Here is a 57142-nt window from a genome sequence, read left to right on the forward strand (position 1 = left end):
TGGTACGGCGGACACGCCGCCGTGCCCAGCGAGCGGATCTTCGCGTCCAGGAACGCCAGCAGGCTCTGCGGGTTCAGGACCGCCTTGGTCTCCTGGTACAGGTAGCTCTTGTTCGCCGAGCCGCCACCCTTGGCCATGAACAGGAACTTGTAGGCGTCACCCGCCGTCGCGTAGAGCTCGATCTGCGCGGGCAGGTTGTTGCCGGTGTTGACCTCCTTGTACATGTCCAGCGGCGCCATCTGCGAGTAGCGCAGGTTGGACGTGCGGTACGTGTCGAACACGCCCCGGGAGATGGCCTCCTCGTCGCGCCCGTCCGTGAGGACGTGCTGGCCCTTCTTGCCCATGACGATGGCGGTGCCCGTGTCCTGGCAGGACGGCAGCACGCCACCAGCGGCGATGTTCGCGTTCTTCAGGAGCTCCAGCGCCACGAAGCGATCATTCGAGGACGCCTCGGGGTCCTTCAGGATGTTCGAGAGCTGGCCCAGGTGCCCGGGACGCAGCAGGTGGGCGATGTCGCGCATCGCCTCGCGCGTCAACAGGGAGATGGCCTCCGGCGCCACCTGGATGAAGGAACGCCCGGCGGCCTCGATGGGCGTGACGTAGTCCTTCGTGAGCAGGCGGTAGGGCGTCTCGTCCTTGCCCAGCGGAAGCATTTCCTGGAACTGAAAGTCGGTCATCTCACGGCCTTTTCGAGGAGTCTCCGGCGCCGAGGAGTAGCCCCCCGTGGCTCAGTCGTCCAGGGGTTCGAAGGAGGACTTCGGAGACATGCAATCCGGGCACATCCAGTCGTCCGGGAGGTCTTCGAAGGCCGTCCCCGGGGGGATGCCGGTGTCGGGGTCGCCCAGAGCGGGGTCATAGATGTGCTCGCACGCGGTGCAGCGGTAGCGCCTGGCCTTGGACATGGAGTGAGGATAGCGCGGTCTGGGAGGGGAGGGGGCCTGACGGTCGTCTGGTGGTCAGCTTGCCCGGCTGACAACTCGCGGAGGGCCCAGGTTGTGCGATGCTGTGGACCCCCGTGGCTTCCTCTTCCGTCCAAGCACTGTGGCTCGGCATCCTGGCTCTCGCGAGCGCCACGGCGCGCGCGGCCGAGCCCTCCTCCGTCGAGCAGCGCGCCCGCGAAGACCTGGACCGTCAGCTCCAGGCGCTGGTCAAGACGCCTCCGCCCGAAATCGTCATCACCTACGAGGGCCTGCCCGGCGCCGGCGGCGCGCGGGCCTACAAGCTCCTCGAGGTGGACTTCATCCTCAATGGCCAGCCGCTGGCGGTCCCCGGGCTGGACGTCCTCAGCGGCCCCGGTGTCCACCGGCTCGCGGCGCTCAAGGTGGACGAGGGCTCGTACACGCTGGTGTCGCGCGTCACCTACACCAACAACGACACGTGGAACCTCTTCAGCGAGGAGAGCGGCTTCCTCTGGAAGATGACGGCGTCCGTCACGTTCCAGGCGCAGAAGGGGCTGCGCATGAAGGTGCGGGTGCTCCCCGGCATCAACCCCACCGCGCCGGACCCCCGCCTCAAGCTGAAGCTCAACCATGACGTGTCGGCGGAGATGACCGCGCAGCTCGCGGACGCCTCGCTGGTCGAGGACGCGGGCACGCCCGCCGTGGTGGCCCGGGCGCCGGTGACGCTGCCCCTGCCGCCTCCGCCGGTGACGCCGCCGCCCACGACCCAGCCGCTGGCGATGGCGCCGCCCCCCGTGGCGACGCCGGAGCTGGGGCCCGTGGCGCCGGGCAAGCTGCTGTTGAAGGTGCTGTCGGGCAAGAAGCCGGTGGAGGCCACGGCGTATGTCCGGGGCAAGGGCGCGCCGCAGCAGGTCATCCTCGAGAAGAGCGCGAAGAAGCCCGTGCCGGTGATGCTGCCTCCGGGCGAGTACACCGTGGACGTGCTCTCCAAGGGCTTCCTGGCCCAGACGCGTCAGGTGAAGGTGACCCGCGAGCGCGAGGCCACGGTGTCCTTCACGCTGACGAAGGCGCCGGCGAAGAAGACGGCGCAGGCCAGCGTGAAGAACGAGCGGGTGGAGCTGCCCAAGCCGCCGCGCTTCGCGGAGAAGCAGGCCGCGCCGCGCAAGGGGTCCACGGGTGACATCGCGCTGCTGGTGGACATGCTGGTGCGGGACGAGTCGCTGAAGCTGCGGCTGGAGGGGCACACGGACAACCGCGAGGCGCCCGCGACGGCCCGGCAGGCGCTCTCCGAGGCGCGTGCGAAGGCCCTGGCGGACGCGCTGGTGCGCGAGGGGCTGAATCCCACGCGCATCGAGACCGCGGGCCTGGGGGACACCCGTCCCAAGGCGCCCAACCTGATTCCTCGCGGCCGTGAGCTGAACCGCCGCGTGGACATCGTGCTGGTGCGCGGCAAGTAGCGCGGGCCGCGCCCGCGTCCCCGGATGGGCTAGTGTCTCCCTCGAAGGGGGGAGTCCATGCGTGCCATCTGCTTCACGGGAGTGCTGCTGCTAGGCGGTGCGGTCCTCGTCACGTCGTGCGCCGGAGCCGAGCCGGAGGAGACAGCGACGGTCTCCAGTCAGCGGCTCGAGGCGTACCGGGAGCCCGACTCGGAGGTGTACGTCGTCGAGGGTGACCTGGCCTTCGATGGCGCGTCGGCGCTCCGGGCGTACCTGGAGCCTTCGGAGGGGCCGGGCCTCGTGGTGGGCTGTCCCGAGGGTGTCATCGTCAAGTGGACGCCCTCCGAGGCGCGCGACCTGCGCTACTGCGTCAGCACGGCGTTCGGTGCGAGGCACGCGGTGGTGGTGAACGCGTTGAACCAGGCGGCGGCCGCGTGGGAGGCGGCGGCCAACGTGGACTTTCTCCACGCGTCCAGCTTCGACGGCGCGTGCACGGCCTCGCAGGCAGGGGTCATCTTCGATGTCCGTCCCGTCAACGGCGCGGCCTACTACGCGCGGGCGTTCTTCCCGAACGCGGCTCGCTCGGCGCGCAACGTCCTCATCGACACCACGGCCTTCGGCTCCATCGCGCCGTACACGCTGGCGGGCCTGCTGCGGCACGAGTTGGGACACGTGCTGGCCTTCCTGCACGAGTCGAGCGCCACGTGTCCGGGGCAGGCCAACACATGCCCGCTGACGGACCCTGACCCGGCCTCGGTGATGCACTATCCCGGGTGCGGACGCATCGCGGGCGATCTGGTGCTGAGCCGCTTGGATGCCCAGGCCGCGGGCTTCTTGTACCCGTAGGCGTCAGCGGCCCGCGGCGCGCGGCTTCGGGGCGGGCGCCACGCGGTACTCGCCCGTCTTCGTGTCGATGCTCGTGCGCGGCACCCGCCGGCTCTCCTCGAACCCGGTATACGCGGGCGCGAGGCTCCGCCAGAGGGCGAGGAGCTTCGCGTCCGTCCCCGCCTGGGCCTCCAGCGCCGTCATCCCCGCCGCGTCGAGCCTGCGCGGGAAGATGTGGATGATCGGGTCCCGCTTCGTGTGCGCGCGCGTGTCGAGGGCCATCAGGTACAGCTCCTCGATGGGGCCGTCCTCGATGGCGATGCACCCGATGCTCACGCAGTCCCCGTGCACGTAGATGTCGCCGCCGAGCGAGACACCGGGCGTCTTGTGGTGCTTGTCCGCCGCGTTCGGATAGCTGACCCGCATGGACAGGTGGTAGCTGCTCACCGGGTTGAAGAGGTCGATGGTGTAGAAGCCCTCGGGGACCTGCAGGTCTCCCTGCCTCCGCTTGGGGCCGAGCTCGCCGGACGCGGCGCAGAAGGGATAGGTCCGCACCTTCACCAGGGGCCCGTCCTTCGGACCCGCCCAGACCTCCAGCTCGCGCTCGTGCTTGAAGGCCCGCACGTAGAGCTGCTCGGTGGGCCACGGGGTCTTCGCCGCGGCGAAGAGGGCGGTGACGTCCTTCATGCGGCCCTGGCGCGCCGTGGCGACGCGGTCCTTGGCCTGCGCGCCCAGCGCGACGAGGACGCCCAGGAGGCTGACGATTCGGAAGAGGGAAGGGCTCATCGCGGCTTGGACACCGCGTGTCCCGGCATCGTTCCCGCGCTGTCCGTCATGGCGCGTGACGCTCCCGGCGCAAGGGCCGCCAGCGGTACGCGCACTCGGTCAGGTGGAGCACCGAGTCCAGCCGCGCGCCCGGCGCGAGCGGACCGTCCTCGAAGTACTCGCAGTACAGCTCCACGGGCGTGCAGAAGCGCGCGTTCCACGGTGCACGGTCGATGGTGAGCACGTAGACGAAGTCGCCCGAGACGCCGAGCGCGTCGTAGCACTCGACCAGGGGCTCGTGCAGGTCCTCCAGTCCCGCCCACACGCTGCCGACGGGAGGCTCGGTCCTGGGGCGCGTGTCGAACACCGCCACCAGTCGCCCCCCGGCGAAGCGCGCCGCCGGGTCCACCGCCAGGGTGAGCAGCTCGCCCTCGCGGGCCATCACCATCTGGGCCTCGCCGAACTCGTGGAAGCGGAACTCGTCCAGCGTGTTGCCCACCCGGCGCATCACCGGATCATTCGTCTCGCTGCGCACGAAGTAGCCGCCGCGCCGCCACTCGCCCCGCGCGTTGCGGTAGCGCACCGCGGCCCGGTAGCTCACCTGGTAGAAGCACACGCCGAGCAGCGGAGACACCCCCTGGGGGCGCATGTCGCGCAGCGAGGACATCAGCACCTGCACCCACGCCGTGCCTCGGTGCAGCTCGGGCACCAGGGGCGCCGGCAGGATGCGCGCGAGCCGCTCCGGGTCCACGGCGTAGTTGAGCGACACGGCCTCCACCCAGTGCGTCTGCACCTGCGTGAGCCAGGGCACCGACGGACACTCCTCCATGTCCGGAGAGCTGGGGCTCGGGTCCTGACTCGCCGCGAGCAGGCCCTCGGCATGTCTGAGCGCCTCGTGTCCGGAGGGCGTCGGTGTCCAGCGGCGTCGCTCCTGTCGCACCAGCCCGGCGCCCGAGAGGGCTCGCAGCGCGGAGCCTGGATCCTCCACTCCCGCGAGCGAGAGGCGTGCATGGAGCTCCTGCTCGTCCAGCCCCCAGGGCTCGGTCGCGAGGGCCACCAGCGCGGCGAGCGACTCCGGCTTCATACCAGCCGCGCCTCGGGGCGCTGCGACGCGAGCCTGCGCAGTCGGGCCCGGTGCAGCGCGAGCCCGCCTCCGCACTGCACCACGAGCCACAGTCCCGCCAGCAGGCCGTAGGCGTGGTCCGGCAGGCGGGTCATCACCAGCGCCATGGCCGCGAAGAAGGCGGCCACCGCGAACCAGACGCGGCCCATCAGCGCGCCCATCATCGAGAAGGCCGTGGCGAACAACACGCAGGACATGGCGGGCATGAACAGCCGGTCCAGACCGAGCAGCCAGTTGCAGAGCGCCACCAGCACCATGCCGCCCACGAAGGTGCTCCAGATGGCCCAGATCTGCCGCTCGATGAACGAGCGCGCGCCCGCCGTCTGCCCGCGCTTGAGCAGGAAGATGGTGACGATGTTGAAGCCGAGCACCAGCGCCCAGAGCACCACGTAGGCCTGGGGCGTGCGGTGGCCCCCGGTCCACAGCCACTGCGTGCCGGCGAAGCCCGCGGCGTTGGTGAAGCCATGGAGCATCCAGATGACGCCCCAGTTCTGGAGGGCCGAATCATCCCGTGCCTGGGAGACGACCCGGCGGATGAGCTCGAGGGCCTGGTTCGCTTCGTCGCGGTTCATCGTGGCGCGAAGTCTACGCGACCCGGCGCGGCGCGCGGAGGGGGGGCTCCCGTGAGGAACGCCTCCACCTCTTCCAGCCGCGGGCTCCGGGGCTCGGAGGTGGGCGCCACGGCGTCGCGGGCCGAGAGCGCCAGGGCCCGGGCCCGCTCCGGTTCCACGCCTGCTTGCCGCAGCGCCCGGGCGAGGGCGAAGCGTGTCTCGGCGAGCGTGAAGGCGCTGGCCCCATCCTTCTCCCAGTCCTCCAGGGCCTGGTCGAGGAGGCCGCGGGCCTGCTCCGCGTCTCCCTTCGCCAGCAGCACCTGTCCCAGGATGGAGCGCGCCTCCGCCAGGTCCTCGGGCAGGGAGGACCCGGTGCGCTCTCGCAGCGTCACCGCCTCCCGGGCCACGCGCTCCGCGTCCACGAGCCGGCCCGAACCCAGCAGGGCCATCGCCAGCCGGCACAGCGGCGTGGCGCGCTCGGCGTGCACGCCCAGCTCGCCCAGGAGCGCGGCGGCCGCGCGGGCCTGGGTGGCGGCCTGCTCGAAGCGACGCACCTTCAGGAAGATCTCCGCCATGCGCGTCTGGAGGTCGGCGTGGCGTTGGCTGCGCCGTCCCTCGGCTTGGGCGGCGTCCAGCTCCGCGCGCATGGCCTCCACGCGCGCGACTGCGTCATCCACCTTCCCGAGCCCCGCGAGGACCACCGCGAGGTTCCCCGCGACGAAGGCCCGGTCCGGGTGGCCCGGAGGTCGATGCTCGCGGGCGAGCGCCCAGGCGCGCTCCAATGCCTCACGCGCCGGCTCGTAGCGTCCCCGCGAGGCCTCCACCGCGCCGATGTTCCCATGCAGGCTCATGAGGTAGCTGGCCGGCTGTCCCGGGCCGTGGATGCGCTCGAAGAGGTGGATGCTCTCGTCGTACGTCGCGAGTCCCTCGTCGTAGCGGCGCAGCTTGATGAGCGTGCCCGCGAGGTTGTTGAGCGTCATCGCGACGAAGGGATGCTCGGCGCCCACGTGCCGCACCAGCAGCGTCCGGGTGCGCTGTTGCGTGGCCAGGGCCTCCTCGAGGCGTCCCACGCCGCGTTGCGCGGTCCCGAGCGCGAGCAAGGCATCGAGGAGGACATACGCGTCCTTGCCCTGCGTCCGCTCGCGGATGGCGATGCACCGCTCCAGCTGGACGATGGCCTCCGCGTGGCGGCCCTGTCGGGTGAGCACCAGCCCGTGGGCGAAGGTGAGGTTCGACTCGAGCTGCTCGTCGCCGCCGATGCGCTCCAGCTGGGCTTGCGCCAGGTCGCGCCACAGGTCGGCGTGCTCGGGGCGCTCGGCCAGCTCTCCCTCGACCTGGACCAGGAGCGTCATCTCCTCGATGACCCGGTCGTCGTCGCGGCCCACCTGGGAGGCCAGCACCGCCTGGCGCAGGAGCCGCGCGGCCTCCTTCTCGTCCCGCTCGTGGAGCTTCACGCGGCCCTGGGCGAGCAGCGCCTCGCCGAGCAGCGGCTTGTAGCCCACCGCGCGCGCCGCGGCCTCCACCGTGGCGGCGAGCGCCTGGACCTCGCTCCAGCGCCCCGCGATGTCGCGCGCCTTCGCGTCCGCGAGCGTCTCATAGGCCTCGCGCACCTTCTCCACGTCGGGGCCCTTCGAGGGAGGCGGCACCGGCCGCGCGAGCGCCTCCGCGTCGTCGCAGCTCGAGACGTCACTCAGCCCCCGCGCCATCTGGGGCGCACCGGAGACCTCGTTCGCGTTGGCGGTGCGCAGGACGTCCACCAGGGCGCGCAGCTCACGCCTGGCGCGCTCCAGGCAGTTCATGCGCAGGTCCATCGCCGCCTCGGACTGCTCCTGGCGGACGTGCGTGTCCTCGCAGGCGTCGCGATGGGCCTCGGTCCACGCTCCGACCTGCGCATCCAGGGACTGACTCAAGGCCGCGTGCGCGCTCTCCGCCTCGGGAGCCTTCGTGGCGAGGAAGGCTTCGCGCAGGGACGCCTTGCGAGACGCGTCCCAGATACCGACGAGCCGCGACGCGCTGTCCGTGCACGGCCGGGGCCCTCGCGTGACGAGGATGGCGGTGAGGACCGCGGCCAGGCCCACCAACGCTCCCGCGGCTCCCAGCCAGCGCGACGTCCTGGGGAAGGCCGCGCGCTCCAGCGCCACGAGGAGCGCGTCCATCGACGGGTAGCGCTCGGTGGGAGCAGGGCAGAGCCCGCGTTGCACCACGGCGAGCAGCGCGCGGGGGACCGAGGCGCGTGCGAGGGCCTCGCGTGCCTCCGGAGCACCGGGCTTCACACCGGACAGCCCCTCGAACAGCGCGACGCAGAAGCTGAACTGGTCCGAGCGCGCATCCACCCGTCCTCCCGCCAGCACCTCCGGCGCGATGTAGCCCGGAGTGCCGGCCGCGGCCGTGGAGGCGATGTGCGGCGCCGGTTCGATGTCCGTCGATGCGCGAGCGGGCAGTGACTCCATGGGCGCGGCGAGGCGCGCGAGCCCGAAGTCCGTCACCTTCGCGCGCCCGGCGCGGTCCACCAGGACGTTGTCGGGCTTGAAGTCGCGGTGGATGACACCGGCGGCGTGCGCGGCGGCGAGCCCGTGCCCCGCCTGCAGATAGAGGCGGGTCACCCCTCGCCAGTCCGGACGCGCGCTGGCCAGGTGCTGGCGCAGCGTGCCGCCCTCGACCAGCTCCATCGCGATGAAGACCCGGTCGTCGACCCGACCCACGTCGTGCACGGCGACGACGGAGGGATGCTGGGTGCGCGCGGCGGCGCGGGCCTCGCTCAGCACCTGGTCCGTGGCCGCGACCAGCTTGAGCCCGACGCGTCGGTCGATGCTCGGGTCATAGGCCGCGTAGACGACACCCATGCCCCCGGCCCCGATTCGCTCCAGCACCACGTAGCGTCCCAGGAGCGTGCCCCTCTCCAGCGCGGACAAGGGCATCCGTCGTGACGACGGCGGTGCCTCGAGCAACGTGGTGGGCGTCCGTGGCGCATCCGTTGGTGTGTCCGGCGTCGACGGCGCACGCGCGCGCAGGAAGCCCGCGAGCCGTGCCTGGCAATCGGGGCAGCGGTCCAGGTGGGTGTCCGCCCGGGCCCGCAGCTCCCGCGACGCCACTCCGTCCGCGAGGTCGAGGAGCTGGGGGTCATCCAGGCACGCGGTGTCGGAAGCTGGCGCCATGTCGCTCATCCTTCGGCGAGCAGCGAGGACAGGCTCACCGCGAGGCTCGCGTCCATCATCCGCAAGAGGCTGTCGAGCTGCGCCGTGTCCAGCGTCAGCCGCCGGCGGAGCCCTTCGCGAGTGCCTTCGAGCAGCGCCTGCCGCGCCCGCGCCAGCCACCGCGAGACGGTGGAGGCGTGCACCTGATGCAGCGTCCCGAGCGACTCCACGCCCAGGCCCTGCACCAGGCTCAGCCGCAGCAGGTTCCTGTCGCGAGGCGACAACAAGGCGAGGGCCTCCGCGAACGCGGCGCGGAAGGCGGGCCGGTAGCGCTGCTGGATGAGCGCGAGCTCGGGGTCCGCGCCATGCAGGTCGGAGACGAGGAGCGCATCGTCCAGGGAGGTGGCGCGGACAGGCGCGCGCTTGAGGGACAGGGCCATGCCCACGGCGATGGCCTCCACCCAGCGGCGCAGCGCGCCTCGCCCCTCGTACTCGGCCAGTCGAGGCCCCTGCCGCGTGCTGCCCACGAGCAGCCGCATCCGCGTGAGCTGGAGCACCTCGTCCGCGAACGCCTCGGAGCGGTCCACGCGGCGGATGGCGCGGGTGACGGGCTGGAGGATGGCGCGCTGGAGGGACTCGAGCGCGGGACGCTCTCCCTCCAGACAGGCGCGAGCGAGGTAGAGGTCCTCGACCCTCAACGCGTCCAGCCCTTCGGCCAGTGTGAGGCGGGGAGGGATGCGCTCGCCGAGGTGCCTCGCGAAGACGTCGCCGGACAATGCAATCTCCGGCCACGCCTCTCGGCAGCGGACCATGGCTTCCCCCAATCGCCGGGCCAGGGCGTGTGACTCGTCTGGCCCACACGGACGCAAGGCGCCCGCGAGAAACGACAGCACGAGCTCCATCGTGGCTGGGAGTCTAGCGAAGCTGTTCGCGCGCGCGAAGAGGGCCCCTCCCGTCCACCCGGACCTCCCACCGACTCGCCGCGTCGGCTCGGGAATCCCGACCGCGGGGCGGGGAAGTGCTCGCGGGAATGAGCGCGCGGCGTACCGGTGTGCAGGATGGACGGCGAGCGCAGCGGGCTCGCATCGGACCGACATGCGATGGTGGGGGCTTCCCGCCCGTGTTACCTGCCCGCACCTCATGAAGACTCCGTCGCGACCGCTGTCGATGGCTCATTGGGTGCTCGTATGCCTGTCATTGTCCGTGCCCGCTCGCTCCGAGGCCTCCTCGCCACCGCGCCCTCACGCGCGTGGCGTGGACAAGGGCCCGAAGGCGGGCACCGTCATCACGGGGACGCTCTCCGGGACGCTGACGGAGGCGGGCTCGCCCTATCAGGTCATCGGCGATGCGCAGGGCGTCGTCACGATTCCGAAGGGCCAGGTCCTCACGGTCCAGCCGGGCGTCGTCATCGACTTCAAGGGCCGCCCCGAGGTGACCCAGGCCGACGTGAACAGCTCCATCGACGACGTGATGAACTACCACAAGGGGCGCGTGGAGCTGCGCGTCTACGGCGGCATCCAGGTGCGCGGCACCGCGCAGAAGAAGGTCACCTTCACCTCCACCAACCCGTATGGCTGGTGGGGCATGAACTTCTACGGCCCCGGCTCCGTGGGCAACGGGCACCCCGTGTTCGAGCACATGGTCTTCGAGCGGGTGCGCAAGAACGACTACAACGGCGAGCGGGATTGGACGCGCGCCGCGCTGTGGGCCTACTACCCGGGGCCGGTGACCATCCTGAACTCCCTGTTCCGGGACAACGAGTCCGCGGCCAAGTGCGGCGCGCTGGACCTCATGTTCACCAACGGCTCGCGCGTGGAGAACACCGTGTTCGAGAACAACCGCACGTTCGACATCGACCGCTTCGCGCAGCCGGGCACGTCGTCCATGGCGGGCGGCGGCGCGATGTGCGTCACCCACGGTCAGAACTCCGTGGTCCGCGGCAACACGTTCCGCGGCAATACCCTGGTGGCCTTCCGGGGCAGCCAGTGGAGCACCCTCGTCGTGCGCCCGTTCCTGACCTGGCCCAATCCGCAGGGCACCTATGACCTGGGAGGCGGCGGCGCGTTGCACTACTTCCAGCCGAACAACGACCTCCTCGAGGACAACCTCTTCGAGCGCAACACCGTGACGCGAGGGCCTGGCGCGGCCATCTACCTGGAGGACCTGGGCACGCGCGCCGTCACGCTCCGCCGCAACCGCTTCCTCTACAACCAGGCGGGGATGGGGGGCGTCGTGGTCTGCAACCGGGGGAGCGGCGCGGTGGAGCTGGTGCTGGCGTCGGACAACGTCTTCACCGGCAACACGGTGAACGGCGCTCCGGCCCCCACCGTGACGGGGGACTGCACCGTCGGCTCCCAGTAGTCGGCGTGAATCCCACCTCGGCGCCAAGGGGGAGCGGGGTGGCCTCGAATAAATCGGGGCCAGGGGCGTCGGAAAGCCCAGAACACGCAAGCGAGCTTCGTGCTCCCGAGGACCCCTCTTCATGAACGCCTTCTCTTCCGCCCTGCTCGCTGGACTCCTCTTCGCCGGCAGCGCCCAGGCGCAGTTCCGTGCGAATCCGTCCGAGCGCGGCCAGAACCACCACGAGCAGCACGAGAACCGGCGCGAGCTCAAGGATGACCGCCTGGATGTGGCGGAGCTGAAGTCGGTGCTCGGCCGCTTCGACCGGGCCTGGAGCCGCAACGACGAACGTGAGATGCGCGCCGTGGAGCTCCGCCTCCGTCAGCTGATGCGCATGGAGCTGCAGGAGAGCCGCGTCGAGCTGGCGTCGGCGAGCTCGGAGGCGAAGCGCAGTCAGCGCGAGGCCCGCGCGGAGGCCTGGGAGGTCCGGGACGATGCGGCCTGGGGCCGCCGCTCCGATGGGCGCCGCGACCTCCGGGATGACCGGCGCGATGCCCGCGACGACAAGCGGGACGTGAAGGCGGAGCTGGCCACCCTGCGCTCGCGGCAGGCCATCGCGAAGGACCTGGCGGAGCTGGAGGGGCGTCGGAGCGGCGGGGCCCTGCACCGCAAGCGCGACCTCATCCAGGAGCTCATCCGCCTGGGCGAGCGAGAGATTCGCGAGGGCTACCAGGAGGTGCGCGAGGACAAGGCGGAGCGTCGCGAGGACCGCCGTGAGCGCCGCGAGGACCGTCGCTGGTAGGCGATTCGCTCGCCGGGTGACAGTTGCGCGGCGCCCTCCGACCTCCGCGCTTCCCGAAGGCTCGTGAGTCGGCGTTGACTGCCGGCCGTGGGAATCTGGTCGAAGAAGAGCCTGGCGAGGCTCCAGGGTGAAGACGGCGAGGGACAGCAGCTGCACCGCACCCTCAATGGGTTCCAGCTCACGTTGCTGGGCATCGGCGCCATCATCGGCGCCGGCATCTTCGTGGTGACGGGGACGGCGGCGGCGCAGCACTCGGGCCCGGCCATCGTCCTGTCCTTCGTGCTGGCGGGCTTCGGCTGCCTGCTCGCCGGGCTGTGCTACGCGGAGTTCGCCTCGATGATTCCCGTCGCGGGCAGCGCGTACACGTACGGCTACGCGACGCTGGGCGAGCTGGTGGCGTGGATCATCGGCTGGGACTTGATGCTGGAGTACCTCTTCGCGTCGTCGGCGGTGGCGGTGGGGTGGTCCGGTTACTTCACCGCCTTCCTGCGCGACTACGTGGGCTGGGAGCTGCCCGCGGCCCTGGCCAACGCGCCCTTCGGGACGACGCCCGGCTCGCTCGTGCCGCACGCCACCGGGGCGCTCATCAACCTGCCGGCGGTGGTGCTGGTGGGCGTGCTCACCGCGCTGCTCGTCGTGGGCATCCACGAGTCCGCGCGCGTCAACAACATCATCGTCTTCGTGAAGGTGGCCATCGTCCTGCTGGTCATCGTCTTCGGCGCCTTCCACGTCGAGCGCGAGCACTGGACGCCCTTCATCCCGCCCAACCAGGGGGAGTTCGGTCAGTTCGGCTGGAGCGGGGTGCTGGCGGGCGCGGGCGTCATCTTCTTCGCGTACATCGGCTTCGACGCGGTCTCCACCGCCGCGCAGGAGACGAAGAACCCGAAGAGGGATTTGCCGAGGGGCATCCTCGGCTCGCTGGTGGTGTGCACCGTGCTCTACGTCCTGATGGCGGGGGTGATGACGGGCCTGGCGCCGTACCACGAGCTGGATGTCGCCGAGCCCGTCTACGTGGCCATCTCCAAGGGCGGCCCCGCGCTGGCGTGGCTTCGTCCCATCGTCGGCCTGGGCGCCATCGCGGGCCTCGCGTCGGTGGTGCTGGTGATGTTGATGGGCCAGCCCCGCGTCTTCTACGCCATGGCGCGCGACGGCCTGCTGCCGGACTTCTTCGGCCGCATCCATCCGCGCTTCCGCACGCCCTACGTCTCCACGCTCATCACCGGCGTGGTGGCCATGGTGGTCGCGGGGCTGTTCCCCATCGGCCTGTTGGGGCACCTGGTGTCCATCGGCACGCTGTTCGCGTTCATGGTGGTCTGCGCCGGCATCCTGGTGCTGCGCTACACGCAGCCGGACCTGCCCCGGCCGTTCCGCACGCCGTTCGTCCCCGCGGTCCCCATCCTGGGCATCCTCACCTGCGGCGCGCTGATGCTGGGGTTGGGACTGGAGACGTGGCTGCGGCTGGTGCTCTGGCTGGGCCTGGGCCTGGTCATCTACTTCGGCTACGGGCGGCGCCACTCGCGCGTGGCCCGGGAGGAGGCGTCTCACCCCCCTCCGCCCTGAGCCACCCGGCGGGCGGGGAGGCGAGCGTTGGCGTGGATGTCCGGGCTGCTGGCGAGGTGGCCAGAGTCAGGGGCGCCCGTTAGAAGAGGCCGCATGGGTTCTTCCAGACGGGATTGTGGGCCTTCGGGCCCGAGGCTCGAGAAGATGCGCGCCTCGCGGCGGTACGAGGATGGCCGGTTTCGCAACACCGCCCCCGTGGGGCCCGGGCTCCAGGGCAATCCGCTCCCGCTGCTGGGTGAGTACTTCTTCGGCGGCACCCAGCGCACGCCGCCCGGCGTCCTCCCGCTGGAGAGCCCGCTCGAGGCGTGGACCCGGCGGCCCGACTCCGGCCTGCGGGTGACGTGGCTGGGGCACAGCACGATGCTGCTGGAGCTGGACGGCGCGCGCATCCTCACGGACCCCGTCTTCGGCGAGCGCGCCTCGCCCATGTCCTTCGCGGGCCCTCGCCGCTTCCACCCGGTGCCGGTGTCACTGGAGACACTCCCCGCGCTGGATGCGGTGCTGGTGTCGCATGACCACTACGACCACCTGTGCCGCGCCACCATCACCGCGCTGGCGAAGCGGCGCGTCCCGTTCATCACCGCGCTGGGCGTGGGGATGCACCTGGAGGCCTACGGCGTGGCGCCGGAGCTCATCACCGAGCTGGACTGGTGGGAGAAGCACCCGGTGGGGCCGGTGACCTTCACGGCCACGCCCTCGCAGCACTTCTCGGGACGGGGGCTGGCGGACCGGAACCGGACGCTGTGGGCGTCGTGGGTGTTGGAGGGGGAGCGTCATCGGCTCTTCTTCAGCGGCGACACGGGGCTGACGGAGGAGTTCCGCGAGGTGGGCCGGCTGCATGGCCCGTTCGACCTGGTGATGCTGGAGGTCGGCGCGTTCCATCCGAGCTGGGGTGGCATCCACCTGGGGCCGGAGAACGCGCTCAAGGTCCACGACATGCTGGGCGGTGGACGGCTGATGCCGGTGCACTGGGGCACCTTCAACCTGGCGCTGCACGCGTGGGACGAGCCCGCGGAGACGCTCGTCCGGCTGGCCTCGGAGCAGCAGGTGCGCTTGTTCACGCCCCGGTTGGGGGCCGCGAGCGAGCCCACGCGCGTCGAGACGGTGACGCCCTGGTGGCGCGAGGTTTCTTCCCCGGCGCTGGCCCCGCGTCCCGTGCTGGGCGGGTAGGCGGCCGTGCTGGCGGGTGATAGCCCCCGGCTATCACCTTCATCCAAACGATGTCTTGGAACGGGGCATGCGCGATGGGCATCTTTCCATGCAAGGTGGAAGGAGCCTTGACGATGCCTCTCATCGCGCTGGCGGGTGTTGGTTCAGGTGCGCTGCACGCGCTGGCGGGACCGGACCATCTGCTGAGCCTCGCGCCGCTGTCCGTCGGACGGCGTCAGGGGGCCTGGCGGGTGGGGTTGCTGTGGGGGCTCGGCCATGGGCTCGGCACCCTGGTCGCGGCGGGGCTGCTGATGGTCGTCCTGTCCGCGGTGCATCTGGAGTCCGTCGACCGGTGGGCGGAGCGCATCGCGGGGCTGGCGCTTCTGGGCATGGGCGTGTGGGGGCTCAAGCGGCGCGTGGGGACGGGCGATGAGGCGCGGCAGTCGCGGGGCATCGCCGCGGTGGGGCTGGTCCACGGCCTGACGGGCGCGTCGGCGCTGCTGCTGCTCCTGCCCGTCGCGGTGGCGGGGACGGGGGTGGAGCAGGCCCTCTTCCTGGGCGGCTTCTCGGTGGGAAGCACCCTGGCCATGTCCGCGCTCACCGCGGGAATCGCCGCCTTCTCGCGCGCGAAGCGGGTGTCCGCGAAGGTGGCCACCCATGTGCCCCGCGTGGCCTCCACGCTCTCCATCGTCCTGGGTGGCGCGTGGATGGCGGGGAGCTTCTGACGCCGACGCGGCTTCAGCGGCCTCGCGCCGGGCCTCGGGGACGGGCGGGTGGTGTGTCGGGGTAGTGCTCGCGGAGCACGGCGGACAGCTGTCGCAGCGCGCTCGCGAGCGGGGTGCTGCGCCGCCAGACGAGCGCGAGCGTGCGATGGGGCGTGGGGGCGGCGATGGGGCGGATGTCCAGGTCCGCGCGTCGGCTCTCCGTCGGCAGGGCCAGCGCGGGCAGCAGGGTGACACCCGCGCCGCCCGCCACCATCTGCGCGAGCGTCGACAGGCTGGTGGCGCGGAACTCCTGCTCGTGGGTCCTGGCGCGGGTGCAGAACGAGAGGGCCTGGGCGCGCAGGCAGTGGCCCTCGTCCAGGAGGAGCACCTTCGCGTCGCGCAGCTCCGAGGGGGTCACCGGCGTGTCCCTCGCGCCGAGCGGATGGCCCTTGGGCGTGACGAGGAAGAACGCGTCCCGCGCGATGATGTCCCGCTCCACGTCGCCGACGTCCGCCTCCAGCGCGAGCAGCGCCGCGTCCAGCGTGCCCGCCTCCAGCTCGCGCGTCAGGACCTCCGTCTTGTCCTCCACCCACGCCACCGTCAGGCGCGCGAAGCGGCGGCGCAGCGCGGGCGTGAGCGAGGGGAGCAGGTAGGGCGAGACGGTGGGGATGATGCCGATGCGCAGCGTGCCGTCGAGCGGGTTGCCCACGCGCCGGGCCTCCTCCTGGAGGTCGTCCGCCTCCAGGAGCAGCCGGCGGGCGCGCTCCACCAGGCGCTGGCCCGCGGTGGTGGGCAGCACGCGCTTCCTGTCCCGCTCGAAGAGGCGGACCCCGAGCGCCTCCTCGAGCTGCGCGAGCTGCGCGCTCAGCGAGGGCTGGGAGACGTGGCAGAGCGCGGCGGCCTTGCGGAAGCTCAGGCTGTCCGCGACGGCGACGGCGTACTGGAGTTGCCGTAGGGTGAAGGGGTGGGGCTGGAGGCGCACGGGCCCTTTGTACCGCGTCCGGGCTCACGACCTCGGCGAGCGTTCGCCCCGGTGCCCGCGCTTCCCCGGGCGGGGACGGGGGGAGTTGGAGGGTTGCTCCAGATGACCCGGGGGAGGGCCGGACATAGGGTAGGGGCGCATGGGGCCAGCACGACGGGATGGGGTGAAGCGACGCGACGAGCTGCTGGACGCGGCGTTGCAGTGCTTCACGGAGCGGGGTGTCCTCGGCACGGGCATCGAGGAGATTCGCAAGGCCGCGGGGGCGAGCCCCTCCAGCGTCTACCACCTGTTCGACGGGCTGCCGGACCTGACGCTGGCACTGCTCCTGCGCACCTTCGAGCGGCTCTTCTCGCATCAGACGAAGCGCGTGCTGGCCACGTCCACGGCGGAGGAGGTGGTGCTCGCGCTGGTGGATGGGCACCTGGAGTGGGTCCTGGCCCATCCGGACGAGGGGCGCTTCATGTACCAGGCCATGGCGGTGGAGCTGAGCGCGGGCGCCGCGGAGGTGCTGCTGGCTCGCAAGATGGAGCTGCTCGGGCCCATCATCCAGCACACGGCGCGCTTCATCGCCGAGGACGGGGTGCCCGTGTGGACGCCCCTGCAGCTGGACGTCGTGTTGCTCGGCCCCAGTCACGAGGCGTGTCGGCGCTACCTGGCGGGCGCGGCGCTGGACCCGGCGTGGATTCGCTCCCGGCTCCCGAGGCTCGCGTGGCGGAGCATCCAGGCCGAGCTCCCGCGCTCCTCCTGACCCGCCTCAGCCGCCGCGCAGCACCGCGCGCAGCCACGCGAAGTAGGCGCCCACGCTCGGGCTCACCTGGGCCTGCGTCCATCGCAGCTTGCGCACCTGGCGCGGGCCCTTCGCCTCGGCCTCGAGCGGCGAGAGCATCTCCAGCGCCTGGTCCCGCTGCTTCTGGCGCGCGAGCTGGAGCGCCAGGTCCAGCTTCACCTCGAACAGCGACGCATCCAGCGCCAGCGTCTCGCGCAGGAGCGCGATGGCGCTGCCTTGCTCCGAGGCCCGGGAGAACTGGAGCCGTCCGCGCAGCAGCGACTTCACCGCCTCCGCGCGATGTCCCTTCTCCACGTGCAGCCGCGCCACCTCGCGCCACAGGTCCAGCTCGCGAGGGAACAGCTCCGTCGCCTGCGCGTACACCGCGAGCGCCTTGTCGGCGAAGCCCTTGTCCAGGTGCGCCTGGGCCGCCGCGCGGAAGCTCTCCAGCGCGGCCTCCGACTGCTTCGTCTTCGCCAGCAGCGGCGCGAGCTTGCCCAGCACCACCGCGTCCTTGGGCTCCAGCTCCAGCGCCTTGCGATAGCCGGAGATGGCCTTGTTCAGCCGACCCTTGGAGCGCGCGAGGTCCGCGTCGGTGACGAGCTGGGAACGGGAGGGGGGCGTCTTGCTTCCGAACAGCATCGACTCCGCATTGAAGTCGGCCCGCGAGTCAGGGGCAACCCCACGCGCCCTGGCGCGCCGCGCCGTGCACGCTCAGCGACGGATGCGTGACAGCTGGAATGGAAGATTCCCAAAAGAAGTGGGCCCGATCAGGGTGTCCTCCTGACCGGGCCCGGGGTGCTGCCATGTTGGAGTCCGCACGTTTAAGTCTTCGCCTCAGGATGAGGCCTCGTGTCCTGCGATTGAACGACCGCCGCGCGAGGGTGGAACAAGCGGCGGGCTGGAATTGAACCAGCATCTCGAGGAGAAGGGCGAAGACGGTTGATCGGACCCACGACAGCGAATGTTGAGTCTGGAGTGAGAGTCTGAAACTGGGGTGCTTCGCGGGCCCGGTCTATGTCGCTCGCCTCTACCATTTGGGCTACCCCGCCACAGGGTTGGCGGGGGCAGGGTTCGAACCTGCACTGGAAGACGACCCGGGAACGCTCGGCGTCAACTTGCTGCTGAGCTTGAGTTTGTACTCCGTAGGACTGCGTGCGCGAGCCTAGCTGAAGAGGTAGCCGAGGAGAACATCCCCGGCCTTCATCTCCTCCGCCGCGACGGCGTTGGCCTCCTCGCGCGCGAACTTGACCGCTTGCTGGAGCTTCTCCACGCGCTCCAATAGCTCATTGACCCGGACGGCCGGCAGGGCGCCCGAGTACTTCACCGTCTTCCAGTAACCGACGACGATGTCCTCGTAATAGACCTCCACCTGGGCGGGGTGCTTCTCGGTGGCCTCGGCCTTCACGTGGTTGCGGGGGACCTTCTTCGTCTTCGCCGTCTGCACGGGCTCGGTGGCCCACAGGCCCTGCGCCGGGTCTGGGATCCAGGACTCCGACGGGTCCAGCGTGGGCAGCTTCTTCACGAAGGTGTGCAGGTCCACCAGCTGCTTCTCGAGGAAGAGCAGGTACGTCGCGGGCACGCCCTTGAGCAGGACGCGGCCGTCCACGCTCACGTCGGCCTTGGCGCGACAGTTGGTGAGGTCCTTGGTGGCGGTGACGTCGAAGAGGCGGGTGAGGATCTCCTTCGTCTTCTTCAGCACGTCGTCGGTGCGCACCTGCACGCGCGTGGACTCGGGGGGGAAGCGCTCACCCTCTTCGTCCCGGGGCTGATAGGTGCGGGAGATGCCGTTGAGCAGCTGCGGCTTCTGCAGGTCGTGGTGCGCCTGGGTCAGCTCCTGCTGGGAGCGGTTCTTGACGCCCTTCTCGACGGCGATGATCTGATTGAGCTTGGTCACGATGTCATTCTCTTGAATTTGAGTTGCGGCGCTCGACGCTTCGTCCCGAGCGGACCTGACGGCGGTGACGGCTTCTCAGTTCGGCCGGCCGTAGCCGAGGAGCGCGTCGTCCTCGAACTCGGCGACCCAGCCCACGGGCAGCGCGAGCGCGGACAGCAGGGCGGGGCGGCGATGGAGCAGGGCGTAGAGCGGCAGGGACTCGGGCTCCTGCCCGGTGGCGGCGCCAGGAGGGATGATGAGCCAGCCGGAGTCGGTGGCCTCGGGGGCGCGGATGCGCGCGACGGCGAGCCGCGAGCTGGTCTCCCAGCCGGGCAGGGCGTCGACCCGGTCGCCATAGCGGGGGAAGAGGGGATCGCAGCCCACCGCCTGGGTGGTCTCGAGCATGCGGCCCTGGACCCGCAGCGTCACGGTGATGTCGTCTCGCCAGTCCGTCATCGGGTTGCCGGCGAAGTCGGGCTCGGTCACCACGAGCGAGGTGCCCCGTGGGTCGAGTCGCAGGCTGGACCAGCCGAAGCGCAGCGTGCGGCCCGGGAGCAGCCCACCGGGAGGCAGGCGGGTGAGCACACCGAGCACCCACTCGGCCTGCTCCTCCGCGTCGTCCTCGCAGTGCAGCACGACGTGGACGCCGTGGAGGTGTCGTTCCAATCGAAGGGGGGCCATGTGCTCATGCTCCTTGTGGCTAGCGCCCGTGGAAGACGGGAGGACGGCGGGCCGCGGCGGCCGCGAGTCCCTCGCCCAGGTCCGCGCTGCCGTAGCTCTCCGCCTGGAGCCGGGCCTCCTCCTCCAACGCACGGCGCAGGGCCGCGCGGTCCAGGCCGAGCCGTTGCTTGAGCCCTCGGGTCGCGAGCGGTGCGTTGGCCGCGATGGTGCGGGCGAGCGTGGAGGCGCGGGTCCGCGTCTGGTCCGCGGGAGTGGCCTCGAGGGCGAGGCCGAGCCGGGCGGCCTCTCGGCCATCGAAGCGGCGGCCGGTGAGCAGCAGCTCGGCGGCGCGCTGGGGGCCGGCGCGCAGTGGGACGAGGAAGGTGGCGCCCATGCCGGGGTGCAGGCCGAGCTGGACGAAGTTGAGCGCGAGCTTCGCGTCCTCGGAGGTGATGACGAGGTCGCATGCGAGGGCCACGCAGAGGCCCGCGCCGATGGCGGCGCCCTCGACGGCGGCGATGGTCGGCACGGGCAGGTCGAGCAGGCAGAGGTAGCGCGAGTAGAACTCGAGCATGAAGAGGCGGGCCTCCTCGAAGGGGACCTGGCGCAGGCGGTCCAGCATCTGGAGGTCTCCGCCGGCGGAGAACGTCCCGCCCGCGCCGGTGAGGAGCACGGCGCGCACGTCGCTACGTCCGCGCAGCTCCTCGACGCGCTCGCGCAGTGCGATTCCCAGTTCGGGGGTCATCGCGTTGCGGCGGGCCGCATCGTTCATCGTGAGGGTGGCGACGCCGTCGTCCACCTCCAGCAGTACGCTCATCGCCTGGACAGTCATGGGCGGACTGTAGCCGCCTGATTGTGCCCGTCCACCTCGTGCGTGCGACGTCGAGGATTCTCCCGCGTGCCGATGGGACTTCATCGTGTGTCAGTCGGTGGCCTGGGTGATGGCGCGTCCCACGGTGAACGTGGTGCGCGTGCCGCCCGTGGCCCAGTCATACCGGCCGGGGGCGTCCGTGTTCCAGCCTTGTCCACCGATTGCCGATGTCTGGCTTTGGAACGGCCGGGCGACGGATGTCTGTCTTGACGCGGGGGTTGCCCCATGGCCACCGTCCCCGCCATCGGAACCCAGACGGCCTGCATCCATCGCTTCCGCAGGCCACCGTCGCCGAGGGCAACGAGGACAACAACGGGGGCTTCTTCACCCTCGACGTCACCGAGCCCGCCCTGGCCGCGCCGGAAGGCCCGCCGCGCCAGCTGGAGCCCGCGCCCGCGCTGCCCTTCGACGGGGTCCAGGCGCTCACCCAGCCCACGCGGGGGGCCGCGGAGGACCTGGCGTCGTTCCGCCCGGCGCCCACGCCACGCTAGCCGGCCACCACCTCCCCCGGCATGGGGAGGTGGGCCCGTCCGATCAGTAGAGGGTGAGGGTGACTTCCTCGCCCGGCTGGACGGAGATCTCCTGCTCGCTCTCGAAGCGGCGCTCGCTGCCGATGTTCTTGCCGCCGAACGTGCCGATGATCTCCACGCCGAAGCGCACGCGGTCCGTGACGCCCACCATGTCCGGGGGCAGCACGAAGCTGCGGCTGGACATCCCCGGCACCGTGCCCAGCCGCACCCTGCGCGCCCCGTTGAGGGCGTAGAGGTTCACGTCCACCGTCTTGCGGCTCTCCACCTGCACCGTCGTCTTGGGCCGGGGAGGCTGGTCGGCGTCCGCCGCCTGCGTCGTCGCGCAAGCGCAGGCGAGGGCGCCGATGAGCAGCAACACGACCGACAGCGTGGCACGGGTGGGCATATGGGCTCGCAGCGTGAGAGGAACCTCGTTCAGCGGTGCGGAGCGGCGTGTGTGCCGCTCTCCGTCCGGAGCGACTGGGTGGCCAGGCCCGACATGCTCTCCGCCAGCGACTGCACGGAGCGCGTGGCCTCCTGGGTCTCCTGCACCGTCTTCAGCGTGCGCTGCATCTGGCCGGACAGCTCCTGGATGGCCAGGGCCATCTGCTGGGTGCCCGCGTCCTGCGCGCTCACCGCGGCGGTGATCTGCCGCATGCTGGCGCTGGAGTCGCCAATCAGCACCGCCAGCTCCTGGAACTGCGCGCTGGAGGTGCGCACCGCGTCCAGGCTCTGCCGCACGCGCTCGTCGCCCTTCTCGCTGAACTGGGCCGCCTCGCGCATGCTCGCGCTCACGCCGTTGAGCACCTCGCGGATGCGGTGCGTGGCGCGGATGGACTGGTCGGCGAGGCCGCGCATCTCGCGCGCCACCACGCCGAAGCCCCGGCCACTCTCGCCGCTGCGCGCCGCCTCGATGGCCGCGTTGATGGCCAGCATGTTGGACTGGTCCGCCAGGTCCTTCACCGAGTCGACGATGCCGGACACCTCGCGCGTGCGCTCGTCGAGCGCCAGGATGCGCCGCGCCATCTCCGACACCTCGTTGCGGATGGCGGCCAGGTCTCCCAGCGTGCGCTCCAGCGCGGCGCTGCCCTCGCGGCCCACCTGCTCGGCGCCCTCCGCGGAGGCCGCCAGCGAGCTGGCCTTCTCCGCCGTCATCTGCGACGAGCGGCGGATCTCCTTCACCGTCTGCTCCGCCTCCTGCAGCGCCGCGGCCTGACGGCTGACACCCTCGGTCTGCTGATCGCTCGTGGAGCGCAGCTGCTGCACCACCGTGGCCAGCTCCCCGGCGCCGGTGCCCATGCGCTCGGCGAGGTTTCGGACCTCCGCCTGCCGCTCCTCCAGCTGACGGGTGTGCGCCTCCAGCGAGCGCACCACCTCGATGGAGCGCCGCGCGACGATGCCCAACAGCGACAGCGTCAGCGCCAGATAGCCCCAGTGCGACACATTGCCGAACGACACGCTCAACACGCCGATGACCGGCAGCACCGTGAGCGCCAGGAACAACACCAGGCCCGCCAGGCCTCCCATGAAGATGCGCGCGTCGGGGTTGCCACGCCACGCCTCCGTCGCCGCCACGATGAAGCACACCAGCAGGATGGTGAAGGAGAAGGGCAGGAAGGGCACCAGGATGCGCTGCGCCGTCCCCAGGTCGATGAAGACGGTGAACGCCGCCACCACGCACAGCGCGGTGTAGCCCATGGCGCCCAGCCGGAACCACCGCCGCTGGTTGTCCAGGATGGCGTCCGACACGAACTCGATGAGGCCGGACACCAGCAGGAAGATGCCCAGCACCGTGAAGCGAGTCGCGGTGATGGGCGCGTCCCACAGCGCGTTGGGCATGCCGCTCAGGCCCAGCAGCACGAAGCCGCCGCTGGCGGAGAAGACCGCCAGGCCCGCGAGCATCCGCCGCCGCCAGTGCATCAGGAACGCACCGCCCGAGCCCAGCGCCACCGACAACAGCAGCATGCCCATGACGAACGGCGCCTGGCCGTCACGCGTCACCAACGCGAGCAGCTGGTGGCGCGAGCCCACCTGCGCGCCCTGCGCCACGCCGATGTTCGGGTTGCTCGACTGCACGCGCAGCAGCAGGTGTCCCCCCAGCGCCGAGCGAGGCACCGGCACCAGGTGCCAGGCCATGTTGTCGGACAGCTCCGCGCCGGACGTGTTCAGCTTGCCGCTCACGTAGATGCGCTGACCGTTGGCGTACGCCTCCACGGCGTTGGTCACCTCGCCCAGCATCACCGCGGGCTCGGCCCACGGGCCCTCCGGCAACGGGATGCTCAGCCACAGGAACGTGTTCGTCCCGCGTCCCGGGGGCGGCTTGTTCGCTTCCACCGGGCGCCAGTCCTCGGCGACGTTGGCCGTCTGGGCCCACAACGGAATGCCATCCGTTCCGGGAGGAGAGTCTCCCCAGCGATAGCGCCAGCCTTCCTTCAACTGGACGGGAGCGCCTGCCTCCGCGGCATTCGCCGTCGGTGAGTGCAGGAGCGCCACGAGCAACGCGCAGCCCATCAGGGCCAGCAGCGCGGCTCGGCGCGATGGGTTGTGAAGCCTCACGGAACCAGCGTGTGAGGCAAGGCTGTCGAAAGATGTCGGGGTAGGGCGGTGGGCAGCCATGAGGGCCCCAATGCTCGACCGCGCGATGCATGCCTGTAAATAGGTCTGCATCCCCTGACATGTAGGAAAGGTTTGGGAGGGCTTTTCGGGAGGGGCTTTTGCGACCCGGGTTCAAATGCCACAGGGCATCCGGTGCGGGAAAATGACGCAATATACCGTGAGCCGGGAACATTCGGCCGAGGCGTCGTTGGTGAGTGCGAACCGCCCTCCGAAAGGAACGCACCTCATGCAGCTGACCCGACTCCGCTGGTGGCCCCTGGTCTTCCTCGCGGGTTGCGCGGGGCCCGAAGTTTCCGAGCCCATCAACAACTCCGAGGCACTGGACGCGTCACGCGCCGCCGTCGTCTATGCCGCGAGCCACATCCAGGTCGTCAGAGACAGCGCCATTCCGGCCACCGGGGGCGTTGCCTCGGCGCGTCACGAGAACTGCCTGGTGCCCAACCAGGACCTGAACGGGGACGGCATCCTCGACCCGATTCCCCCACGCACGCAGCTGCTCATCTACCGGGGCGCCACGCTGCGCGGCGGGCGCGAACTGGGCGCTGCCCGCGCTGACGACGCCGTCGGTGGCCGTCGTCACGGGCGGCTCGGCCAACTCGCTGGTGGAGCTCTACAAGCCCCAGTCGGCGCCGAAGGTCCTCTACACCTGGCCGCACCTGATGGAGAACGGCACCCTGGCCCAGCTGCAGGCGATGGACGCCGCCACGGGCGCGCGGACGTGGGAGACGCTGTGGGGCGCGGGCTTCAACAACGCGCAGCGCACCCATCACGAGCTCGACCGCTTCCACATCACCTCCGCCAACCTCCAGCACAGCTGGCCTGCCTTGTCGCTGCACACGGGGGCCGGGGGCACGCGCATGCCGTACGCGGTGTCGTTCCACACGCATGGCGCCAGCTGCGCGTCCTCCATCGCCGTGCGCGTGGGCGGACAGAACGGGGACCTCGAGGAGCAGTCCATGCACCGGGGCGTGGCCGAGGTCATCCGCATGGCCTTCCCCGACTCCGCCTTCGATGACGGCTCCCGCATCACCTACAAGTGGGGCGACTGCTTCGACGGGGACGGCCCCGAGAACTTCGTCAACGCGGCCAGCGCGTTCTCCAATGGCATCCAGCTGGAGCAGTACTTCGGGTGGATCACCGCGAACCATGACGGCGTGCAGACGCGCGGGCCCGTCGTCGCCGCCGCGGTGCGCTCCGTGTTCGACTGCCTGTCGGAGCCCGCCGACGCGTCGTCCGCGCCCTGGTACTACGGCAACGTGACCAGCGGCGGCACGGGCTACCACACGTCGGGGCTGTGCCCGGGCTTCATCGCGGACGTGGACATCACCCACGCCTGGTCCGCGGCCCATGCGATGTACCCCGGCATCCAGAACTGCCCGGCGAACGGCGGCGCCAACGGCCGCGCGCACGTGGACCTGTACCGGGAGCAGACGGCGGCCGGAGGCCAGCAGCGCTGGTACCGCATCGGCGGCGGACGCATGGACTACGACGCCAGCTGCAACCCGACGCTGAAGGTCCTGAACACGGCGGGCATCTGGGAGACGAACAGCACGCTCTTCAACCCCACCGCGGCGGACACCACCGTCAACGCGAACCAGACGGTCCGCTTCCGCGCCGTCATCCGGGCCTTCAAGGCGGATGGCACCACGCCGCTGCCCGCCTTCTTCAACGTCAGCGGGTGAGCGGCTCCGGAGCCTGGCGGGGCCGCTGGAGGGGGCGGCCCGCCGGGTTTCCGGGGGGGCGGCGGACGCCGCGCGCTAGAAGGCGCGGAAGATGCCGCGCACGCCGAGGGTGAAGAGCGCGTGGAAGCCGTCGTCCACGGCGCTGACGGCGCTGGTCTGCGCGGGCAGGCCCGTCACCGTCACCGTCTGCTCGCCAGTGCGCACGGTGTAGCTGCCCACGGACGCGGTGAGCATGGGCCCCAGCGCCAGGAAGTTGGAGACGCGCACGTCGCCGCCCACGCTGATACGCGCGTAGGTGGGGCCCCGGTCCTCCACCCGCGTGTCGATGCGCGCCGGCGCGAAGCCACCCGTGGGCAGCGGCACCTGCGTGTCACCCTTCACGTGGCTCTTGAGGAACTCCAGGCCCACCGACAGGCCCACCCACGGGTCGAAGCCCGACGCCGGGTTGATGTGGTAGCGGACCTCCGGTCCGAAGCGCCATTGGTAGTTGTTGCAGTCGAAGTCCTCCGGGCAGGAGATGTCGTTCGTCTTGGTGAAGACCTTCTCCCACGACCCCCAGACGCCCACGTAGAAGCGCGGGTTGAGCCGATAGCCCACCTCCGCCAGCAGCGGCAGCGAGGCGTTCGCCGCGTCGGTGATCTTCAGGTCCTCGCGCGAGCCGGTGCGCGACGTGCCGTCCTTGTACACGTGGCCCGCGCCCAGGCCCAGGTTGACGCCTATCGCCACCTGGGGCCCGGACATCCCGTGCGCCGCGCGAACGTCCATCTCCACCGCGCCCGACTCGCGCTCCTGTGCCCATGCCGTCCCGGACACTCCCAGGCTGGCGATGACTGCCAGCGTCCAGCGGTGCTTCTTGGCCATGCGTGCTGCCCTCCAACGTGACTCGTGGGGTTTCACGGAGGTGGCTCCTCGGGGGGCACCGCGTGAACCGGACCGGAGGGCCAAGCGTCCGGAGTCGACACATGGCCGGACGGGATGTCCGCCGTGCAGCACCCGCCTGCCCGACAGGGGGCGGGGTGGGGATCGCCTCGCCCCTCGGGTCTGGTGCCTGTGCGCCGTCGCGCACCCGCCCCGTCCGTCGTCCGGCCCCGCTCAAAGCTGCTGCGCAGCACGCTGCTGTTGTCCGGGGCCCGGCGCGTCGTCGTCATCAGCGTCCCCTGGTACCTGCGCTCGGGCCTGGAAGCCCGGGGCCAGGCCCCGCTGAAGCCCCGCGCGCCGAGTGCTCCCCACTGAGCGCTCGCGGCTGCAATTGTTTCCGCTCAGCCGGGTCAAAACTTTCCGATTCCGCCAGGGCACGCGCCACGCATCCCCGCACGTCGACTGCCCCCGGGGATGAGACAGCCTTTCGTCACATGTCATCCCCGTGCTCTCGGTGCTCCATCATTCGGGAATGTCCAAGGTCCTCCGCCCGCTGATGAATAGACATTCATGACCCGAGGATGAGTTTAATTTGAAAGTCAAGAATCTCTTTCTAACAAGGAATTTCCGGGCACCTTCCGTGCAGGGCGAGCGGCACCCCTTGTCACGAGTCCCCCAAGGGGCGTGGAGGCATCCGAATGAATCGCAGATGGTTCGCAGTCCTGCTGGGTGGTGCGTTATGGGCCCCGGCAGTCGCGGCACACGACTTCCGAGCGGAGAAGCTCGTGAATGGCCAGAAGCAGGTGTCGATCCTCACCTATCCCGCGACGCTGAACTTCACGTTCAGCGCCACGAACATCCACCCCACGCTGGAGTCCATCCTGCTCACGGCGGTGGATCCACTCCTGACGCAGTGCACGCTCACTCCGGCGCCACCGTTGACGGTCCCGGTGGGTGGAAACGTCACCTACCAGTGCTCGTACACGCTGCAGAACTACGAGGCCTGCCTGGCGCTGGGGGCGCTCGACACGAACCCGTCGACCCCCAACGAGGAGGTGACCTTCACCAACGTGTTCGGCATCAGCTGGGACAGCGGCTCGGCGCAGGACGGGGTCAACGTCCTGTGCGGACAAGAGCGCATCCTGGCCTGTGACGACACCGTCTACATCTCCACGGCCTCGTCTTCGTCGGGAGGGCTGCCCGTGGGGCCCTCGCGGCTCTATGTGTTCGACCCCGCGACGGCCACGCTGGCGCTCCAGGGCGAGACGTCGCTGCCCTACAACGGGCTCGCCTTCAACCATGTCGACGGCTTCATGTACGCCCTCTCCTCCGACGGCCTCACGCAGCCCTCGCTCATCCGCGTGGACGCGAACGGCTCGGCGACCGTCGTCGCGCCGTTGGTGTCGGGCGCCGCGAACTCGGCGGGCTGGGCGGCGGGCGCCATCCTCGAGGACGGCACCTACCTGGGCTTCGAAATCACCACCAACCACCTGGTCCGGATCAACACCAGCACGGGCGTGACGCTGTCCGACGTCGTCGTGGGGACGCCCGCGACGTTCCGGGTGGCGGACTTCGCCGTGAACCCCATCAACGGGCTGCTGTATGGCTTCAATTCGGCCACGCAGCGGGTGACGGTCGTCAACCCGGAGCTGGGCACGTTCACCGACTTCCTGCTGCCCGCGCTCATCAACGGCCTGCCCTCGGTGGGCAACGCCATGGTGGCGGCCGTCTTCACCCAGGTGGGGGAGCTGTTCTTCTATGGGTCGACCAACCTGAACAACAACCTGGCCAATACATTCTACTCGGTGAACCTGGTCACCGGGGCGCTGACGACCGTCTCCACCGGTCCGGCGACGCAGTTCGCCGATGGCGCGACGTGTGCCTTCAACGTGGAAGGTGGCGGAGGGCAGCCCCCGAGAGCCCACGTGACGCGGGACCACGGCTTCTTCGGCTCCTCCGAGGACGCGCTGGCGGAGTGTCTGTCGAAGGGCCCCATCTCCCTGGGGCAGCTGGGCAAGGTGACCACGATGGAGGGCGCGCTGGGCGTGCTGTGGGCCAACCCGGCCATCGCGCAGGGCGGGGCCATCCGCTCGGAGCTGGAGTCGCTCAAGGCCCGCTTCGCGCGTGAGCTGCTCACGGCCACGTGCAACGAGCGCTACTTCGGCACGCCCGCGCCGCAGCTCGCCGGGTTGGAGGCGTGGGTGGCGCCGCACCCGATGGTGCTCCAGAAGGTGCTGGGGCAGTTGGAGAAGCACAACCGCTCCGGCGCGCGCCTGGCGGTTCCGTTGGGCAAGAAGGCCTGGAAGCTGGAGCCGCTGAAGGGGCAGGAGCGGGCCGTGGAGCCGCAGTACTGAGAGGGGGATGACATGTCGACGAATCCGAATTGGAAGATCCTGTCCGGAGTGTTCCTGGCGCTGTCCTTGACCGCGTGTGACGGCGGCGAGACGGTGCCCATCGATGTCCCCCAGGGAGACCGCTTCGAGCTGCGGCTGCTGGGGCAGGACGCCGAGGACTACGAGAAGCTGATGCTGGGCGTGGGGCGCGTGGAGGTGATGGTGCAGGGCCGGCTGGTGCCGTTCCAGCTCTCGCCCGCGGCGCGGGCCATGGACCTGGCGCGGACGGACCACGCCTATCTGCTGGGGTACTTCTACCTCCCGGCGGAGGCGGACGCGGCGGACGTCCGGGTTCACTTCGATGACGTGGGCGCGTTCCAGACGTCGGGCGGGTCGGGCCTCATCAACGCGCGCTCAGGCTCGCTCCTGTTCACGACCCGGCGCGCGGAGCTGGAGAAGCGCAAGCATGTCGTCGTCCAACTGCACCTGAACGACAGCTTCTTCCAGGGCCGCGGCGCGAAGGTGCTGTTGCCCTCGACGTTCGTCGTCCACTGAGAGATGGGGGAGGGGGCTGCTCGCTGGGGGCCGGGAGGCCTCCAGCGGGCAGCGGTGGTTCCGGGCTACAGCCCGAGCGCCACGCCCACCACGATTCCCACCAGCGTCGCGCCGACCACCAGGAGGTTGTCCCTCCAGGGGGAGCGTCTCCGGACCGGCTTGGGGGCGGGAGCCGGCTTCGGCTCGGCGCTGACCTGTGAGCGCACGGGCGCGGCGTCGACCTTCGCCTCCAGGGGCGCCGGCTCGAGCTGCGTCACCTCGTCATCGTCGTCGAGGCCCGTGTCCTCGACGGCGGGCTCGGACGGACGCTCCACCAGCCGCAGGGTGGGGGCCGCCTTCTCCACCTGGGTCCAGGGCCGCAGCGCGTCCGCCATCTCCTCGGCCGTCGCGAAGCGCTCCGCGGGGTCCTTGTTCAAGGCGCGGGCGATGAGCCGGGCGAAGTCCTCGGGCACGTCCGGGCGCAGCTCCGACGCCAGGGGCGGCACCCGCTCGATGATGGCGGAGAAGAGGGCCACGGTGTCGGCCACGTCGATGGGCTGCCGGCCCGTCACCATCTGGAACAAGCAGGCGCCCAGGGCATAGACGTCCCCGCGCGCGTCCACCGGCAGGCAGCGGACCTGCTCGGGGGGCATGAAGGAGGGCGTGCCCACCCACGCTCCGGCCTCGGCGCCCACCGAGCGGGCGTCATCCTCGTGGAGCAGCCGGGCCACGCCGAAGTCCAGCACCTTCACCTGGTCGCCGGTGACGATGAAGAGGTTGTCCGGCTTGATGTCCCGGTGGATGACGCCGGCCTTGTGCGCGGTGTCGAGCGCGGACAGCGTCTGGAGCGCCAGCGTCGCGGCCCTGGCCACGGGCAGCGGGCCCTGCTCCTTGAGCAGCAGCCGCAGCGTCTGGCCCCGGAGCAGCTCCATCACCATGAAGGGCGGCTCGTCCTCGTTGCACTGGAAGTCCTTCACCTGGACCAGGTGAGGGTGGCTCAGCCGCGCGGTGGCGTGCGCCTCCCGCTTGAAGCGCGCCAGCACCGCGTCATCGTCCATCAGGTGCTGCTGGAGCACCTTGATGGCCACCACGTCCTCCGCGTCCACCGGCGCCGCCTCGTAGACGATGCCCATGGCCCCCACGCCGATTCGCTGACGCAGCTGATACCTCTGACCCAGCAAAGTTCCAACGCGAGCTGACGAGCGACTCATGAATCAACCGGTATACCCAAGTGGCGCACATGGCGAGGGGGTATCCGCCTGATGACGTATGTTTCAGTCGTTGATACCTCGAAAGCCTTGATGAGTCGGACTGGGTGTGCAAGGCGCCGCGGTGACTGTCTCGGGACGTGAGGCGTCGCTTCTCGGGCCCCGAGAGCGAAGCCGTCCGCGAGTACCGCGACACTGGACTCAGAACAGGAAGCCGATGCGGACCAGGTCCATGTCCACGTCGAGGATGGCCCGGTCTCCGCGCGCCACCACGTCGTCGCTGTTGCGGATGAAGGCATACTGCGCGCCGATGTCGACGGTGTCGCGGCGCTGGTTGAAGCTGTAGCCCACGCCCAGGCCGACGAGAGGCTCGAAGAAGAAGGCCTGGCCGCGCGTCACCGCCCGGTAGCCCACGTCCAGGCCGAGCGTCACCTGGAAGCCCTGCTCGTCCTCGTACTGCAGCGAGTAGTTCCTGCCGTTGGGGCGGTAGCGCAGCGTCTCCCTGCTCCAGGTGCCCGACAGCCGCGGCTGGAGGAAGAAGCCCTGGCCTCGGGGCCGCGGCGAGGGCTTCCAGGCCACGCCCAGCGTCACCTTCAGCTGCCGCAGCTTGGAGCAGCGCGAGGGCTCGAAGTCACACCGGTTGGCCGTCATCATGGGGGTGACCTCGAGCACGCCCGTGGTGCTCTCCGAGAAGCTCCGCCCGAAGCCGACGGGGAGGGCCAGGTGGAGCCGCTCCGTCATGGGGCCCACCAGGAGCAGCGACAGGTGCGTCACCGGGGACAGCCAGAGCGCGTTCTTCGGGGCGGAATCGTGCTCCCCCTGCGCGTTCGCCGCGGGCGCGAGGAGGAGCAGCATGGCGAGGGCAATGCGTTTCAGGGGGGCGCTCCTGTTGCTGGGTGGCGTTTGTCTCCAAGCAACACCCATGCCTCGCGTCATCCCCGTCGACACCGCCCGTGTGCCCGGGCGATGGGGGACTCGATTCGCGACAGGATTGTCAGGACCGCCTTCCGCGCCCAGGGGCGGCCATGTCGTGCTCGCCGGCGCCAAAGACAGACGGGGCTGGACGGTGGGCACCGTCCAACCCCGTGGCTCAGCGGCGCGTGAAGCGGGCGCCTAGAAGTCCTTGATGCGGTCCGCCAGGTTGGCGTTGTCGACGAAGGCGTTGGTGTTGCCCTGGATGTTGGCCACGCGGCGGTTGCGCTCGATCTCCGCGGCGTCCACGGCGTCCAGCTTGTTCCACGCCTTGAGGGCCGCTTCCTCGTCGTTGGGGATGGGCTTGTTGTACGTGGAGGAGAAGTAGAACATCGCGCGCGCCACGTTGCCCTTGTGGGAGTCCGGCGGCTCGAAGACGGTGTTGCCCTTGCTGTCGGTGCCCAGCTTGGCGCCGTTGTGGCTCCACTTGACGTTGACCACCTCGCCGAACGGGAAGCTGCTGCGGCGCGAGTTGGCCTTGCTGTCGGTGGGGAACAGGTGGTGCAGGTCGCTCTTGGCCGCGCCCGTGGCGCCCTTGGACTGGGGCCACGTGTGCTCCACGTTCATCACCGCGTTGTTCGGAATCTTGCCGCCCTTGGTCTCCAGGCCCGTGTAGACGCACTCCACGTTGCCCGCGGCGTTCACGTCCAGGCTGGTGAAGATGAGCCGGCGCGCCTCGTTGTAGCTGACGACCTTCTTGTCGGAGGACGACTCGCGCACGGCGCGCAGGAGCGCGTCGTCACGCAGCCCGTCGAACGGGTCATCCGACGGCTCGGGATCCGGCTCGGGCGCCTTCGTCTCCGGGACGATGTTCAGGCCCCACTGCTTCAGCGTGCCCGTGTCGCCCTTGGCCTGGTCCTGCACCTCCAGCGTCCAGGTGCCCTTCGTGGACTCGCCGGCGAAGGCGGTCAGGTCGAAGCTGCCCTTGAGGTCATCGGCGGAGCCACCCTGGCGGCTGGACACCACCGCGCTCTTGCCGGAGGGGGCCGTCAGCTTCACCGTCAGGTCGCCGCGGTAGGTGTGGGCGATGTCCAGGTCCAGCTTGAGCGACTCCACCTTGGCGTCGTCCGCGACGTCCAGGGTGCTGGTGACGGTGGCGTTGTCCTTGATGGCCGCGTTGGGGCTGGTGGTGTGGACCAGCGGGGCGGCCTGGGCGCCGGCGGCGGCCTTCAGGCCCTCGACGGCCGCGTTCGACACGGTGGGCTTCACCGGCACGAAGACGGCGCCGAGCTTCGTCAGCAGGGAGGGCGACAGGCCCGCGAGTCCGGAGCGCGAGGGCTCGAACTCGGTGCGAGCCACCGAGGCCGTCCGGGGGGCGGACGTCTCACGGGTGGTCTCAGTTTCAGTCGGGCGGGCGGGGAGGGGCGAGCGACGGGGGCCGACGACACTGGTCATGCGGGCATTATCGGCAACGACGCGTCACAGGTTGTCCCGTCGCCGTGTCTTTTTTGATGACGCCGGAAAACTGGGGATTTCCCGGCGATATCGACGTCTTTTCCAGGGTTTGGCGGCGCCCTGCAGCCCCGGAGGCTCAGTTCCGGAGGAGCTCGGTCTGCGTCCGGCCGTCGGCGCCGAGGCCATCCAGGCGGACGAAGTCGACGGAGAAGGGCCAGGACGTCTTCACGAAGATGTGGAGCAGTTGGGCGGGGCCGGCGCCGAACCTCGTCCAGGCCTGCACGGCGCAGCCGCCGCCCTGGACCTGGGTGGTGGTGAGGTCGATGGGGCGATCAGCGAAGGCCCGCAGGCGGATGCGGACGCGGCCCCCGTCGGGCGTGAGCTCCACCTGCTGCGTGTCCTCCAGGCCGTACGCGGGCTGCTCGACGCCGAGCAGGTCCTCCACCTCCGACTCGCCGCGCTCCAGCATGCGCCAGTACACGCGCACGGGCTTGCTCCCCACCGGATGGCAGGCCTCGTCGAGCCGCACGGCGTAGTGGACCTGGTTGCGGTTCTCGCTCCGGGAGAGGAAGAAGGCGGATGGCTCCTGGGGCGACGGCTCCGCGGCGGCCAGCGAGGGGATGAGCGCCAGCGCGGCGGTGACGACGGTCCTGAGCCAGAGGTTGCGGTGCACGACGGTTCCCCCCTTCACGGCGGAGTGACGCGGACGGCGATGCTGGGAAGGTAAACACCCCAGCCGCCGCCAGCTGTCACCCGGCCCGAGCCCTGCGGCCGGGCGGTGCCTAGCATGGACGGCGGCCCGGGTCTGCTTTCACACGCGCCCGGGTGTCCTGCGGTGGGCGCCCGCCGCGTGGCCTGACTTAACCCCGGCCCCTGGCGGCCGCATGACGAACCGCCAGGGAGGGCTGGACCCAGGCCCGGGCGGTGCGTGCCCCAGGCCCGGGGGTGCATCACGGCGTGGTGAAGAAGGAGCTGATGGCCTCGGCGCTGTGGAAGGGCAGCTTCTCGAGCGACGTGAAGGGCTCGCTCAGGTCGAACCCGGGCGACACGATGGAGGCCACGCGCAGGTAGTAGATGCTGTCGGGCTGCAGCGTGCCCGGGGGCAGGCGGACCTGGGTGGTGGAGCCCGGGGCGTAGATGCTGCCGGCGGGCATCAGGAAGCGCAGCTGGGCGTCGTAGCGGTAGAGCGTCACGCGGTAGGCGTGGGGCGTGCCGAGCGTGGGCGGCGTCCAGGCGAGGACGGGGCTGTTGGTGCCCACCTCGCGCTGCACGTTCGCGGGGACGCCGTCGATGGTCAGCGAGCGGGGCGGGGACACCTGCGGCTGCACGGGGCCGGCGATGAGGTTGTCGAACACGTCGTACGAGTAGAGGCGACCCGACAGGTACATGGAGACGCCCGAGTCATCCGGCACCGGGGACAGGACGCGGAACGGATAGCTGTGGATGCCGACGAGGCCCCAGCTGGACGGGAAGGGATTGCCGAACTTCAGGCGGCTGGTGAAGTTGAACGACGCGTTCCGGGGGAGGAACAGGTTGAGCAGCTCCCCGGAGTAGCCCACCCAGCGCCCGCCGGTGTTGTGCGCGTTGGGGAGGACCTCGAAGAGGGGAGTGGAGCCGGTGGCTTGCGGGTGCACGTCCGTGGCGAACTGGGTGTACGCGGGCAGGCGCCACTCGATGGGGAACTCGCGCATCGGCGTGGGCTGCAGGTAGCCCGTCACGGGCAGCGGGGTGATGCCGTCCGGCACGTAGTCGAACGCGCCCATCTGCACGGAGCGCTCCACCGCGGCGTAGCCCAGCGCCGTCCCATCCGGCGCCGTGCCGGCGCTGAACTGGCTGAGCTGATTGACATACATCCGGTCGCCCTTGGAGGCGTCGAAGGTGGGCAGGTTGTAGCCGCTGCTCAGGCCGAGGTCGGCCTGGTTGGTGAGCAGCGTCGTCTGGCCGTCGGGAATCTGGTCGAAGACGTTCACATAGCCGAACAGGTCCACCTCACCGGAGGTGAGCTGGAGGCTGGAGCCGGGCTGCTGGCTGCTCCAGGTGTTCTGCCACGGCGCCAGGTTGAGCAGGTTGATCTGCAGCGTGGTGAGGTAGCTGTTCGAGTACTCGGCGTCCATCCGCCCCAGGCGGTTGCGGCCGAGGTCGATGTGGCGCGCGTCGGTGATGACGTGGGTGGCGCCGGTGCGCAGGTAGAACGGGCCGGAGGGCACACCATTGAAGCGCCAGCCGCCCGGCACCGCGGAGCCGAGGATGAGCTGGAAGGTGGAGCCCTGCTGCACGAGGATTTCGGGCGGGTTGGCGGACAGGTCATTGACCTGCTCGGCGATACCCACCGACGTGTAGAAGCGCGTGGTGTCGGTCACCAGCACCGCGTCGGACGGTGGGCCCGCGTCGGGGGTGGGGCCCGCGTCGGGCGTGGGGCCGCCATCGGTGGGGGAGCTCTCCGTCCCCGGGTCGATGTTCGCCTGCCCATCATCCAGTTCCTGCTCCTGTCCGGGGGCTCCGCCACAACCGACCAACCAGACCACGCATGCCGAGCCGAGTACCGCGGAGAAACGAGACCGCTTCACGAAGACCTCCTGATGGAAATGCCGCGGTCACAATACGCGCGGGCACCTCGGCTCTGGCTGTCTTGGCGAATCAATCCCTCACCGCGAAATCACCCGCGAGTGTTTTGCGCAATCCGGGCGCGTCGGGTGTGGTGCTTGCGGAGGTCTGCCCGCGACTCAGCGGGCGGCGAGCAGGCCCTTCTTGCGCCAGTCGTCCAGGTGCAGGGACAGCATTTCGCGGTCCACGCGACGGAACGCGAGGCCGAGGCTGGCGATGGCCTCGCGGGTGTTGGCGGCGTCGTAGACGGGCTGTCCCTCGTGCAGCTCCCAGCGCGTCGCGCTGCCGCCGTACACCTTCTCGTAGAGCATGGGGAGCAGGGCGCAGAGCGGGTTCTCGGCCGCGCGGGGATGCTGCATGAGGCGGTCCACCCATGCCTCGTAGGGCACGCGGCTGAGGTGGTGTCCGCATTGGTCGAGCATCGTGTAGATGCCCTCCATGTCCGTGTTGTCTTCCGGCGTGGGCGGAACGAGGTGATAGGCCTTGCCGACCGCGCCCTCGTGTGAGGCGATGCCCAGGAGGGCGGCGCTGGCGAAGTCCACGGTGACCATCTCCTTGCCCTGTCGTTCGAGGATGGGGCAGCAGCCGATCTCGATGCAGCCGAGGATGAAGCGCCCCATGAAGTCGTCCGGGTTCCCGACGCCTGTCTCCGAGTGGCCCATGACGAAGCCGGGGCGGTAGACGTTCACCGCGAGGCCTCGCGCATGGGCCTCCCAGACGCGCTTCTCCGCCACCCACTTGGTGGCGGAGTACCCCAGGTCGTAGCGCAGGCATTCCAGGTGATCGTCCAGGTCCGCGTCCTCGCGGAGGACCTGGGTGTTCTTGAAGTAGCCGGTGGGGCCGAACGCGGCGATGGTGGACACGTAGTGCACGGGCGTGGGCCCCATCGCGGCCAGCCGCAGCACCTCGGTGGTGCCTCCCACGTTGGCGGCCCGGAGCGCCTCGTAGGTCTGCACGAAGTTCACGTGCGCGCCGATATGGAAGATGGCCTCGGCGCGTCCGGCGAGGACCTGTCGTTGCCGGGCGTCCATCCCCAGCCCTGGGGCCCCCAGGTCTCCGGGCACCGGCTCGATGCGCGAGGCGAAGGGCTCCTCCCACAGGTCGTACTTCACGAGCGTCTGTCGGATGCGCGCGAGCGCCGCCTCCGGGTCCTCCGCGCGGACGAGGCAGGCCACCTGGGCCGTCGTCCTCCGTAGCAGGTCGCGCAGGATGAAGGCGCCGAGGAAGCCCGTGGCGCCGGTGAGGAAGATGCAGCGCATCTCCTCCAGGCGCTTGCCCTTCGTCACGGGTCTGCCCTTGGCGGGGATGATGTCCTCGGGCAGGTGTGCCTCCTCGCGCCAGGTCTCGGGCCCCGCGATGGCGCGGCCTTCACCCTGGGCCCCAGAGCGCGCCCGGCGGACCGCTTCGATGAAGTCCCCCAGCGTGTGCGCCTCGTGGAGGGCATACGCGGAGAGGCCGACGCCGAACTTCTCGCGCAGCCGCAAGGCCAGGCGTCCCCTCATCAGGGACGTGCCTCCCAGCCGCGCGAAGTCATCGTCGGGGGAGGCTGTCTCCACGCCGAGCATCTCTGTCCAGAGGGCGCTCACACCCGAGACGACCGGGTCCTCCGAGGTCATCAAATCCTGCGGGATTGCCGGCCCGCCAGGAGGGGGCGGGATCGCGGGGCGTGCTGCGATGGATGTCGTGGTCATGGGTTCTCTCCTGGAGGGACAAAGACGTCAGCTTCGCGACGACAGGAGCGCGGGCAGCGCCGAACGGTCCGTCTTTCCGTTCGCGTTCACAGGGAGGCGCTCGAGCACCACGAAGCGGGAGGGCACCATCTGCTTCGACACCTGGGCGAGCATGAAGTCCCGCAGCGCCTCCTCGATGTTCGGGGACGGCTCCTTGGGTACCACGAAGGCCGCCAGTGACTTCTCGCCGTCCGCTCGCTCCTGGAGCGTCACCACCGCGTCCCAGAGGAGCCCGCTCTGCAGGAGCATCTTGGCGACCTCGTCCAGCTCGATGCGGTGGCCGTAGATCTTCACCTGATGGTCGTTGCGGCCCAGGAACTCCAGGTTCCCGTTCTCGTCCCAGCGCGCCATGTCGCCCGTGCGGTAGATGCGCAGCGCCTGTCCGTCCTTCAGACCCTCCACAGTGGGGAAGCGCTCCGCGGTGAGCTCCGGCTGGTGCAGGTATCCCCGTGCGAGGCCCGCGCCCGCGAGGCACAGCTCTCCGGGCTGTCCCGGCGCCACGGGGCGCAGGTGCTCATCGAGCAGGAAGACCTCGGTGTGGGCGACGGGCTGCCCGATGGTCACCGAGCCGCCCAGGGTGTCCTGGAGCCGCACCCGATGCGTGGTCGAGTAGATGGACACCTCGGTGGGGCCGTAGGCGTGGACGAGCTGCTCCGGTGGTTTGCTCTCGAGGACCGCGCGGAAGGTGCGGGCGTTCGCGCGCTCCCCACCCACGATCAACCGGCGCAGCTGGCTGAAGGCATCGGGGTAGGCCTGGGCCATCATGTTGAAGACGGCGGTCCCGATGCTCAGCACGTCGACGCGCATGTCGCGCAGGGCGTCGCGCAGGGCGTGGGAGTCCAGGAGCGTGGCCTTGGCGATGACCACGACCAGGCCTCCGTTGAGGAGCGTGCCCCAGATTTCATACAGCGACATGTCGAACGCGAGGTTCGACGTCTGGGCCACCCGCTCCCCGGGCCGGACGACCAGGAGAGGGTTGTCGAAGATCAGCCGGCGGATGCCCCTGGCGAGGATCTGCGCGCCCTTGGGCCGGCCCGTGGTCCCGGAGGTGTACATGATGTAGACGCGCCGCTCCGGCGGGTCGTCCGGCGCGACGAACGACTCGGGCTCTCGTGCCACGGAGGCCCTGTCGCGTTCCATGCACAGGCGGGTGATGCTCCCCGCCATGCACTTCGCCTCATCCGTCACGGTCTCGGAGAGGAGCACCTGGGCCTGTGAGTCCCGCATGATGTAGGCGATGCGGTCTCGGGGGTACTGGAGGTCCAGCGGCACGCAGGTGGCGCCCAGCTTGAGGAGCGCCACCAGAGCCGCGATGGCCTCGATGCCCTGATTCATGGCCAGGGCGACAGGCGTCTCCTCGCCCACGCCCAGCTTCTTCAGGGCGTTGGCGAACTGGTTGGCGCGGCGGTCCAGGGCGTCGTAGGTGATGCGTTTGACGCCCCAGTGGACGGCGATGTCCATGGGCCGGAGCGCGACTTGTGCGTGCCACAGGTCGGAGAGCCCGCCCTGGTTGGGGTCGATGACCGCAGGGTTGTTCCCCTCTGCCTTGGCTGCGAGATGCGCGATGGACATGGATCCTCCTGTGGGTAGACGACGGGGTGCGACTTCAGCCGCGAGGGGCTCTCGCGGAGTTCGTGGGAAGCAGGCCCTTCTTGCGCCAGTCCTCGAGGTAGAGGGACATCAGCGGTTGGTCCAGGCGATGGAACCCGAGGCCGAGTCCGGCGAGTGCCTCCCGGGTGTTCCGGGCGTCGTAGACAGGCATTCCCTCGTAGACCTCCCAGCGCGTCGAGCCGCCGCCGTAGACCTGCTCGTAGAGCATGGGCACCAGGGCGCAGAGCGGGTTGTCGGCCGCGCGGGGGTCCTTCATGAGCCGGTCCACCCATTCCTCGTAAGGGACGCGGCTGAGGGGCTGACCACAGTCGTCGAGGAGGTCATAGAGCGAGTCCATGTCGATGGAGTCGCGAGGGGAGAGGGGCACCAGGTGATAGGCCTTGCCGATGGCGCCCTCGCGAGAGGCGATGCCGAGGAGGGCGCCGCTGACGAAGTCCACGGGCACCATCTCCTTGCGTTGGCGCGGGAGGATGGGACCGCTGCCAATCTGGATGCAGCCGCGCACGAAGCGCGCGACGAAGTCGTCTGGATTGCCGACGCCCGTCTCCCCGTGGCCCATGATGAAGCCCGAGCGGTAGATGTTCACCGCCAGCCCGCGCTCGATGGCCTCCCACACGCGCTTCTCGGCCACCCACTTGCTGGCGGAGTAGCCCAGGTCGTAGCGCAGGCAGTCCAGGTGCTTGTCCAGGTCCTCGTCCTCGCGCAGGACCTGGGTGCCGTTGAAGTAACCGGTGGGACCGAACACGGCGATGGTGGACACGTAGTGCACGGGCGTGGGCCCCAGCGCGGCCAGCCGCAGCACCTCCGTGGTGCCATCGACGTTGACGGCCTTGTGCGCCTCGTAGGGCTGCACGTAGTTCACGTGCGCGCCGACGTGGAGGATGGCCTCGGCCCGCTCGACGAGGGCCTGTCGTTGCCCGGCGCCCAGGCCCATGCGGGGGGCGCCGAGGTCTCCTAGCACCGGCTCGATGCGCGCGGCGAAGCCGTCCTCCCACAGGTCGTACTTCTCCAGGGCCCGCTGGATGCGCGCGAGCCCTGTCTCCGAGTCCCTCGCGCGGACGAGGCAAGCCACCTGGGCTTTCGTCATCCGCATCAGGTCGCGGAGCATGAAGGCGCCGAGGAAGCCCGTGGCGCCCGTGAGGAAGACGCAGCGCATCTCCTCCAAGGCCTTGTGCTGGATGACAGCTTGGCTTGGGACGATGTCCTCGGGCAGGCGCGCGTCCTCTCGCCAGGTGTCGGGCCCCGCGATGGCGCGGCCTTCGTCCTGGGCACCCGACAGGGCCTGCCGCACCGCCTCGATGAAGTCTCCCAGCGTGTGCGCCGCGTGGAGCGCATGCACGGACAGGCCCACGCCGAACTTCTCGCGCAGCCGCAGCGTCAAGCGCCCCGCCATCAGGGAGTTGCCACCCAGCCGCATGAAGTCATCGCCAGGGGAAGCGGTCTCCACACCGAGCAGCTCGCTCCAGATGTCGCTCACGCCCGCGACGACCGGGTCCTCCGACAGAGGCGTACTCCGTACGAGTGACGGTCGGTTCCTGGGCGGGTCGAGCTGGGGCAGCGCGGCGCGGTCGACCTTGCCATTGGCCGTGACGGGGAGCCGCTCCAGCATGACGAAGCGAGACGGCACCATGGGCTCCGACACCCTGTCGCGCATGAAATCGCGGAGGACGTCCTCGAGGCCCGCGCCGGTGTCCTTGGGTACGACGAAAGCCGCCAGCGACTTCTCGCCATCGGGTCGCTCCTGGAGAGTCACCACGGCGTCCCAGACGAGCCCGCTCTGCAGGAGCGACATGGAGACCTCGTCCAGCTCGATGCGGTGGCCGCGAATCTTCACCTGATGGTCGGCCCGGCCCAGGTACTCCAGCGTCCCGTTCTCGCGCCACCGCGCCAGGTCTCCGGTGCGGTAGATGCGCAGCGCCTGGCCATCCTTCAACCCTGGCACCGTGGGGAAGCGCTCGGCGGTGAGCTCCGGCTGGTGGAGATAGCCGCGCGCGAGGCCCTCTCCCGCGAGGCACAGCTCTCCGGTTTGTCCCAGCGCCACGGGGCGCAGGTCCTCATCGAGCAGGAAGACCTCCGTGCGCGCGATGGGCTTGCCGATGGAGATGGACCCGCTCAGGGTGTCCTGGAGTTGAATCCGATGTGCGGTCGAGTAGATGGACACCTCGGTGGGGCCGTAGCCATTGACGAGGTGCTCTGGTGGATGGCTCTCGAGCACGGCGCGGCAGAGCCGGCCATTGGCTCGCTCTCCGCCCATCACGACGAGGCGCAGTCCGCTGAAGGCATCGGGGCACGCTTGGGCGACCATGTTGAAGAGCGCCGTCGCGATGCTCATGACGTTGACGCGCATGTCGCGCAGGGCCTCACGCAGGGCGTGCGCATCCAGGACGGTCGCCTTGGAAATCACCACGAGTGAGGCGCCGTTGAGCAGCGCCCCCCAGATTTCATACAGCGCCATGTCGAACGCGTGGTTGGACGCCTGGGCAACCCGCTCCCCGGGATGGATGCCGAGGATGGGGTTGTCGATGACCAGTCGGCGGATGCCCTGGGCGAGAATCTCGATGCCCTTGGGCTGCCCGGTGGTTCCGGACGTGTGCATGATGTAGGTCCGTCGCTCCGGAGTGTCGCGGGGGCCGGTGAAGGTCTCGGGCTCGCGCGTCACGGCATCCCTGTCTCGTTCCAGGCAGATGCAGGTGATGGCCCCCGTCGTGCACTGCGCCTCCTCGGTGACTGTCTCGGCGAGGAGGACTCGGGCCCGTGAACTCTCCACGATGGAGGTGATGCGCCCGCGCGGATGCTGCAGGTCCAGGGGGACATGGGTGGCGCCCAGCTTGGCGAGGGCCACATGGACGACGAGTGCATCGATTCCCCTTCGCATGGCCACGGCGACGGGCGTCTCCTCTCCCACGCCTCTCCTGTGCAGGGCATTCGCGAGCTGGTTGGCTCGGCGGTCCAGGGCGCCATAGGTGATGCGCTTGACGCCCCAGTGGATGGCGATGTCCATGGGCCGGAGCGCGACTTGCGCATGCCACAGATCTGCGAGTCCGGCTTGGAGGGGATAGATGGACGCAGGGGTGACCCCCTCGGCCGTGGATGCGAGGTGTGTCGTCATCATGTTTCTTCCAGTCGATGGAGGAGAGAGGACTTCAGTGACCGCGTGCCGTTGTCGATGGGCTGGGGAGCAGGCCCTTCTCGCGCCAGTCCTCGAGGTAGAGGGACATCAGCGGTTGGTCCAGGCGATGGAACCCGAGGCCGAGTCCGGCGAGTGCCTCCCGGGTGTTCCGGGCGTCGTAGACAGGCATTCCCTCGTAGACCTCCCAGCGCGTCGAGCCGCCGCCGTAGACCTGCTCGTAGAGCATGGGCACCAGGGCGCAGAGCGGGTTGTCGGCCGCGCGGGGGTCCTTCATGAGCCGGTCCACCCATTCCTCGTAAGGGACGCGGCTGAGGGGCTGACCACAGTCGTCGAGGAGGTCATAGAGCGAGTCCATGTCGATGGAGTCGCGAGGGGAGGGGGGCACCAGGTGATAGGCCTTGCCGATGGCGCCCTCGCGAGAGGCGATGCCGATGAGGGCACCGCTGACGAAGTCCACGGGCACCATCTCCTTGCGTTGGCGCGGGAGGATGGGGCAACTGCCAATCTGGACGCAGCCGCAGACGAAGCGCGCGACGAAGTCGTCTGGATTGCCGACGCCCGTGCGGGTGTGTCCCATGATGAAGCCCGAGCGGTAGATGTTCACCGCCAGCCCTCGCTCGACGGCTTCCCATACGCGCTTCTCGGCCACCCACTTGCTGGCGGAGTAGCCCAGGTCGTAGCGCAGGCAGTCCAGGTGCTTGTCCAGGTCCTCGTCCTCGCGCAGGACCTGGGTGCCGTTGAAGTAACCGGTGGGACCGAACACGGCGATGGTGGACACGTAGTGCACGGGCGTGGGCCCCAGCGCGGCCAGCCGCAGCACCTCCGTGGTGCCATCGACGTTGACGGCCTTGTGCGCCTCGTAGGGCTGCACGTAGTTCACGTGCGCGCCGACGTGGAGGATGGCCTCGGCCCGCTCGACGATGGACTGTCGTTGCCCGGCGCCCAGGCCCAGGCGGGGGGCGCCGAGGTCCCCGAGCACCGGCTCGATGCGAGGCGCGAAGGAGTCCTCCCACAGGTCGTACTTCTCCAGGGCCCGGCGGACGCGAGCGAGCGCTGTCTCCGCGTCCCTCGCGCGAACCAGGCAGGCCACCTGTGCCTTCGTCGTCCGCATCAGGTCGCGGAGCATGAAGGCGCCGAGGAAGCCCGTGGCGCCCGTGAGGAAGACGCAGCGCATGTCCTCCAGCGCGCGTCCCTTCGTCACCGGCTTGCCTGAAGCGGGCGCGATGTCCTCGGGCAGGCGCGCGTCCTCGCGCCAGGCGTCGGGCCCCGCGATGGCGCGGCCCTCGGCCTGGACACCCGCCAGGGCCTGCCGCACCGCTTCGATGAAGTCCCCCAGCGTGCGTGCCTCATGGAGGGCGTGCGCGGACAGGCCCACGCCGAACTTCTCGCGCAGCCGCAGCGTCAGGCGTCCCGTCATCAGGGAGTTGCCGCCCAGGCGCACGAAGTCATCGCCAGCGGACGCGGTCTCCACGCCGAGCAGCTCGGTCCAGATGTCGCTCACGCCCGCGACGACGGGGTCCTCCGGCGGGGGAGTGCTCTGTGCGGGCACCGCTCCGGGTCCTGGCGACACGGGGCGGGGCAGCGCCGCGCGGTCGACCTTTCCATTGGCGGTGACGGGGAGCCGCTCCAGCAGGACGAAGCGAGACGGCACCATGGGCTCCGACACCCTGTCGCGCAGGAAGTCGCGGAGGGCGTCCTCGAGGCCCGGGCCGGTGTCCTTGGGTACGACGAAAGCCGCCAGCGACTTCTCGCCATCGGGTCTCTCCTGGAGTGTCACCACGGCGTCCCAGACGAGCCCGCTCCGCAGGAGCGTCTTGGAGACCTCGTCCAGCTCGATGCGATGACCGCGAATCTTCACCTGATGGTCGGCCCGGCCCAGGTACTCCAGCGTCCCGTTCTCGCGCCACCGCGCCAGGTCGCCGGTGCGGTAGATGCGCAGCGCCTCGCCGTCCTTCAATCCGGGCACCGTGGGGAAGCGCTCCGCGGTGAGCTCCGGCTGGTGGAGATAGCCGCGCGCGAGGCCCTCTCCCGCGAGGCACAGCTCTCCCATCTGTCCCGGTGCGACGGGGCGCAGGTCCTCGTCGAGCAGGAACACCTCGGTGCGCGCGATGGGCCTCCCGATGGGGATGGAGCCGCTCAAGGCATCCTGGAGGCGCGCCTCGTGGGCTGTCGCGTAGATGGACACCTCCGTGGGGCCGTAGCCGTTGACGAGCCGCTCGGGAGGGTGGCTCTCCAGCACCGCGCGGAAGAGGCGGGGATTGGCGCGCTCTCCCCCCACGACCACCAGCCGAAGCCCGCCGAAGGCATCCGGACAGGCCTGGGCCACCAGGTTGAAGAGGGCGGTGGCGATGGTCATCACGTCGACGCGCATGTCGCGCAGGGCCTGGCGGAAGGCCTGGGCATCCAGGAGCGTCGCCTTGGAGATCACCACGAGCGCGGCCCCGTTGAGCAGCGCGCCCCAGATTTCATAGAGGGAGATGTCGAACGCGTGGCTCGTGAGCTGGGCGACGCGCTCCCCGGGATGGATGCCGAGGATGGGATTGTCGATGACCAGTCGGCGGATGCCCTTCGCGAGGACCTCGATGCCCTTGGGGCGCCCCGTCGTCCCGGACGTGTACATGATGTACGTCCGTCGCTCCGGGGTGTCGCGCGGACCGGTGAAGGTCTCGGGCTCGCGCGCCACGCTGTCCGCGTCACGTTCCATGCAAAGGCAGCTCAATCCAGCCCGGGCGCAATGCGTCTCTTCCGTCAGGGTCTCGGTGAGGAGGACCTTCGTTCCGGAATTTTCCAGGATGTATGTGATTCTCTCGCGAGGGTGCTGGAGGTCCAGCGGGACGTGAGAGGCGCCCAGCTTGGCGAGGGCCACATGGGCCACGATGGCTTCGATGCCTCGCCGCATGGCCACGGCGACAGGCGTCTCCTCGCCCACGCCTCGGTGGCGCAGCGCGTTCGCGAGCTGGTTGGCCCGGCGGTCCAGCGCGTCATAGGTGACGCGCTTGACGCCCCAGTGGATGGCGATGGCTCCGGGCTGGAGGTGGACCTGGGCCTGCCACAGGTCCGCGAGCCCTGACTGAGACGGATGACGCCTTGCAGGAACGCTGCTTTTCGATGGGGATTCGATGATGTGCATGCTCGTCGCGCGCTCCTCATGGATGTGTCGGGTGGAGGTGTTTGACATTTGTTTAATGTCAATTGGGCGTTTGTCGATGAAATTCCTCGCATGTCTTGCGTCTGGAGGTGGCCGGTGGCGCCTGCGGGCATCCGGGGTGCCCGCAGCGCCTGTTCATGCGGGCCTGAGGTCTGCGTCAGGTGTCGTCGCAGTCTTGAAGCGGGATGAACCACACCTGGAAGGAGCCGGTGTCATCGATGGCGCGGAAATAGATGCGGTCGCCGACGCGGGTGAAGCCCTCCGGGAGCGAGTTCTCGCCGCGCGTCGCGATGTCCGCCAGGGGAAGGCTGGAGGCGACCGTGCCGTGGGTGAACCAGGGTTCGAGCCCTTCGCCCGGCGCCGAGGCGGCGAAGAGGGCGGCGTTCTGGCCCAACGGGAACAGGGGCGAGGCGTACTCGTCACTCAGGCTGAGCGCTTCCGACAAGGCGGAGGTGCCCGCGGTGGTGCCGTCGGAGGTCCAGAGTGTCGCGGCGCGCGGTGCGGGCCCGGGGCTCGCGATGGCCACGGAGAAGAAGAGCCGCTCTCCCGAGACCGTATATTGTTGCAGATAAGGGTAGGCCGCCTCCTCGCCCGCGTAGGGGTTGGGGAGGGTGACGACCGCGCCCTTCCCGCCGCCACTCAACGACAGTCGCTGGATGCGCATCCGCATGCTCGTGGCGTCGACCGAGGCCAGGTAGGCATTGCCTTTCAATGCGCCGAGCAGGGTGACACCTTTGCCGAAGGCATCCACCCGCCGGGTCCCCGTCGCGGTGCCATCCGTCCTCCACACCTCCGTGTTCGCTCCGTCCACGAACAGGAACAGCCCCACGTCACCGGCCTGTCCCGTGCCGGTGATGGGCACTTGCTGGGCATCGACCTTCTTGACGAGGGCCGTGCCGGCGGCGGTGCCGTCCGTGCGCCACAGGGAGGTGCCCTGCGCCGCCGAGGACAGGAAGAAGAGCTGGTAGGGGCCCACGCGCAGCGACATGTTCCCGAGCGTCGACTCCGGACCGAAGCGCGCGAAGCGCAGCGTGCCCTCGGGCGTTCCATCCGTGTGCCACAGCTCGAGCTCCGGTGCCCCGGGCGTGGGGCTCCATTGGCGCATGAAGGTGAGCTTCCCGTTCTGGGCCGCGACGAAGCTGAGGTGCGTGCCTTCAGGGCCTGGAGTCAAATCCCGGACCAGGTGCGTGCCCGCCTCGGTGCCATTGCTGACCCACAGCTCGCGTCCCGTCGCGGGCTGGTCGAGCAGGAAGAACACCCGAGGGCCCACGGGTATCAGGTTGCGCAGCGCGGGGATTCCCACCGACGCCGCGGGGAAGGACTTCACCCGGGTCGTCCCCACCGCCGTGCCGTTGCTGCGCCAGAGGGCGGCGCTTCCGTCGAACAGGTTGGTGGCGAAGTAGAGCGTGCCTTTGACGTCGGCGAACCACTCGGGGAAGGGGCCGTTGAGCGTGGCGCCCGAGCCGGGGGGGATGACCACGGCGAGGCGCGCGGGGAGTCCCGGGCAGACCTGCTCCGTGAGCTCCTTGGGCGCAGTGGCTCCCCGGAAGCCCGCCGTGGAGCGGGTGGGGGGCGAGACGCCCGCGCCTCGAAGCTCAAGTCGGGTGGGGCCCCCGCAGCCGGCGAACACCAGACCCATCAGCACACACACATGTCTCGCTTGCATGTCCCTCTCCTCCGTGGCGACAACCGACGGAGGATGGGATGAGCGGAAGGGATTCCCCTATCCGCCAGCGAGGCGAGCCCCTATTCAGGGACGGACAGGTGCCCTCCCTCGAAAGGGAGGACACCCGCATGGGGGTTACGGGGCGAAGGCCGTGGAGGCCCAGATGCCGAACGAGCAGGAGCAGTCCCCCGTGAGCTGCTCACCCTGGCAGCAGTCCCGCGTGCGTCCATTGGGCGAGCACGCCTTGCCGGCGGGCGCCGCTGATGTCGAATCGAAGCGCAGGGCCTGGCGATATCGCCATGGAGTTGTTCTTGAATCCCGGTGGCTGATTCGTGGCGCCGTGGCGCGAGGTTCCTGGGCCCAGGGGGGAGGGGGGCATCTGAGTTCCCCTCGGCGAGTCACCGGGCGCTATAACGCTGCCTGGACAGCTCGAGGAGAACTCGTGGGAATCATCCGGCTCGTGGGAGTGATGCTCGCCGTCGCGGGCGGCGTGTTGCTGTGGACGGGGCTCAATGCGCGGGAGTCGCTCACCGAGCGAGCCACCCAGGCCTTCACCGGCAAGTACACGGAGCAGACCACGCTGTACCTGGCGGGCGGGGGCGCCGCGCTCGCGGGAGGCCTCCTGCTGGTGCTGTTCGGCGGCGGTCGCGGCAAGCGTCGCTAGTCCCGCACGAGCGGGGGCTGGTTTCTCGCGCCGCCCCGGCGCGAGCAGGTGTCGCCCCTGCTGAGTCGCTCGCGGGCGCGGGTGTTGCTTCGTCCGGGTCTCGCGCTGGCGCGGGCGTTTCCTCGTCCGGGTCGCTCGCGGGCGCAGGTGTTGCCCATCGCCCCCGCTGCGCGCTACCCGGAAGCGGTCTGCCTCCCGGCCGCGCGTCAGCGCGCGAGCAGTTGCTCAGGTAGGGCGCACCGGCGCCTCGTGCGCGGGGTCGCCGACGGCGTGCAGTCGGGACCATCCCCGCTCCCGCAGCAGCCGGTGGATGGGCTCACGCAGCGAGGCTCGCAGTCGCTGCTCCGCGTCCGGCGTTCCCTCTCCGCTCGCGGGCACTCGCCAGACGGCGGCGCCCTCTCCGGAGGGAGGCGCCTCGCCCTCCAGCATGAGCCGGATGACCATCGGCGGCGGCCCCAGGGCGTCCACGGCGCCTGTCCCCGTGTCCAGCGTGGCATGCGCCCGGTCCGGTGCGCACAGGCCGTTGAACACGGCGGCGGCCTGCTCAGCCACGCCGCGGTGGGAGCACTCGAAGATGACGCGCCAGGGGCGGTGCGCGGGCTTCGCCGTCGGCGTCATCAGCCATCGGAACAAGAACACCGCGAGCGTCGCGCCGAGCAACTGCGCGGCCACGAAGGACTCGACATCCATCGCGTGCAGGGCGCTGGCACGGGTGCTCACCGCCCGGGCGAGGATGAGCGCCGGGTTCGCCAGCGAGCGCGAGTCGGTGAACCACACCGTGGCCGCGGCATACCCGGCCACGACGAAGTGGGTGGCGGAGGGCCGGGTGCGCACGCAGCCGCGCACCACGATGAGCAGGCCGAACGTCGCCACCAGCTCCGTGAGAAACTGCGCCGAGCTGGCCGAGGGCGTCCGCGTGGCGATGAGCAGCGGCTCTCCGCACATGAGGTGTGCCACCAGCCGTCCCGCGAGCCCTCCGCCCAGCTGTGCCAGCACGTAGCGCGGCACGTCCCGCCACGGAGTGCCGTCCTCCAGCGCGTCCGCGAAGGTGAGGGCGGGGTTGAAGTGCGCGCCGGACAGCGGCTGGAGCACCCAGGTGAGGCACGCGAGCACGACGCCGGCCGCCAGGGACATGAAGAGGCGGTTGTCGGTGGCGCTCACGCCCAGGCGCTCGGCGCCGTGGTGCGCGCCCTCCAGGGCCACCACGAGCAGTCCGCAGCCGAGCGCTTCGACGGCGAGCCGTCGGGGGCGATTGAGCCGCCCGGCGCTGGCGGAGGTCGTGGATGCATCTGCGCTCGTCATCGCGGGGCCCTCCAGCGGCGCTCCCACCCTATGCCTGGGGGAAAGGGCCGTCAAAGCCGACGCGAGCGCCTGCCCGGCACGACTATTCGAAGGTCAGCGAGGAGCCACCGGACAGGTCCTCCTCCAGCATCTCGGGGCGGCCGAAGACGCGCACGTGGCTGCCGCCCGAAGCGCTCACTCGCAAGGTGTCGGACACTCGCAGCGAGGCCATGCCGCCGCCGCTGGACTCCAGCGCCGCCTCCCGCGACGCGAGCTTTCCCGCATACACCTCGCTCCCACCCGACAGGTCCAGCCTCATCTGGCGCGCCTCGCCCTCCAGGAGCGCATACGCGCCTCCGCTCAGGGAGAGCGCCACCGACTGCGCGCGCAGCTCACGCACCAGGATCGCGCCGCCTCCGCTGGCGGACACGCTGAAGTGATTCGCGTCGACGCCGCCCGTCACGTCCGTGCGCCCGCCACCCGAGCGCTCCAGCGCCTCCAGGCTCGGCACCACCACCTCGACGCGCAGCGGATTGGGCGAGTCCCAGCCCACCGAGCCGTGCCCGCCGAAGTGCACCCGCAACCGGTCCCCGTCGTGGTCCGTCCGCATGCGGGCGACGAGGTTGTCATCGCCGATGATGAGGACCGAGTGGGGCCGCGTCGGGTCCACCTGGACGTGCGCGGGGATGCCGTCCTCCACCTCCAGCCGGTCGAACACGGGCGTCGTCCGCGACTCCTCAATCGAATGCCCGCTGCCCTCCAGGTGGTGCCCGAAGCCACAGCCCGACAACCACGCCGCCGCCAGCAGCGCGAGCCCCGCGCCTTGCTCCCGTGCTCCCAGTCGCATCGTCCCGCTCCCGTGTCCGACAGGTCCGGGCACTGGAACACCGCGGGGGCCGGGATGTGTCACCCGGGCCCCCACGGAGCTCGCGAAAGGGGGGCCTACGCGTTCAGCGCCGCGGCGTGGTGCCGCAGGTGGTCCTCCATGAACGTGGAGACGAAGTAGTAGCCGTGGTCGTACCCCTCGTGGATGCGCAGGGTGAGCGGCTGTCCCGTGGCGGCGCAGGCCTCGCGCAGCAGCTCCGGCTTGAGCTGCTCCTGGAGGAACTTGTCGCCCGTGCCCTGGTCCACCAGCAGCGTGGGAAGGTGCTGCTTCGCGGCGCGGATCAGCTCCGTGGCGTCATACGCGCGCCACGCCTGGGTGTCCTCGCCCAGGTAGCCCTTGAAGGCCTTCTGTCCCCACGGCACGCGCATGGGCGCGACGATGGGGGCGAACGCGGACACGGAGCGGTAGCGCCCGGGCTGCCGCAGCGCCGACACGAGCGCGCCATGGCCTCCCATGGAGTGGCCGAAGATGCCCTCCCGGTCCTCGCGGGCCGGGAAGTGTCCGGCGATGAGCGCGGGCAGCTCCTTCGTGACGTACGTGCCCATGCGGTAGCGCGCGGACCACGGCGCCTGGGTGGCGTCCAGGTAGAAGCCCGCCCCCACGCCGAAGTCCCAGGACGCGTCCTCGCCCGGATACCCCGCGCCCCGAGGGCTGGTGTCCGGCGCCACCAGCATCACCCCCAGCTGTGCCGCCACACGCTGCGCGCCGCCCTTCGTCAGGAAGGTCTCCTCCGTGCACGTGAGGCCCGCGAGGTAGTAGAGCACCGGCACCTTGCGCTCCCGCGCCTGCGGCGGGACGAAGACGCCGAAGCGCATCTCGCCCCCGCACGCCTCGGACACGTGCTTGTAGAAGCCCTGCGTGCCGTCGAAGCAGCGGTGCTGGCTGATGAGCGTGGGTGCCGCCGTCATGAGTACTTCACCACGCTGCGGATGGACTCGCCCTTGTGCATCAGGTCGAAGCCCTGGTTGATGTCCTCCAGCTTCAGCGTGTGGGTGATGAGGTCGTCGACGTTGATCTTCCCGTTCATGTACCAGTCGACGATCTGCGGCACGTCCGTGCGGCCGCGCGCGCCGCCGAAGGCGCTGCCCTTCCACACGCGCCCGGTGACGAGCTGGAACGGCCGCGTCTTGATCTCCTGCCCCGCGCCCGCCACGCCGATGACGATGCTCTCGCCCCAGCCGCGGTGGCAGCACTCGAGCGCCTGGCGCATCGTGTTCACGTTGCCGATGCACTCGAAGCTGTAGTCCGCGCCGCCGTTGGTCAGGTTGACCAGGTACGGCACCAGGTCGCCCTCGACCTCCTTCGGGTTGACGAAGTGGGTGAGGCCGAACTTCTCCGCCATGGCCTTGCGCGCCGGGTTGATGTCCACGCCGACGATCTGGTCCGCGCCCACCATGCGGGCCGCCTGCACCACGTTGAGGCCGATGCCGCCCAGGCCGAAGACGACGACGCGCGCGCCGGCCTCCACCTTGGCCGTGTACACGACGGCGCCGATGCCCGTCGTCACGCCGCAGCCGATGTAGCAGACCTTGTCGAACGGAGCGTCCTCGCGAATCTTCGCGACGGCGATCTCCGGCAGCACCGTGTACTGCGCGAAGGTGGACGTGCCCATGTAGTGGTGCACGGCCTGCTTGCCCAGGCGGAAGCGGCTGGTGCCGTCCGGCATCAGGCCCTTGCCCTGCGTGGCGCGGATGGCCGTACACAGGTTCGTCTTGCGCGACAGGCACGACTTACACTGCCGGCACTCGGGCGTGTAGAGCGGGATGACGTGGTCGCCCTTGCGCACCGACGTCACGCCCGGGCCCACGTCCACCACCACGCCCGCGCCCTCGTGGCCGAGGATGGCGGGGAAGAGCCCCTCCGGGTCCGCTCCGGAGAGCGTGAACTGGTCCGTGTGGCAGATGCCGGTGGCCTTCAGCTCCACGAGCACCTCGCCCGCCTTGGGTCCCTCCAGGTGCACCGTCTCGATGACCAACGGCTTGCCTGCCTCGAGCGCCACCGCCGCGCGCACGTCCATACACGAGCCTCCCTGTGAGAAATGAAGGGCGGGAGCGTAATGCGCGGCGGGCGGGCGTCGCACGACGGATTCGCTCGCTGATGCCTGGCGGACGCTTCCGGGGCTTATCGACAAATGAAGAAGGGCCTGGAGCCGACGCGCGGTTCCAGGCCCTTCGGGCAAGGCAGGGGAGCGACTACGGCGTGCCGGCCGCGGCCTGGGCCTTGGCGGCCTTCTGCGCCTCGCTGAACTTCTTGGTCATCTCCGCGAACTGACCCTGGTACTCGTCCATCTTCTTCTGGTGCTCGGCGGCGCGGGCGTTGGCCTCGTCGACGATGGTCTTGTCCTTGGCGTTCTCGGCGGCCTCGGACAGCGCCATGTCCTTCTGCTGCCGCTCGTACTCCATGAGGCGGCCCATCACGACGCGCTTGTTGAGGTACGTGTTGGCGGAGTTCGGGTTGATGGCGATGACCTGGTCATAGATGCTCAGCGACTTCTCCAGGTCCGCCTTGACGATGGGGGCCGACATGGAGCGCGCGCCGCCCTTCTGCGCGTAGATCTCCGCGATCCACCCGAGGGACGCCTCGTCCTTGGGCTCGATCTTGAGCGCCTCGTTGAAGTACTTCTCCGCGTCCTCCAGCGTGCCGCCCTTCATGTGCATGCTGGCCAGGGTGCGGTAGGTCTCGGCCTTGTCCGCGGGGGTGGTCTTCATCTCGAGGATCTTCAGGACGGCCTCGCTGGCCTTGTCCATCTGTCCGAGCTCGAGGTGGGCGAAGGCCTTCTTCTCCCAGACCTTCTCCTGCTTGGGGTCCGCCTGGAGCGACAGGGCGTAGGCCTCGGTGGCCTCCTTGTACTCCTTCTTCGCCAGGTGGTTGGTGCCCTTGACGCGGTTCTGCTTGGCGACGTCGTTCTCCTCGCTACAGGCCACGGTGCCACCCAGTGCGAGAACTCCGACCATCAGACCGACTCGTGCCAGTCGCTTCATGTGTGTGAACCTCTCGAGCGGGCCTGGGGAGTCGACCCCGGCCCAGTCCATCCTGCTGTTCGCTCAGCGTGGGACCCGCCCTCACGCGGATCCGGAATCAGGGGCGAGCATACCCGAAGTCACGGCCCCGCCACCCAGGAGCAGCGCGCGCCTGCCTCCCTGCCTTCCGGCCACCCCCTCCTGGGCCCCGGTCCACCCGACGTGGGGGCGCCTGTGGACACCCGGGGTGTGGGGGCGCTGCTAGGGTGCGGCCCCGTGTTTCCCCCCGTCGGAGCTCTCGCGCCATGACCGTCCTCACCCGACGTACCGTCCTCCAGGGGCTCGCCGTCACCGCCGCGGGCTGTGCCTCGACGCGCCCCCTCGTCGCGCCGCGCTCCGGACCGTCGCTGCTCCTGGGCGCGCAGCTGGGCGACGTGCGCACCGGGGCCGTCAGCGTCTGGGGCAAGGCGGAGCGGGCGTCCCGGCTCGTGGTGGAGTGGAGCGAGGACTCGCGCTTCGCCCGGGGCGTCCACCGGGTCGAGGGGGGACGGCTCACGGCCGAGACGGACTTCACCGGCGTGGTGGACCTCACGGGGCTGCCTCCGGGGCGGCAGCTCTTCGTGCGGGTGCTCGCGGAGGAGGGCGGTGCCACGGGGGAGGCGTGGACGGGGAGATTCCTGTCGGCCTCGGATACCGCCCGGGACCTCTCCTTCGCCTGGAGCGCGGATGTCTGCGGGCAGGGGTGGGGCATCAACCGGGAGTGGGGTGGGTATCGCGGCTTCGCGGCCCTGCGCGCGCTGAAGCCGGACTTCTTCCTGCACGTCGGCGACGTCATCTACGCGGACAACCCGCTGTTGCCCGAGGTGACGCTCCCGGACGGGCGCGTGTGGCGCAACGTCGTCACGCCCGCGAAGTCCAAGGTCGCCGAGACGCTCGAGGAGCTGCGCGGGAACTTCGCCTACAACTTCCTCGACGAGTCCCTGCGGGCCTTCGCTCGCGAGGTGCCCATTGCGTACCAGTGGGACGACCATGAGGTGCGCAACAACTGGTATCCGGGCCGCTCCATGGCGGAGGACCCGCGCTACACGCGGGTCTCGGATGACGGCGTGCTCGGTGCACGGGCGCGTCAGGCGTTCTTCGAGTACTCACCCGTGGGCGGCGCCGCTCGCGCGGAGGGGCGCATCCACCGTCAGCTCTCCCAGGGGCCGCTGCTGGATGTCTTCATCCCGGACGTGCGGGCGTTCCGAGGGCCGAACACGCTCAACCGTCAGACGAAGCAGGGCCCGGAGACGGCCTTCCTGGGACGCGCGCAGCTCGATGGCTTGAAGCAGGCCCTGGCGTCCTCGCGCGCGACGTGGAAGGTGATTGCGACCAGCATGCCGCTGGGGCTCGTGGTGCCCGCGGAGAAGACGCCGGACGGTCCGCTCATGGAGGCCTGGGCCAACGGGCCGGGCGCGCCGATGGGGCGCGAGCTGGAGCTGGCGGAGCTGCTCTCGTTCCTGAAGGAGCGACGGGTGCGCAACGTGGTGTTCCTCACTGCGGACGTGCACTACCCGGCGATGCACCACTTCCATCCGGACCGGGCGCGCTTCCGGGACTTCGACCCGTTCTGGGAGTTCGTCGCGGGGCCGCTCAACGCGGGGACGTTCGGCCCGAGCCCGCTCGACGAGACCTTCGGCCCCGAGGTGAAGTGGCAGAAGCCGGCCACGGTGATGAACGCGGCGCCGTGGGAGGGGCAGCAGTACTTCGGCAGCGTCCGCATCCAGGGCGCATCGGGCGTGATGACCGTGGCCATCCACGACCTCACGGGCAAGGCCCTGCATCAGGTGGAGCTGGAGCCGAGCCGATGACGTGGGTGGTCATCGTGTTCTCGCTCGGGGCGGCGGCCTTGGGTTGGCACCTGATGACGAACCGGCGCGCGCTTCCGGTTCCGTCGCTCGGGGCATGTGCTCGCTGTGGGAAGGCGCGCGAGCTGCTCGACGAGGAGCTGGATGACCATCACCTCGACGCGGAGCAACGACGCCACGAGCAGAGCGGCGCCGTGGACTATCACGTCTGGTGGTGCGGCTCGTGCGAGGAGGGCGTGGTGGTGCGCAACACCGCCTTCGAGCAGACCTGGAGCCCGTGTACCGGGTGCGGCGCACGCGCGACGTTCAGCGTGCACACCGTCGCCGCCGCCACCGAGCGCAAGGGCGGAGAGCTCCGGGTCGAGGTGACGTGTCCGGCCTGTGGCCGCGTCGACAGCCACCGTCGCTATACGCCCCGCATCCCTCCTCGGGGATGACTCACGTGGTGAGCACGAGCTTCACCAGCTCCGGAGGACTGCCCACGCGCATGGGCGGTCCCCAGAAGCCGCAGCCCCGGCTCACGTAGATGTGCGAGTCCTGATGGCGGTACAGGCCCGCCACGTGCTCCCAGGCGAAGTTGATGAGCAGCGTCATGGGCACGAGCTGCCCGCCGTGCGTGTGGCCTGAAATCTGGAGGTCCATCCCGCGCTCCGCGGCCACCTTGAAGTTCGCGGGCTGGTGCGCGAGCAACACCGCCGCGCGCTCCGGGTCCCTCCCTTGGAGCGCGAGATCCAGGTCGTAGCCCTTCTGGTTGCGTCGCTTCCAGCCGCTCCAGTCGTCCACGCCGACCAGGTCCAAGGATGCGCCCGCGTCACCGATGCGCACGTGGCGGTTGCGCAGCGACTGGATGTCGAGCGACTGGAGGAACGTGGTCCACTCCACGTCACCCGAGTAGTAGTCGTGATTGCCGGTGACGAAGTAGCTGCCGTACCGCGAGCGCAAGTCCCGCAGCGCCGCGACGGAGGGACCCAGCGTGGGCACGTCGCCGTCCACCAGGTCGCCGGTGATGGCGAACAGGTCCGGCTTCAGCGCGTTGGCCTGCCGCACCAGCTCGTCCATGAACCGGCGCTGGATGAACGGGCCCACGTGGATGTCCGTGAGCTGCACGATGCTGAGCCCGTCGAGCGCGCGCGGCAGCTTGGGAATCCGGATGGCGACCTCGGTCACCATCGGCGGCGCGAAGGCTCGCCAGTGGCCGTAGGACGCGAGGCCACCTCCCGCGATGGCCGCGCCTCCCGCCAGCGCGCGTCCGAGGAACTTCCTCCGCTCCGGGTCGATGGGCTCCTCGTTCGGGGACGCGAGCGGCGTGGCCCGGCGCTGCTGGAGGCGGCGACCCAACACGAGGAACGCGCGGGCGAGGTCCATGGCTCCCAGGGCCAGCACGAGGCAGAGCGCCACGCCCATCCACGTGTACGTGGCCACCGTGACGGTTTGCTCGTGCTGCTCGGGGACGGCGTCCAGGAGCGTGCGTCGCAGCCCCAGGAACAGCGTGAGCAGGCCCAGGACGACCATGGCCACGAGCCGGCCGACGCGGCCTCGCACCAGCTCACGCACCAGTCGCCGGTAGAGATACAGGTGGCCCAGCACCGCGCCGAGGCCGATGAGCATCGAGAAGGAGGAGAACCGGAACGGCATGGGGATGTGCCCGGGCTGAGAACGGACGGGCAGGGTAGCACGCGGCCTCGGGCCCGGCCGTGTCCCGGAGATTGAACACTGAGCGTGGCACACGGCGGACGAGAACCGGCCAGGTGTGCTCCGGGCAGGTAGATTCCCCGGCCGTGACAGCAGGCGAGCCTCGGGAGGGGACACACATGGACAAGGTCATCGTCATCACGGGGGCGAGTGGAGGAATCGGCGCGGAGCTGGCGCGGGTGGCGGGCGCGCGTGGGGCGAAGCTGGTGCTGGCGGCCCGTCGCAAGGATGCGTTGGAGACGGTGGCGACCCGCTCCGGCCGGGACTCGCTGGCGGTCGTCACCGACGTGACGTCCCGCGCGCAGGTGGAGAAGCTGCGCGACGCGGCGCTGGAGCGCTTCGGTCACATCGACGTCTGGGTGAACAACGCGGGGCGCGGCATCACCCGCTCCGTGGCGGAGCTCACCGACCAGGACCTGGACGAGATGTGGCGAGCCAACGTCAACAGCGCCCTCTACGGGATGCAGGCCGTCCTGCCGCACTTCCAGGCACGCAACGCGGGGCAGATCCTCAACATCTCCAGCACGCTGGGGCGCCTGCCCGTCGTGCCCCATCGCTCCGCGTACAGCGCGGCCAAGCACGCGCTGAACGCGCTGAGCGCCTGTCTGCGGCAGGACCTGCACAAGACCCATCCCGGCATCCACGTCACGGTGGTGATGCCGGGCGTGGTGGCCACGGAGTTCGGGACGAACGCTCTGGGAGGTGGGCCGGACTCGCGCATGCTGCCCGGCGCGCAGCGGGTGGAGGAGGCCGTGGAGGTCATCCTCGACGCCATCGCGCATCCGCGCCCGGAGGTCTTCACGCGGCCCGCGGCGCAGCAGGAGGTGGAGCGCTACTACCGCGACGTCGCCGCCTACGAGCTGGACCCCGGCGCTCGCCCCGGACGCTGAACGCGCGAGGCCCGGGAGGCGTGCTCCCGGGCCCGACGCGACGTCACTCGTAGCGCAGCGACTCGATGGGCGCGAGGCTCGCGGCGCGGCGCGCGGGCCAGATGCCGAAGAACACGCCGACGGTGGCCGAGAAGGCGATGGCCAGGACGATGGCCTCGGGCGCCACCACCATCGTCCACCCCATGAGCTTCTGCAGCAGCGCGGCGCCGCCCACGCCCAGCGCCAGTCCCAGCGTGCCGCCCGCGAGGCAGAGCACCAGCGACTCCACCAGGAACTGGAGCAGGATGTCCGTGCCGGTGGCACCCAGCGCCTTGCGCAGGCCGATCTCGCGCGTCCGCTCCGTCACCGAGACGAGCATGATGTTCATGATGCCGATGCCGCCCACCAGCAGGGAGATGGCGGCGATGCCCGCCAGGAGCAGCGAGAAGGTCTGCGTCGTCTCCTGCACCGTCGCCAGCAGCGACGCCTGGTCCCGGATGTTGA

At 70.2% G+C, this 57142-nt stretch carries 49 protein-coding genes (2 of these 49 cut by a window edge); 17 read left to right on the forward strand and 32 right to left on the reverse strand.

Annotated features, from left to right (window positions below; all coding sequences use genetic code 11):
• Window positions 1-677, reverse strand: the 5' portion of a protein-coding gene (locus K8625_RS27320; protein WP_141331257.1) for a fumarate hydratase. It extends 958 nt beyond the left edge of the window; the window shows 677 of its 1635 coding nt (coding positions 1-677); its start codon is at window positions 675-677; the stop codon falls past the left edge of the window.
• Window positions 678-728: 51 nt separating this feature from the next.
• The gene (rd, locus tag K8625_RS27325) at window positions 729-902 is read right to left on the reverse strand and encodes a rubredoxin (protein WP_063789776.1); all 174 of its coding nucleotides are present in this window, start codon (window positions 900-902) and stop codon (window positions 729-731) included.
• A gap of 98 nt (window positions 903-1000) precedes the next feature.
• On the opposite strand from rd, the gene K8625_RS27330 reads away from it, so the two are divergent.
• Complete coding sequence (locus K8625_RS27330) at window positions 1001-2356, forward strand: OmpA family protein (protein ID WP_223784356.1); 1356 nt, start codon at window positions 1001-1003, stop codon at window positions 2354-2356.
• A gap of 57 nt (window positions 2357-2413) precedes the next feature.
• On the forward strand, window positions 2414-3181 hold the full coding sequence (locus K8625_RS27335; RefSeq protein ID WP_223784357.1) for a hypothetical protein: 768 nt from the start codon (window positions 2414-2416) through the stop codon (window positions 3179-3181).
• Window positions 3182-3184: 3 nt separating this feature from the next.
• On the opposite strand, the gene K8625_RS27340 is transcribed toward K8625_RS27335, so the two are convergent.
• The 5 genes from K8625_RS27340 to K8625_RS27365 are packed head-to-tail and all read right to left on the reverse strand — an operon-like array spanning window position 3185 to window position 9545.
• Entirely contained in the window at window positions 3185-3946 is a 762-nt protein-coding gene (locus K8625_RS27340; RefSeq protein WP_223751102.1) for a murein L,D-transpeptidase family protein, read from the reverse strand.
• Between the two features lie 46 nt (window positions 3947-3992).
• Window positions 3993-5009, reverse strand: coding sequence for a DUF2071 domain-containing protein (locus K8625_RS27345; protein ID WP_223784358.1), 1017 nt, complete (start codon window positions 5007-5009; stop codon window positions 3993-3995).
• Window positions 5006-5620: a hypothetical protein gene (locus K8625_RS27350; protein ID WP_223784359.1), complete on the reverse strand. Its 615-nt coding sequence runs from the start codon at window positions 5618-5620 to the stop codon at window positions 5006-5008. The genes K8625_RS27345 and K8625_RS27350 overlap by 4 nt, the downstream gene beginning before the upstream one ends.
• Window positions 5617-8754 carry a serine/threonine-protein kinase gene (locus K8625_RS44280; protein ID WP_305070923.1) on the reverse strand — a complete coding sequence of 1046 codons (3138 nt, stop codon included), beginning with the start codon at window positions 8752-8754 and terminating at the stop codon, window positions 5617-5619. Before K8625_RS44280 ends, K8625_RS27350 begins: the two co-directional genes overlap by 4 nt.
• Window positions 8755-8759: 5 nt before the next feature.
• Complete coding sequence (locus K8625_RS27365) at window positions 8760-9545, reverse strand: sigma-70 family RNA polymerase sigma factor (RefSeq protein WP_223751105.1); 786 nt, start codon at window positions 9543-9545, stop codon at window positions 8760-8762.
• A 442-nt stretch (window positions 9546-9987) separates the two neighbouring features.
• Here K8625_RS27365 and K8625_RS27370 point away from each other — a divergent pair, with 442 nt between their 5' ends.
• The 5 genes from K8625_RS27370 to K8625_RS27390 all read left to right on the forward strand — a co-directional run bounded on the left by K8625_RS27370 (window position 9988) and on the right by K8625_RS27390 (window position 15309).
• Window positions 9988-11094 carry a right-handed parallel beta-helix repeat-containing protein gene (locus tag K8625_RS27370; RefSeq protein WP_223751106.1) on the forward strand — a complete coding sequence of 369 codons (1107 nt, stop codon included), beginning with the start codon at window positions 9988-9990 and terminating at the stop codon, window positions 11092-11094.
• 121 nt (window positions 11095-11215) lie between these two features.
• Entirely contained in the window at window positions 11216-11875 is a 660-nt protein-coding gene (locus K8625_RS27375) for a hypothetical protein (protein WP_223751107.1), read from the forward strand.
• 87 nt (window positions 11876-11962) lie between these two features.
• Window positions 11963-13435 carry an amino acid permease gene (locus K8625_RS27380; protein WP_223784360.1) on the forward strand — a complete coding sequence of 491 codons (1473 nt, stop codon included), beginning with the start codon at window positions 11963-11965 and terminating at the stop codon, window positions 13433-13435.
• 93 nt (window positions 13436-13528) lie between these two features.
• Window positions 13529-14605, forward strand: a complete 1077-nt coding sequence (locus K8625_RS27385) for an MBL fold metallo-hydrolase (RefSeq protein ID WP_223751109.1) — start codon at window positions 13529-13531, stop codon at window positions 14603-14605.
• A gap of 113 nt (window positions 14606-14718) precedes the next feature.
• Window positions 14719-15309: a hypothetical protein gene (locus tag K8625_RS27390; RefSeq protein WP_223784459.1), complete on the forward strand. Its 591-nt coding sequence runs from the start codon at window positions 14719-14721 to the stop codon at window positions 15307-15309.
• 13 nt (window positions 15310-15322) lie between these two features.
• On the opposite strand, the gene K8625_RS27395 is transcribed toward K8625_RS27390, so the two are convergent.
• Window positions 15323-16270, reverse strand: coding sequence for a LysR substrate-binding domain-containing protein (locus K8625_RS27395; protein ID WP_223751110.1), 948 nt, complete (start codon window positions 16268-16270; stop codon window positions 15323-15325).
• Window positions 16271-16433: 163 nt separating this feature from the next.
• On the opposite strand from K8625_RS27395, the gene K8625_RS27400 reads away from it, so the two are divergent.
• Window positions 16434-17018: a TetR/AcrR family transcriptional regulator gene (locus K8625_RS27400; RefSeq protein ID WP_223784361.1), complete on the forward strand. Its 585-nt coding sequence runs from the start codon at window positions 16434-16436 to the stop codon at window positions 17016-17018.
• Window positions 17019-17024: 6 nt separating this feature from the next.
• Here the strand turns inward: K8625_RS27400 and K8625_RS27405 are convergent, their stop codons facing one another.
• From K8625_RS27405 to K8625_RS27420, 4 genes are all read right to left on the reverse strand, one after another.
• Window positions 17025-17678 carry a hypothetical protein gene (locus tag K8625_RS27405; protein ID WP_223751112.1) on the reverse strand — a complete coding sequence of 218 codons (654 nt, stop codon included), beginning with the start codon at window positions 17676-17678 and terminating at the stop codon, window positions 17025-17027.
• Window positions 17679-18201: 523 nt separating this feature from the next.
• Entirely contained in the window at window positions 18202-18933 is a 732-nt protein-coding gene (locus K8625_RS27410; RefSeq protein ID WP_223751113.1) for a hypothetical protein, read from the reverse strand.
• A gap of 75 nt (window positions 18934-19008) precedes the next feature.
• Entirely contained in the window at window positions 19009-19593 is a 585-nt protein-coding gene (locus K8625_RS27415) for a hypothetical protein (RefSeq protein WP_223784362.1), read from the reverse strand.
• Window positions 19594-19612: 19 nt separating this feature from the next.
• On the reverse strand, window positions 19613-20389 hold the full coding sequence (locus K8625_RS27420; protein ID WP_223784363.1) for an enoyl-CoA hydratase/isomerase family protein: 777 nt from the start codon (window positions 20387-20389) through the stop codon (window positions 19613-19615).
• Between the two features lie 251 nt (window positions 20390-20640).
• Here K8625_RS27420 and K8625_RS27425 point away from each other — a divergent pair, with 251 nt between their 5' ends.
• Window positions 20641-20934: a hypothetical protein gene (locus tag K8625_RS27425; RefSeq protein ID WP_223784364.1), complete on the forward strand. Its 294-nt coding sequence runs from the start codon at window positions 20641-20643 to the stop codon at window positions 20932-20934.
• A gap of 43 nt (window positions 20935-20977) precedes the next feature.
• On the opposite strand, the gene K8625_RS27430 is transcribed toward K8625_RS27425, so the two are convergent.
• Complete coding sequence (locus K8625_RS27430) at window positions 20978-21358, reverse strand: hypothetical protein (RefSeq protein ID WP_223784365.1); 381 nt, start codon at window positions 21356-21358, stop codon at window positions 20978-20980.
• A gap of 29 nt (window positions 21359-21387) precedes the next feature.
• Window positions 21388-23463, reverse strand: a complete 2076-nt coding sequence (locus K8625_RS27435) for a methyl-accepting chemotaxis protein (protein ID WP_223751133.1) — start codon at window positions 23461-23463, stop codon at window positions 21388-21390.
• A 671-nt stretch (window positions 23464-24134) separates the two neighbouring features.
• Here K8625_RS27435 and K8625_RS27440 point away from each other — a divergent pair.
• A complete protein-coding gene (locus K8625_RS27440; protein WP_223784366.1) occupies window positions 24135-25250 on the forward strand; it encodes a hypothetical protein in 1116 nt (371 codons plus the stop codon).
• A gap of 75 nt (window positions 25251-25325) precedes the next feature.
• Here the strand turns inward: K8625_RS27440 and K8625_RS27445 are convergent, their stop codons facing one another.
• Window positions 25326-26111: a hypothetical protein gene (locus tag K8625_RS27445; RefSeq protein WP_223751119.1), complete on the reverse strand. Its 786-nt coding sequence runs from the start codon at window positions 26109-26111 to the stop codon at window positions 25326-25328.
• Window positions 26112-26300: 189 nt separating this feature from the next.
• Here K8625_RS27445 and K8625_RS27450 point away from each other — a divergent pair, with 189 nt between their 5' ends.
• The 3 genes from K8625_RS27450 to K8625_RS27460 all read left to right on the forward strand — a co-directional run bounded on the left by K8625_RS27450 (window position 26301) and on the right by K8625_RS27460 (window position 28996).
• Window positions 26301-26483, forward strand: coding sequence for a hypothetical protein (locus tag K8625_RS27450; protein WP_223751120.1), 183 nt, complete (start codon window positions 26301-26303; stop codon window positions 26481-26483).
• Between the two features lie 410 nt (window positions 26484-26893).
• Complete coding sequence (locus K8625_RS27455) at window positions 26894-28462, forward strand: hypothetical protein (protein ID WP_223784367.1); 1569 nt, start codon at window positions 26894-26896, stop codon at window positions 28460-28462.
• A gap of 12 nt (window positions 28463-28474) precedes the next feature.
• Window positions 28475-28996: a hypothetical protein gene (locus K8625_RS27460; protein ID WP_223784368.1), complete on the forward strand. Its 522-nt coding sequence runs from the start codon at window positions 28475-28477 to the stop codon at window positions 28994-28996.
• Between the two features lie 65 nt (window positions 28997-29061).
• Here K8625_RS27460 and K8625_RS27465 read toward each other — a convergent pair whose 3' ends face one another.
• The 10 genes from K8625_RS27465 to K8625_RS27510 form a co-directional block, all read right to left on the reverse strand.
• Window positions 29062-30156 carry a serine/threonine-protein kinase gene (locus K8625_RS27465; protein ID WP_223784369.1) on the reverse strand — a complete coding sequence of 365 codons (1095 nt, stop codon included), beginning with the start codon at window positions 30154-30156 and terminating at the stop codon, window positions 29062-29064.
• A gap of 228 nt (window positions 30157-30384) precedes the next feature.
• Complete coding sequence (locus tag K8625_RS27470) at window positions 30385-31038, reverse strand: hypothetical protein (RefSeq protein WP_223784370.1); 654 nt, start codon at window positions 31036-31038, stop codon at window positions 30385-30387.
• A 258-nt stretch (window positions 31039-31296) separates the two neighbouring features.
• Window positions 31297-32454 (reverse strand): endonuclease, encoded by a 1158-nt coding sequence (locus tag K8625_RS27475; RefSeq protein ID WP_223784371.1) that lies wholly within the window; start codon window positions 32452-32454, stop codon window positions 31297-31299.
• A gap of 232 nt (window positions 32455-32686) precedes the next feature.
• Window positions 32687-33223: a DUF4833 domain-containing protein gene (locus tag K8625_RS27480; protein WP_223751126.1), complete on the reverse strand. Its 537-nt coding sequence runs from the start codon at window positions 33221-33223 to the stop codon at window positions 32687-32689.
• Window positions 33224-33500: 277 nt separating this feature from the next.
• Window positions 33501-35117: a hypothetical protein gene (locus tag K8625_RS27485; RefSeq protein WP_223784372.1), complete on the reverse strand. Its 1617-nt coding sequence runs from the start codon at window positions 35115-35117 to the stop codon at window positions 33501-33503.
• Window positions 35118-35273: 156 nt separating this feature from the next.
• On the reverse strand, window positions 35274-36770 hold the full coding sequence (locus K8625_RS27490; protein WP_223751128.1) for a thioester reductase domain-containing protein: 1497 nt from the start codon (window positions 36768-36770) through the stop codon (window positions 35274-35276).
• Window positions 36771-36872: 102 nt separating this feature from the next.
• Complete coding sequence (locus K8625_RS27495; RefSeq protein ID WP_223784373.1) at window positions 36873-38456, reverse strand: amino acid adenylation domain-containing protein; 1584 nt, start codon at window positions 38454-38456, stop codon at window positions 36873-36875.
• Window positions 38457-38490: 34 nt separating this feature from the next.
• Window positions 38491-41607 carry an amino acid adenylation domain-containing protein gene (locus tag K8625_RS27500; RefSeq protein WP_370641991.1) on the reverse strand — a complete coding sequence of 1039 codons (3117 nt, stop codon included), beginning with the start codon at window positions 41605-41607 and terminating at the stop codon, window positions 38491-38493.
• Window positions 41608-41638: 31 nt separating this feature from the next.
• Window positions 41639-44755 (reverse strand): amino acid adenylation domain-containing protein, encoded by a 3117-nt coding sequence (locus tag K8625_RS27505; RefSeq protein WP_223784374.1) that lies wholly within the window; start codon window positions 44753-44755, stop codon window positions 41639-41641.
• Window positions 44756-44930: 175 nt separating this feature from the next.
• The gene (locus K8625_RS27510) at window positions 44931-46439 is read right to left on the reverse strand and encodes a hypothetical protein (protein ID WP_223784375.1); all 1509 of its coding nucleotides are present in this window, start codon (window positions 46437-46439) and stop codon (window positions 44931-44933) included.
• Between the two features lie 442 nt (window positions 46440-46881).
• On the opposite strand from K8625_RS27510, the gene K8625_RS27515 reads away from it, so the two are divergent.
• Window positions 46882-47103, forward strand: a complete 222-nt coding sequence (locus tag K8625_RS27515; protein WP_174816766.1) for a DUF3185 family protein — start codon at window positions 46882-46884, stop codon at window positions 47101-47103.
• Window positions 47104-47328: 225 nt separating this feature from the next.
• On the opposite strand, the gene K8625_RS27520 is transcribed toward K8625_RS27515, so the two are convergent.
• From K8625_RS27520 to K8625_RS27540, 5 genes are all read right to left on the reverse strand, one after another.
• Window positions 47329-48405 carry an aquaporin gene (locus tag K8625_RS27520; protein WP_223784376.1) on the reverse strand — a complete coding sequence of 359 codons (1077 nt, stop codon included), beginning with the start codon at window positions 48403-48405 and terminating at the stop codon, window positions 47329-47331.
• 82 nt (window positions 48406-48487) lie between these two features.
• Window positions 48488-49231 (reverse strand): head GIN domain-containing protein, encoded by a 744-nt coding sequence (locus tag K8625_RS27525; protein ID WP_223750028.1) that lies wholly within the window; start codon window positions 49229-49231, stop codon window positions 48488-48490.
• Window positions 49232-49326: 95 nt separating this feature from the next.
• Window positions 49327-50178 carry an S-formylglutathione hydrolase gene (gene fghA, locus K8625_RS27530; RefSeq protein ID WP_223784377.1) on the reverse strand — a complete coding sequence of 284 codons (852 nt, stop codon included), beginning with the start codon at window positions 50176-50178 and terminating at the stop codon, window positions 49327-49329.
• Window positions 50175-51287, reverse strand: coding sequence for an S-(hydroxymethyl)glutathione dehydrogenase/class III alcohol dehydrogenase (locus K8625_RS27535; RefSeq protein WP_046713461.1), 1113 nt, complete (start codon window positions 51285-51287; stop codon window positions 50175-50177). The genes fghA and K8625_RS27535 overlap by 4 nt, the downstream gene beginning before the upstream one ends.
• A gap of 175 nt (window positions 51288-51462) precedes the next feature.
• The gene (locus K8625_RS27540; RefSeq protein WP_223750026.1) at window positions 51463-52251 is read right to left on the reverse strand and encodes a tetratricopeptide repeat protein; all 789 of its coding nucleotides are present in this window, start codon (window positions 52249-52251) and stop codon (window positions 51463-51465) included.
• Between the two features lie 284 nt (window positions 52252-52535).
• On the opposite strand from K8625_RS27540, the gene K8625_RS27545 reads away from it, so the two are divergent.
• Both K8625_RS27545 and K8625_RS27550 read left to right on the forward strand, forming a co-directional pair.
• Window positions 52536-54080 (forward strand): alkaline phosphatase, encoded by a 1545-nt coding sequence (locus K8625_RS27545; RefSeq protein WP_223784378.1) that lies wholly within the window; start codon window positions 52536-52538, stop codon window positions 54078-54080.
• Window positions 54077-54514 carry a hypothetical protein gene (locus K8625_RS27550; RefSeq protein WP_223750024.1) on the forward strand — a complete coding sequence of 146 codons (438 nt, stop codon included), beginning with the start codon at window positions 54077-54079 and terminating at the stop codon, window positions 54512-54514. The genes K8625_RS27545 and K8625_RS27550 overlap by 4 nt, the downstream gene beginning before the upstream one ends.
• A 1-nt stretch (window position 54515) precedes the next feature.
• On the opposite strand, the gene K8625_RS27555 is transcribed toward K8625_RS27550, so the two are convergent.
• Window positions 54516-55712: a metallophosphoesterase gene (locus K8625_RS27555; protein WP_223784379.1), complete on the reverse strand. Its 1197-nt coding sequence runs from the start codon at window positions 55710-55712 to the stop codon at window positions 54516-54518.
• A gap of 176 nt (window positions 55713-55888) precedes the next feature.
• On the opposite strand from K8625_RS27555, the gene K8625_RS27560 reads away from it, so the two are divergent.
• Window positions 55889-56659 (forward strand): SDR family oxidoreductase, encoded by a 771-nt coding sequence (locus K8625_RS27560; protein WP_223784380.1) that lies wholly within the window; start codon window positions 55889-55891, stop codon window positions 56657-56659.
• 43 nt (window positions 56660-56702) lie between these two features.
• Here K8625_RS27560 and K8625_RS27565 read toward each other — a convergent pair whose 3' ends face one another.
• Window positions 56703-57142: the 3' portion of an ABC transporter permease gene (locus tag K8625_RS27565; protein ID WP_223750021.1), read on the reverse strand. It continues 766 nt past the right edge of the window; 440 of the gene's 1206 nt are visible here — the last part of the coding sequence; its start codon lies beyond the right edge, outside the window — the gene reads right to left on this strand; the stop codon is at window positions 56703-56705.

It is taken from the genome of Myxococcus sp. AS-1-15, from assembly GCF_020037055.1.
GTDB classification, from domain to species: Bacteria; Myxococcota; Myxococcia; order Myxococcales; family Myxococcaceae; genus Myxococcus; species Myxococcus fulvus.

Excerpts from the sequence above, each read along its gene's own strand:
- rd (WP_063789776.1), bottom strand. The coding sequence starts at position 902 with ATGTCCAAGGCCAGGCGCTACCGCTGCACCGCGTGCGAGCACATCTAT.
- K8625_RS27330 (WP_223784356.1), top strand. The coding sequence starts at position 1,001 with ATGCTGTGGACCCCCGTGGCTTCCTCTTCCGTCCAAGCACTGTGGCTC.
- K8625_RS27335 (WP_223784357.1), top strand. The coding sequence starts at position 2,414 with ATGCGTGCCATCTGCTTCACGGGAGTGCTGCTGCTAGGCGGTGCGGTC.
- K8625_RS27340 (WP_223751102.1), bottom strand. The coding sequence starts at position 3,946 with ATGAGCCCTTCCCTCTTCCGAATCGTCAGCCTCCTGGGCGTCCTCGTC.
- K8625_RS27345 (WP_223784358.1), bottom strand. The coding sequence starts at position 5,009 with ATGAAGCCGGAGTCGCTCGCCGCGCTGGTGGCCCTCGCGACCGAGCCC.
- K8625_RS27350 (WP_223784359.1), bottom strand. The coding sequence starts at position 5,620 with ATGAACCGCGACGAAGCGAACCAGGCCCTCGAGCTCATCCGCCGGGTC.
- K8625_RS44280 (WP_305070923.1), bottom strand. The coding sequence starts at position 8,754 with ATGGCGCCAGCTTCCGACACCGCGTGCCTGGATGACCCCCAGCTCCTC.
- K8625_RS27365 (WP_223751105.1), bottom strand. The coding sequence starts at position 9,545 with ATGGTCCGCTGCCGAGAGGCGTGGCCGGAGATTGCATTGTCCGGCGAC.
- K8625_RS27375 (WP_223751107.1), top strand. The coding sequence starts at position 11,216 with ATGAACGCCTTCTCTTCCGCCCTGCTCGCTGGACTCCTCTTCGCCGGC.
- K8625_RS27385 (WP_223751109.1), top strand. The coding sequence starts at position 13,529 with ATGGGTTCTTCCAGACGGGATTGTGGGCCTTCGGGCCCGAGGCTCGAG.
- K8625_RS27390 (WP_223784459.1), top strand. The coding sequence starts at position 14,719 with ATGCCTCTCATCGCGCTGGCGGGTGTTGGTTCAGGTGCGCTGCACGCG.
- K8625_RS27405 (WP_223751112.1), bottom strand. The coding sequence starts at position 17,678 with ATGCTGTTCGGAAGCAAGACGCCCCCCTCCCGTTCCCAGCTCGTCACC.
- K8625_RS27415 (WP_223784362.1), bottom strand. The coding sequence starts at position 19,593 with ATGGCCCCCCTTCGATTGGAACGACACCTCCACGGCGTCCACGTCGTG.
- K8625_RS27420 (WP_223784363.1), bottom strand. The coding sequence starts at position 20,389 with ATGAGCGTACTGCTGGAGGTGGACGACGGCGTCGCCACCCTCACGATG.
- K8625_RS27425 (WP_223784364.1), top strand. The coding sequence starts at position 20,641 with ATGTCTGTCTTGACGCGGGGGTTGCCCCATGGCCACCGTCCCCGCCAT.
- K8625_RS27430 (WP_223784365.1), bottom strand. The coding sequence starts at position 21,358 with ATGCCCACCCGTGCCACGCTGTCGGTCGTGTTGCTGCTCATCGGCGCC.
- K8625_RS27435 (WP_223751133.1), bottom strand. The coding sequence starts at position 23,463 with ATGGGCTGCGCGTTGCTCGTGGCGCTCCTGCACTCACCGACGGCGAAT.
- K8625_RS27445 (WP_223751119.1), bottom strand. The coding sequence starts at position 26,111 with ATGGCCAAGAAGCACCGCTGGACGCTGGCAGTCATCGCCAGCCTGGGA.
- K8625_RS27460 (WP_223784368.1), top strand. The coding sequence starts at position 28,475 with ATGTCGACGAATCCGAATTGGAAGATCCTGTCCGGAGTGTTCCTGGCG.
- K8625_RS27470 (WP_223784370.1), bottom strand. The coding sequence starts at position 31,038 with ATGCTGCTCCTCCTCGCGCCCGCGGCGAACGCGCAGGGGGAGCACGAT.
- K8625_RS27490 (WP_223751128.1), bottom strand. The coding sequence starts at position 36,770 with ATGACCTCGGAGGACCCGGTCGTCTCGGGTGTGAGCGCCCTCTGGACA.
- K8625_RS27495 (WP_223784373.1), bottom strand. The coding sequence starts at position 38,456 with ATGTCCATCGCGCATCTCGCAGCCAAGGCAGAGGGGAACAACCCTGCG.
- K8625_RS27500 (WP_370641991.1), bottom strand. The coding sequence starts at position 41,607 with ATGATGACGACACACCTCGCATCCACGGCCGAGGGGGTCACCCCTGCG.
- K8625_RS27505 (WP_223784374.1), bottom strand. The coding sequence starts at position 44,755 with ATGCACATCATCGAATCCCCATCGAAAAGCAGCGTTCCTGCAAGGCGT.
- K8625_RS27510 (WP_223784375.1), bottom strand. The coding sequence starts at position 46,439 with ATGCAAGCGAGACATGTGTGTGTGCTGATGGGTCTGGTGTTCGCCGGC.
- K8625_RS27520 (WP_223784376.1), bottom strand. The coding sequence starts at position 48,405 with ATGACGAGCGCAGATGCATCCACGACCTCCGCCAGCGCCGGGCGGCTC.
- K8625_RS27525 (WP_223750028.1), bottom strand. The coding sequence starts at position 49,231 with ATGCGACTGGGAGCACGGGAGCAAGGCGCGGGGCTCGCGCTGCTGGCG.
- fghA (WP_223784377.1), bottom strand. The coding sequence starts at position 50,178 with ATGACGGCGGCACCCACGCTCATCAGCCAGCACCGCTGCTTCGACGGC.
- K8625_RS27535 (WP_046713461.1), bottom strand. The coding sequence starts at position 51,287 with ATGGACGTGCGCGCGGCGGTGGCGCTCGAGGCAGGCAAGCCGTTGGTC.
- K8625_RS27540 (WP_223750026.1), bottom strand. The coding sequence starts at position 52,251 with ATGAAGCGACTGGCACGAGTCGGTCTGATGGTCGGAGTTCTCGCACTG.
- K8625_RS27545 (WP_223784378.1), top strand. The coding sequence starts at position 52,536 with ATGACCGTCCTCACCCGACGTACCGTCCTCCAGGGGCTCGCCGTCACC.
- K8625_RS27550 (WP_223750024.1), top strand. The coding sequence starts at position 54,077 with ATGACGTGGGTGGTCATCGTGTTCTCGCTCGGGGCGGCGGCCTTGGGT.
- K8625_RS27555 (WP_223784379.1), bottom strand. The coding sequence starts at position 55,712 with ATGCCGTTCCGGTTCTCCTCCTTCTCGATGCTCATCGGCCTCGGCGCG.
- K8625_RS27560 (WP_223784380.1), top strand. The coding sequence starts at position 55,889 with ATGGACAAGGTCATCGTCATCACGGGGGCGAGTGGAGGAATCGGCGCG.